The 57,671-nt window shown below is 51.8% G+C and carries 50 protein-coding genes (2 of these 50 only partly in view); 34 read left to right on the top strand and 16 right to left on the bottom strand.

The window, feature by feature from the left end:
- The 5 genes in view from SBL51_RS04195 to SBL51_RS04175 are tightly spaced (at most 15 nt apart) and all read right to left on the bottom strand, a layout consistent with a single transcriptional unit that may run on beyond the window.
- Positions 1 to 1,211, bottom strand: the 5' portion of a protein-coding gene (locus SBL51_RS04195; protein ID WP_317929429.1) for a DUF4350 domain-containing protein. The gene continues 151 nt to the left of window position 1, outside the view; the window shows 1,211 of its 1,362 coding nt (coding positions 1-1,211); the start codon lies at positions 1,209 to 1,211; its stop codon lies beyond the left edge, outside the window.
- Entirely contained in the window at positions 1,201 to 2,796 is a 1,596-nt protein-coding gene (locus tag SBL51_RS04190; RefSeq protein WP_317929428.1) for a hypothetical protein, read from the bottom strand. The genes SBL51_RS04195 and SBL51_RS04190 overlap by 11 nt, the downstream gene beginning before the upstream one ends.
- Complete coding sequence (locus SBL51_RS04185) at positions 2,786 to 3,739, bottom strand: stage II sporulation protein M (RefSeq protein ID WP_317929426.1); 954 nt, start codon at positions 3,737 to 3,739, stop codon at positions 2,786 to 2,788. The genes SBL51_RS04190 and SBL51_RS04185 overlap by 11 nt, the downstream gene beginning before the upstream one ends.
- Positions 3,736 to 4,416, bottom strand: a complete 681-nt coding sequence (locus tag SBL51_RS04180) for an RDD family protein (protein WP_317929425.1) — start codon at positions 4,414 to 4,416, stop codon at positions 3,736 to 3,738. The genes SBL51_RS04185 and SBL51_RS04180 overlap by 4 nt, the downstream gene beginning before the upstream one ends.
- A 15-nt stretch (positions 4,417 to 4,431) precedes the next feature.
- A complete protein-coding gene (locus SBL51_RS04175; RefSeq protein WP_317929424.1) occupies positions 4,432 to 5,271 on the bottom strand; it encodes a hypothetical protein in 840 nt (279 codons plus the stop codon).
- Between the two features lie 290 nt (positions 5,272 to 5,561).
- Here SBL51_RS04175 and SBL51_RS04170 point away from each other — a divergent pair, with 290 nt between their 5' ends.
- Positions 5,562 to 6,305 carry an HAD-IA family hydrolase gene (locus SBL51_RS04170; RefSeq protein WP_317929422.1) on the top strand — a complete coding sequence of 248 codons (744 nt, stop codon included), beginning with the start codon at positions 5,562 to 5,564 and terminating at the stop codon, positions 6,303 to 6,305.
- 285 nt (positions 6,306 to 6,590) lie between these two features.
- Here the strand turns inward: SBL51_RS04170 and SBL51_RS04165 are convergent, their stop codons facing one another.
- The 3 genes from SBL51_RS04165 to SBL51_RS04155 form a co-directional block, all read right to left on the bottom strand.
- Positions 6,591 to 7,832 carry a hypothetical protein gene (locus SBL51_RS04165; protein WP_317929420.1) on the bottom strand — a complete coding sequence of 414 codons (1,242 nt, stop codon included), beginning with the start codon at positions 7,830 to 7,832 and terminating at the stop codon, positions 6,591 to 6,593.
- A 186-nt stretch (positions 7,833 to 8,018) separates the two neighbouring features.
- Positions 8,019 to 8,828: a polymer-forming cytoskeletal protein gene (locus tag SBL51_RS04160; protein ID WP_317929418.1), complete on the bottom strand. Its 810-nt coding sequence runs from the start codon at positions 8,826 to 8,828 to the stop codon at positions 8,019 to 8,021.
- 565 nt (positions 8,829 to 9,393) lie between these two features.
- Complete coding sequence (locus SBL51_RS04155) at positions 9,394 to 10,269, bottom strand: helix-turn-helix transcriptional regulator (RefSeq protein WP_317929416.1); 876 nt, start codon at positions 10,267 to 10,269, stop codon at positions 9,394 to 9,396.
- A gap of 531 nt (positions 10,270 to 10,800) precedes the next feature.
- On the opposite strand from SBL51_RS04155, the gene yfbR reads away from it, so the two are divergent.
- Complete coding sequence (yfbR, locus tag SBL51_RS04150) at positions 10,801 to 11,451, top strand: 5'-deoxynucleotidase (RefSeq protein ID WP_317929415.1); 651 nt, start codon at positions 10,801 to 10,803, stop codon at positions 11,449 to 11,451.
- A 191-nt stretch (positions 11,452 to 11,642) separates the two neighbouring features.
- On the opposite strand, the gene SBL51_RS04145 is transcribed toward yfbR, so the two are convergent.
- A complete protein-coding gene (locus tag SBL51_RS04145; protein WP_317929414.1) occupies positions 11,643 to 14,267 on the bottom strand; it encodes a bifunctional aconitate hydratase 2/2-methylisocitrate dehydratase in 2,625 nt (874 codons plus the stop codon).
- Positions 14,268 to 14,599: 332 nt separating this feature from the next.
- Between SBL51_RS04145 and SBL51_RS04140 the strand changes: the two genes are divergently transcribed.
- The 4 genes from SBL51_RS04140 (at position 14,600) to SBL51_RS04125 (ending at position 18,770) form a co-directional block, all read left to right on the top strand.
- A complete protein-coding gene (locus SBL51_RS04140) occupies positions 14,600 to 15,073 on the top strand; it encodes a DUF1289 domain-containing protein (RefSeq protein ID WP_317929412.1) in 474 nt (157 codons plus the stop codon).
- Between the two features lie 69 nt (positions 15,074 to 15,142).
- Positions 15,143 to 15,967, top strand: a complete 825-nt coding sequence (miaE, locus tag SBL51_RS04135) for a tRNA isopentenyl-2-thiomethyl-A-37 hydroxylase MiaE (RefSeq protein ID WP_317929410.1) — start codon at positions 15,143 to 15,145, stop codon at positions 15,965 to 15,967.
- A 248-nt stretch (positions 15,968 to 16,215) separates the two neighbouring features.
- Entirely contained in the window at positions 16,216 to 18,069 is a 1,854-nt protein-coding gene (locus SBL51_RS04130; protein ID WP_317929408.1) for an ABC transporter ATP-binding protein, read from the top strand.
- A gap of 74 nt (positions 18,070 to 18,143) precedes the next feature.
- Positions 18,144 to 18,770 (top strand): glutathione S-transferase family protein, encoded by a 627-nt coding sequence (locus tag SBL51_RS04125; protein ID WP_317929406.1) that lies wholly within the window; start codon positions 18,144 to 18,146, stop codon positions 18,768 to 18,770.
- A gap of 108 nt (positions 18,771 to 18,878) precedes the next feature.
- Here SBL51_RS04125 and SBL51_RS04120 read toward each other — a convergent pair whose 3' ends face one another.
- The gene (locus tag SBL51_RS04120; protein ID WP_317929405.1) at positions 18,879 to 20,282 is read right to left on the bottom strand and encodes a PhoH family protein; all 1,404 of its coding nucleotides are present in this window, start codon (positions 20,280 to 20,282) and stop codon (positions 18,879 to 18,881) included.
- Positions 20,283 to 21,078: 796 nt separating this feature from the next.
- Between SBL51_RS04120 and SBL51_RS04115 the strand changes: the two genes are divergently transcribed.
- The 4 genes from SBL51_RS04115 to lysS all read left to right on the top strand — a co-directional run bounded on the left by SBL51_RS04115 (position 21,079) and on the right by lysS (position 27,213).
- Positions 21,079 to 21,849: a methyltransferase gene (locus tag SBL51_RS04115; protein ID WP_317929404.1), complete on the top strand. Its 771-nt coding sequence runs from the start codon at positions 21,079 to 21,081 to the stop codon at positions 21,847 to 21,849.
- A 57-nt stretch (positions 21,850 to 21,906) separates the two neighbouring features.
- Positions 21,907 to 24,426 (top strand): ATP-dependent helicase HrpB, encoded by a 2,520-nt coding sequence (gene hrpB, locus SBL51_RS04110; protein ID WP_317929403.1) that lies wholly within the window; start codon positions 21,907 to 21,909, stop codon positions 24,424 to 24,426.
- Positions 24,427 to 24,538: 112 nt separating this feature from the next.
- Positions 24,539 to 25,634, top strand: a protein-coding gene (gene prfB, locus SBL51_RS04105; protein WP_411860451.1) for a peptide chain release factor 2 whose coding sequence is annotated in 2 segments (ribosomal slippage) — positions 24,539 to 24,610 and positions 24,612 to 25,634 — 1,095 coding nt in all. Because the reading frame shifts where the segments join, the coding sequence is not laid out codon by codon here.
- Between the two features lie 55 nt (positions 25,635 to 25,689).
- Positions 25,690 to 27,213: a lysine--tRNA ligase gene (gene lysS, locus SBL51_RS04100; RefSeq protein ID WP_317929401.1), complete on the top strand. Its 1,524-nt coding sequence runs from the start codon at positions 25,690 to 25,692 to the stop codon at positions 27,211 to 27,213.
- Positions 27,214 to 27,473: 260 nt separating this feature from the next.
- Here lysS and SBL51_RS04095 read toward each other — a convergent pair whose 3' ends face one another.
- On the bottom strand, positions 27,474 to 29,699 hold the full coding sequence (locus tag SBL51_RS04095) for a putative bifunctional diguanylate cyclase/phosphodiesterase (RefSeq protein WP_317929399.1): 2,226 nt from the start codon (positions 29,697 to 29,699) through the stop codon (positions 27,474 to 27,476).
- Between the two features lie 277 nt (positions 29,700 to 29,976).
- Between SBL51_RS04095 and SBL51_RS04090 the strand changes: the two genes are divergently transcribed.
- From SBL51_RS04090 to ung, 8 genes are all read left to right on the top strand, one after another.
- Entirely contained in the window at positions 29,977 to 30,552 is a 576-nt protein-coding gene (locus SBL51_RS04090; protein ID WP_411860461.1) for a DUF1287 domain-containing protein, read from the top strand.
- A 159-nt stretch (positions 30,553 to 30,711) separates the two neighbouring features.
- Complete coding sequence (locus SBL51_RS04085; protein ID WP_317929397.1) at positions 30,712 to 31,482, top strand: DUF2889 domain-containing protein; 771 nt, start codon at positions 30,712 to 30,714, stop codon at positions 31,480 to 31,482.
- Between the two features lie 17 nt (positions 31,483 to 31,499).
- Positions 31,500 to 31,895: a GFA family protein gene (locus SBL51_RS04080; RefSeq protein ID WP_317929395.1), complete on the top strand. Its 396-nt coding sequence runs from the start codon at positions 31,500 to 31,502 to the stop codon at positions 31,893 to 31,895.
- Between the two features lie 77 nt (positions 31,896 to 31,972).
- Positions 31,973 to 32,449 carry a nuclear transport factor 2 family protein gene (locus SBL51_RS04075; RefSeq protein ID WP_317929394.1) on the top strand — a complete coding sequence of 159 codons (477 nt, stop codon included), beginning with the start codon at positions 31,973 to 31,975 and terminating at the stop codon, positions 32,447 to 32,449.
- 196 nt (positions 32,450 to 32,645) lie between these two features.
- Positions 32,646 to 32,963: a GNAT family N-acetyltransferase gene (locus SBL51_RS04070; RefSeq protein WP_317929392.1), complete on the top strand. Its 318-nt coding sequence runs from the start codon at positions 32,646 to 32,648 to the stop codon at positions 32,961 to 32,963.
- Between the two features lie 53 nt (positions 32,964 to 33,016).
- Positions 33,017 to 33,781: an esterase/lipase family protein gene (locus SBL51_RS04065; RefSeq protein ID WP_317929390.1), complete on the top strand. Its 765-nt coding sequence runs from the start codon at positions 33,017 to 33,019 to the stop codon at positions 33,779 to 33,781.
- 681 nt (positions 33,782 to 34,462) lie between these two features.
- Positions 34,463 to 34,708: a hypothetical protein gene (locus tag SBL51_RS04060; RefSeq protein WP_317929389.1), complete on the top strand. Its 246-nt coding sequence runs from the start codon at positions 34,463 to 34,465 to the stop codon at positions 34,706 to 34,708.
- A gap of 67 nt (positions 34,709 to 34,775) precedes the next feature.
- Entirely contained in the window at positions 34,776 to 35,468 is a 693-nt protein-coding gene (ung, locus tag SBL51_RS04055) for a uracil-DNA glycosylase (protein WP_317929388.1), read from the top strand.
- 72 nt (positions 35,469 to 35,540) lie between these two features.
- Here the strand turns inward: ung and SBL51_RS04050 are convergent, their stop codons facing one another.
- Together SBL51_RS04050 and SBL51_RS04045 are read right to left on the bottom strand one after the other, a co-directional pair.
- A complete protein-coding gene (locus tag SBL51_RS04050) occupies positions 35,541 to 36,377 on the bottom strand; it encodes an HDOD domain-containing protein (RefSeq protein WP_317929387.1) in 837 nt (278 codons plus the stop codon).
- Between the two features lie 302 nt (positions 36,378 to 36,679).
- Positions 36,680 to 37,516 (bottom strand): hypothetical protein, encoded by an 837-nt coding sequence (locus tag SBL51_RS04045; RefSeq protein ID WP_317929385.1) that lies wholly within the window; start codon positions 37,514 to 37,516, stop codon positions 36,680 to 36,682.
- A 387-nt stretch (positions 37,517 to 37,903) separates the two neighbouring features.
- Here SBL51_RS04045 and SBL51_RS04040 point away from each other — a divergent pair, with 387 nt between their 5' ends.
- Both SBL51_RS04040 and SBL51_RS04035 read left to right on the top strand, forming a co-directional pair.
- Complete coding sequence (locus SBL51_RS04040) at positions 37,904 to 38,155, top strand: succinate dehydrogenase assembly factor 2 (protein ID WP_317929383.1); 252 nt, start codon at positions 37,904 to 37,906, stop codon at positions 38,153 to 38,155.
- Complete coding sequence (locus SBL51_RS04035; protein WP_317929381.1) at positions 38,124 to 38,552, top strand: protein YgfX; 429 nt, start codon at positions 38,124 to 38,126, stop codon at positions 38,550 to 38,552. The genes SBL51_RS04040 and SBL51_RS04035 overlap by 32 nt, the downstream gene beginning before the upstream one ends.
- Before the next feature lie 24 nt (positions 38,553 to 38,576).
- Here the strand turns inward: SBL51_RS04035 and nadB are convergent, their stop codons facing one another.
- Positions 38,577 to 40,205 carry an L-aspartate oxidase gene (gene nadB / locus SBL51_RS04030; RefSeq protein WP_317929380.1) on the bottom strand — a complete coding sequence of 543 codons (1,629 nt, stop codon included), beginning with the start codon at positions 40,203 to 40,205 and terminating at the stop codon, positions 38,577 to 38,579.
- 424 nt (positions 40,206 to 40,629) lie between these two features.
- On the opposite strand from nadB, the gene rpoE reads away from it, so the two are divergent.
- The 11 genes from rpoE to recO all read left to right on the top strand — a co-directional run bounded on the left by rpoE (position 40,630) and on the right by recO (position 51,132).
- Positions 40,630 to 41,214 carry an RNA polymerase sigma factor RpoE gene (gene rpoE / locus SBL51_RS04025; RefSeq protein ID WP_317929378.1) on the top strand — a complete coding sequence of 195 codons (585 nt, stop codon included), beginning with the start codon at positions 40,630 to 40,632 and terminating at the stop codon, positions 41,212 to 41,214.
- Between the two features lie 149 nt (positions 41,215 to 41,363).
- A complete protein-coding gene (locus SBL51_RS04020; RefSeq protein WP_317929376.1) occupies positions 41,364 to 42,068 on the top strand; it encodes a sigma-E factor negative regulatory protein in 705 nt (234 codons plus the stop codon).
- A 226-nt stretch (positions 42,069 to 42,294) separates the two neighbouring features.
- Positions 42,295 to 43,251 (top strand): MucB/RseB C-terminal domain-containing protein, encoded by a 957-nt coding sequence (locus tag SBL51_RS04015; protein ID WP_317929374.1) that lies wholly within the window; start codon positions 42,295 to 42,297, stop codon positions 43,249 to 43,251.
- Positions 43,252 to 43,350: 99 nt separating this feature from the next.
- Entirely contained in the window at positions 43,351 to 43,833 is a 483-nt protein-coding gene (locus SBL51_RS04010; protein WP_317929373.1) for a SoxR reducing system RseC family protein, read from the top strand.
- A 160-nt stretch (positions 43,834 to 43,993) separates the two neighbouring features.
- A complete protein-coding gene (locus tag SBL51_RS04005) occupies positions 43,994 to 45,388 on the top strand; it encodes a DegQ family serine endoprotease (RefSeq protein WP_317929371.1) in 1,395 nt (464 codons plus the stop codon).
- 240 nt (positions 45,389 to 45,628) lie between these two features.
- Complete coding sequence (gene lepA, locus SBL51_RS04000) at positions 45,629 to 47,428, top strand: translation elongation factor 4 (protein WP_317929369.1); 1,800 nt, start codon at positions 45,629 to 45,631, stop codon at positions 47,426 to 47,428.
- Between the two features lie 29 nt (positions 47,429 to 47,457).
- The gene (gene lepB / locus SBL51_RS03995) at positions 47,458 to 48,294 is read left to right on the top strand and encodes a signal peptidase I (RefSeq protein ID WP_317929368.1); all 837 of its coding nucleotides are present in this window, start codon (positions 47,458 to 47,460) and stop codon (positions 48,292 to 48,294) included.
- A gap of 27 nt (positions 48,295 to 48,321) precedes the next feature.
- Positions 48,322 to 48,747 carry a DUF4845 domain-containing protein gene (locus tag SBL51_RS03990; RefSeq protein WP_317929366.1) on the top strand — a complete coding sequence of 142 codons (426 nt, stop codon included), beginning with the start codon at positions 48,322 to 48,324 and terminating at the stop codon, positions 48,745 to 48,747.
- Positions 48,713 to 49,420 (top strand): ribonuclease III, encoded by a 708-nt coding sequence (gene rnc / locus SBL51_RS03985; protein WP_317929365.1) that lies wholly within the window; start codon positions 48,713 to 48,715, stop codon positions 49,418 to 49,420. The genes SBL51_RS03990 and rnc overlap by 35 nt, the downstream gene beginning before the upstream one ends.
- A complete protein-coding gene (gene era, locus SBL51_RS03980; RefSeq protein ID WP_317929364.1) occupies positions 49,417 to 50,313 on the top strand; it encodes a GTPase Era in 897 nt (298 codons plus the stop codon). Before rnc ends, era begins: the two co-directional genes overlap by 4 nt.
- A gap of 54 nt (positions 50,314 to 50,367) precedes the next feature.
- Positions 50,368 to 51,132, top strand: coding sequence for a DNA repair protein RecO (gene recO / locus SBL51_RS03975; protein WP_317929363.1), 765 nt, complete (start codon positions 50,368 to 50,370; stop codon positions 51,130 to 51,132).
- 78 nt (positions 51,133 to 51,210) lie between these two features.
- On the opposite strand, the gene SBL51_RS03970 is transcribed toward recO, so the two are convergent.
- Both SBL51_RS03970 and SBL51_RS03965 read right to left on the bottom strand, forming a co-directional pair.
- The gene (locus tag SBL51_RS03970) at positions 51,211 to 54,051 is read right to left on the bottom strand and encodes a response regulator (RefSeq protein WP_317929361.1); all 2,841 of its coding nucleotides are present in this window, start codon (positions 54,049 to 54,051) and stop codon (positions 51,211 to 51,213) included.
- Between the two features lie 54 nt (positions 54,052 to 54,105).
- Positions 54,106 to 54,327 carry a hypothetical protein gene (locus SBL51_RS03965; protein WP_317929360.1) on the bottom strand — a complete coding sequence of 74 codons (222 nt, stop codon included), beginning with the start codon at positions 54,325 to 54,327 and terminating at the stop codon, positions 54,106 to 54,108.
- 99 nt (positions 54,328 to 54,426) lie between these two features.
- Here SBL51_RS03965 and cysM point away from each other — a divergent pair, with 99 nt between their 5' ends.
- The 3 genes from cysM to relA form a co-directional block, all read left to right on the top strand.
- Positions 54,427 to 55,317, top strand: coding sequence for a cysteine synthase CysM (cysM, locus tag SBL51_RS03960; protein WP_317929358.1), 891 nt, complete (start codon positions 54,427 to 54,429; stop codon positions 55,315 to 55,317).
- A 230-nt stretch (positions 55,318 to 55,547) separates the two neighbouring features.
- Positions 55,548 to 56,891 (top strand): 23S rRNA (uracil(1939)-C(5))-methyltransferase RlmD, encoded by a 1,344-nt coding sequence (gene rlmD, locus SBL51_RS03955; RefSeq protein WP_317929356.1) that lies wholly within the window; start codon positions 55,548 to 55,550, stop codon positions 56,889 to 56,891.
- Between the two features lie 180 nt (positions 56,892 to 57,071).
- A protein-coding gene (gene relA, locus SBL51_RS03950; RefSeq protein WP_317929354.1) for a GTP diphosphokinase crosses the window boundary here: on the top strand, positions 57,072 to 57,671 show its 5' portion. It continues 1,653 nt past the right edge of the window; only the first 600 of its 2,253 coding nucleotides appear in the window; it begins with the start codon at positions 57,072 to 57,074; the stop codon falls past the right edge of the window.

Genomic DNA, 57,671 nt, shown 5'->3' with positions numbered 1-57,671 from the left:
AGTTGATTAAAACCGCCAATATAAAAACCTGCCCTCTGTTCGATCTCTTGCCGAATGGAGGCGAGTAGTGCATTCGATTGTTTCTGTTGCCATAAATAATCACCCACCGCCTGAATATGTTCTGCCAGTGAACGGCGTACGGTGTAGTTGATACCGGTGGCGGGTAGAAAGCGTCTGCTGCGGTAATAGAGCCAGGTTATGAGTAGCAAGCCACAGGCAATTACAAATTCCGGAGCATTCTGCCAAATAAGGGCAGCTAGCGATGGCATGTTACTACCGACAATAAAACGCACGGTTTTTGAGTAGTCGGTTAGTATCGAAAGCAGGTAGGCGTGGTCAAACTCTTCGAGGTAATAGTTTTGCCAGATGGCCGGGTCCGACACCACCGAAACCATTCCCTCGCCAATATAAAACTGCATAAAGTGCGTACCCCACTCGCTACCTTGCCAATAGAAGGGCTGGCTGTCGCTCTCTGTGTCTTCTTCGTCATCCATGTAGGGGTGATAGAGGGCCGTGGCTGGGTTGAAATTAATATGGAGTACACCATCTACCTCATCGAACTCGAGCTCAGTGATCAGGCTCGGGTCGGTGCTCTCCTCTATGGGGGCTTTATCAGTTCTGTTATTGTTATTGTCTGTGGTATCACTGCCACTTATTTCGTCGATGGGGTGGTGGCTATCGTCGCTCTTTTCCGGTGTATCAAGCAGCTCCTTTAAATTGCCATGATCTTTGGATTTAACCGGCTCCTCTGTATCGTCATCGTTTTCCCCTGAGGCTTCGTCATCGAAGAAATAGTTGGTGCGGTCACAGTCACAATCGGTGCTGTAGATCTCTATACCCAGCCGTTCCAGCAAGGCGGAGCTGCCAGCTTCCCAATCGGTTGGTGGGCCAGAGAGAATTAGGTGCCCGCCGTTGCTTATCCACTGCCATAACTCTTCCGTCTGCTGTTTGGTGAGTACATTGCGGGCGTCACTAATAAAAATAGTGTCAATTTCACTGAGCGGATTGGCGTTTATCAGACTGTTACTGGTTGTTGCCTCGATACCGGCCCGGGCCAGATATTTTTCGGCGGCCAGGTATCTGTTTTGGTAGGCCGTTGGACTCCAGCCTAGTTTTTGGGTCTCGTAGTAGGGTTCGAAAAGTAGGAAGAAGGCCGCTGTGGGCAGTGCAATAAATAAAATAAGTATCAGCAGGATGAATTTATTCTTCACGGACAAAAACCTCCTGCCAGCGACCACACAGATGTTCTATGTGGATTTGTGCTGGTACTTGGTGGCCGTAGGCTAGCCGTTGCCAAGAGATGGTTAGCTCTTCTGTATACTGGCTCAAACTGACATTGCCGCCGGCTTTTACGATATTCACACATTCGCCTTCAGTGTGGCTGTCGTAAAATCTAAAGCCGTGGTCGTGCATCAGGTTAGCCAGGCTTGCCCGATAGAGCAGGCTCAGCGCCTGGCGATATTGTTGCTGTTGGCAGAGTTCTGCTACGCGAGTCGGAATGTCGTTGGGCAAGCTCTCTTGGGTGACCTCTAAACCAAATAAAATTTGTGCTTTTTCGCTAGGTTTGCCTTCATTGGGTGCTCCCAGTTTCTGCACCAAATGCCGGATGTTTTGCCGGTATTTGTAGAGCAGCCAGCCTATGAGGAGAGCGGCCATACCCCAGAGCATGATCTCAAAAAAGAGTGCGAAGTCTGGTAGTTCTGATTTGCGCTCTTTGTCGCCTGCTTTGTCGTCATCCTGGGAGAGAAGCCATTCAAAAAAGGCATCCAGCTTTTCTTCCCACCAGCTCTTCTCTTCGGAGTCTGTCTCATCTTGGTTCTCTGAACCCTTGCGGCGCCAGTGTTTAACCTCGGCAGTGCGGTTAAAGGTCTCTTCGGCCATGACCTCTTTAATCAGGTTTTTAGCGGCTTCAGCACTGTTAATTTCGAGAACCGGTGGGGTGCTTTCCTGCTCGGGCGCGGTTTCTGCCAGGCTTTGCGGGCTGGGTAGCCATAGGCAGAATGTTAGTGCGAGTGCTAGTGCCAAGCCGATGATCAGGCCGCGCTTAGGCGGTTCTGCTGGGGTGGTGTTCTCAGCCATCTGTCGAAAGCGAATTTCGACATCCCAGGCTTCCAGTTCAATACGACGGTTTATATATAACGCGAAGCCGGCACCAACATAAAAGGGGGCGATTAAGGACATGGCTATGGTCCATAAGCCATATTCTATCCAGATGCCGGTTGTGGACTCCATAAAGTCGCTGGTAAGCACGCCGTAATCAGTCTGCTCGGGTATTAACAGTTCCACAAAGATTAATGTTCCGTAAACCAGGAATACTTCTAAGCAGATGCAGACGATGGATAGCCAGACAGCGGCGCCGGAATTGCGGCGGTGTAGCACGCGCAGGCGATCTGCTCGTTGCTGACCAGACAACCCTTCAAGTACCGTGATGGGTAAATCGTAAGAGCGGGTAAAACTAAAGCGGCGATAGGAGAGGCTGGCCAACCACTCAAAGCGATAGATAGAACCGAGCTGCTTTAGTACTTCACCAACCCCTAACTTTTCACCGAACAGAGCCCGGCTAATAAAAAAGAGGGGCGCCCGATCGAACAGCGGTTTAAACCACCAGATGATGATTAGGGCGAGCCAATCGTAATTTTGTAACGCGAGAGCGGTGATGCTTGCCAGTACCATCATGGGGATCAGCCAGGTTAACAGCAATGGCCTGTACCACTCTTTGGCCAGCCGGAATCCCAGGTCGATAGCTTCCCAAGCGCTTCGTAACCGCGGCTCAATATTGATGCGGTTAAGATTCATAGCGCCTGCCCGAAAAACAGAAGTAACTCAGTAACATGATCGCCATAGCCGCACCAAAGCTGTATTTGATCACCAGGGGCAGGGAGCGGGTGGAGGACCAGAAGGCTTCTATGAAGGCGGCGATCACCAGCATCAGCGCTGCGCCGTAGACAATCAGAATGGCTTCTCTGCCGGCCAGCCGAACGGCATCCACTCGCTTAAGTGGTCCAGGGTCGAGGAGTTTGAGGCCGAGTTTAAGCCCGGCGGCACCGCAAAAGACGATGGCGGTGAGTTCAAAGGCGCTGTGGCCAACCACAAAGCCATAGAAGGTATCGATGTAACCAATCTGCGTAAGATACCCGCCAACGCCACCTATGGAGATGCCGTTAAAAATAAGAAAAAAGATAGCTCCTACGCCAAATAGCATGCCGCCAGCAAAGGTACGAAACCCGATACCTACATTGTTTTTTATGTAGAAGCCAAACATGGCGAGATCGGTTTCGGAATCCCGCTCCCGGCCGATTGATTCGTTGCCAGGGTCGTACATGGAGTCGAAATTACGGACAGCGTCGGGGTCCATAATGGAGTAGATCATATCTTCATTAACGAAGCAGGCGGTACCCATGGCTATCAGTGGCAGGTAAAAGAGGATGCTGGCCCACAACACGTAGGACTTGTTGCGCCGTATGACGGAAGGAAAACCGTACACCAAAAACCACAACCAGCGGCTTTGCGAAACGGCACTGCGCCGATAGAGGACGTGATGAGCCTCTACTACCAGGCGGTTTAGGCGATCAATAAGGTGGCTGGTATAGCGCCTGGATTTGGCCACGGCCAATTGTTGACACAGGGCGCGATATTGCCGGGGGAAGTCCGCCCCGGGTTTGCCCTTGCTGTCGTTCAGAACGGATTCCACCTCCAACCATAGGGGTTGGTTTAGCTCTTCAAACGCTTGCTGCTTCAATCTTTTTCACCTAAAAGCCAGCGGCCCACACTGTGCAGATAATTGACGGCTGACTGCCCATGCAGGCCATGTACTGGCCGCAGTATGTCTGCCAGCTCCTGCTGGCGACTCTCTGTGAGTTGTTGATGGCGCTCGGTAAAGCCAATAATGGCAATTTGATCTTCCAAGGCCAGAGGAATCGCCGGAGCCTGAGCGATCACGGCGGGCAACACGCTCTTTTTCTGCTGCGGTTCGCGGTGAACGACCAGAGTACCAGCGGCGATATCTCCCAGTCGCTGAAAGTGTTGGGTGAGTATCAGGCTGATCAAACCACCGAGATAGAACATTGGCAGAATATCCACGGTGCGTAGCAGGTTGCGGACGACGGAGGTGTTCCAACCCACCGGGGTGAGATCATCATTGACCACCTGAATTGCGAGAATCTGCTTGCCCGGTGTTTGGCCCTTGTTCAACACCTCAAAGAAGACCGGGTAGAACCACTCAATCAGGAAGAAGATCACCAATAGGATCCCCATCGCCCATCCTAGTACGCCAAACACCATCATGGCCAAAAAAAGGACGCCGGCTCGAATGGCGAGGTCGATACTAAAGGCAAGCATACGCGGCACCGGCCCGGCTAATTGAGCCTGGAGATCGATGCCTTCGGGGGTTTCTACGCGATAGCGGGTGTCAATCATGCAGCTATGGGGTATTTATTGAGCAGAGGCTGGCTCACAGCCAAACATATTACGGTACATCACGCCAATGGTAACCACGGCGAAAGGCAGGAACCAAAGTAGGCCGATAAAACCGGCGAAGAAAGCCAGTGTGATGACGTACCAAGGGGTTGAAGCCACAATGGCGACCATACCAGGCAGAAACAGGGCAAGGTAACAGAGCATTAATAGAATAAAGATGCCAAAGAAAGAGAACCATTTTTTGGTGGTGATTTTTCTTGAGGTCTCCATGGCTTGCCAGACGGGCATATCTTTTTCGGCGGCCACCAGGGTGGCCATAAAATAGGCAATTCCCAAATAGATTGCCGGCAGAATAAAGAGAAGTAACGAGAGCCAAATGAGTAGTGTGCTCAATAGGTAGGTGCCACCAATACGAAGAATTTTTCCGAAATAGTTAACGACGCTGGTGGCGTGGAGTGGGGCGTCCACCGCACGGCGTACCCCCAGCATCAGCAGGCCCACCATTAGCGGTGCAGTAGCAAAGAACATCACTGCGATGGTTAGAAAGCTCAATACAGCCGGGACTACCGCCTGAAGCATTGGGTCGTCAAAGGCGACCGCGCCCAGGCCAATGAACACCGCCATAAACATTTGTGCGCCAAACGAGATGGCGGTATTGATTACCCAGCACAGCAGCAGGCCAAGCCATATCTTGGTTTTAGCCCCTTTGGTGCGGGCCCAGGCTTCAGTAAATATGGCGCCTATGGAGAGTTCGTAATCGCCTCTAAGGCCGGCCTCTATAGAGCCATATTGGGCTGAGTTGGTATCGATATGTTCAAACAGTGACGCCTTGGGCGCCTGGTATATATCAGTCATCGGACCCACCTCCTTGTTGCATTATCCTGTGTGCATTTCCCGTCACTATACTCACAGATGGCCTTAATTTTTGTCGAGAAGCGCAGCAAAGGATCTCTCTCTGAGCTATTTGGCACTGGCTTTTCGCTATATGCTGGCTTTTATTGTAGTTTAGCCCCACCAATTAGCCGTTAATAAAAGGTAAACTGGTGCCCAATTTTGTACAGCTATACGGCGTTGAGCGCAGAATAACCGGCACTGAAGGCCATTAAAAGCTGTGAATGCCACAAATGTGCGCTTGGGAGGTAAATTTGTTAAAAGCGTTATTTTTAGATATGGATGACACCCTGTGTGATACCCAGGGGGCTAATAATAAGGCGATACAGCTGCTTGCCCGCGCTTTCCAAGAGTACCTGGCTACTGCAGAGCCGGAGGCTGGATTAGCGCAAGCTTATGTGGATGGTATTTATCGCCGTTGGACACCGGCACAGGAAGCGCGCTATATGCCGATTGTTCAAGAGGAGTCGGAGGAGAGTTTTCGCATTCAGCTGATTAAAGACCTGGCTTACGATGCCCATGGCAAGGAGCTGTCGGAAGAGGCTGCATTAGCCTTACAGACCAAATTCGATAGCGACCGCCTGGCGGCGTTTACTTTCTACCCTGGAATTGAGCAATTTTTAATCGAGGCTCGTAAATACTTTACCTTAGTGGTGATTACCAATGGCCCAGAGTATTCACAAATTCCCAAAGTTGAAGCTGTGAATCTGAGCCGCTATGTCGACCATATTGTTATCGGCGGTCAGGAGCCAGAGCAGAAGCCCGCAGCCAGTATCTTTTTTAAGGCATTGCGACTGGCCGGATGTGAAGCCCATGAGGTAGTGCATGTTGGTGATAGTCTGGCGGCCGATATCCAGGGAGCTCACAACAGTGGCATCACTTCAATCTGGATTCAGCATCAACAACCGCTGGATGCGGAACTGGGTATTAACCCACATCATACGCTTGTGCACCCCAGTGAAATTCCCGCGTTAATTCGACGGCTGCACCCCTTCTAAACTAATCTCTTTGTGTCTGTCTGTCTGTCTGTCGGGCAGGGCCGTTAGGCTCTCCTGATTGGATTGGGTAACAGCTGTGGAGTGGTGCAGTTGCTGCCACCTCTATTGCACATTTGAACCTCGTCGAGTTTGCCTCAGCTAGCCAGGCTGGGCGTCTGCCTGGGAAATCGCTTCAACGTGTACCTCGGTCGCCAGTGTGGCCAGGGATTTGACCACCATAACCTGGGCAAGTCGGCCGCGCATCGACAGCACGGTTATCCAGGCGTGGCTGTGGCTGGCTTGGGATTAATCCGTAGCCGGGCTGTGGAAGAGATATTCGGTGAGCCCAGAGGCCATGCCCGGTTTCAATAGAAATGTCTGTTTGACCGACAAAGAGGGCGACATGCGGGCGAATTCAATAGCGTTATGTTGATGGAAGGCCATTGGTTTCATCCCCGAGTGGGCGATGGCTACCTGCTGTGGATTAGAAATTTTATAGATGCAAGGGGCAGCGGGTACTTTGGTGGGTAAATAGAGGTAGGCAAAGATCAATGTGTTGGTGTGTAGGTGGGGAAGCAATCTTGAAAATATTGATTCAATTTGTGCTCTATTTAAGAAATTCAGGGTATCCCAAAGCAGCACATAGTCAAAGCGTACCTGGTTGGCAAAATTCAATGCGCTTCTGCCCAGTTGTGCCGGTTCAGTGCCGGTGGAATCGGTGCTGGCCTGTTGTAATGACATGACAATATTTTCGGAATAGACCTCGCGAAAATATTTACTCAACCACCCGGCATTATGGTGATTACTCGGGCCAAGATCCAATAGGGTTGCCCGTTGATCTAACTGTATTGAGGCCATGCTGGGTGACGTGTGCAGGGGTAGACCGCTAACTGCCATGGACTCTAGGAATTCGGTTTTGGCCACTGCACGTTTAAGCAGATGATTTTGATCTGGAGAATATTTTAAAAGATATTCTGCGATCCCCGGTGCCATGCCTTCCTTATTGGCCAAGCCCTCCTGTACGACATAACCCGGTATGTGTTTAAGCAACTGATAGGTGGCCAGCTGAGGCGTTTGACGATCTGCCAAATCACTCTCACCAAGCTCCATAAAATACTGGTCGACGATTTTAAATGCTCGTGGCCTGGCGGGAATCAGCTTTTGGGTGTAGTGAAAAACCTGTAGTAGGCAGTTAGGTGTGCAGTAGGGTTGCATCATTGCCAGTAGGGTTTTGATGGCATCGGGTGTCAAATAGTTGAAAAGATCCCAGGCCAGGATGGCATCGAACTTTTGTTTGCCAACCTGGCTTTGTAGGTACTCTTTTAGGCTCTCAAGCTGTAACTCAGCATGCAGTTGCTGAGCATCGGCAATGAAACTATTGATATCCTCAAAATGAATATTGCATTTCAAGTCACTGAAAAAGTTAAAGGTGCTTGGCCGCATAGGTCCGAGGTCGAGTACCCGTTTAGTGCGTTGATCTGCGGACAGTTCATTGTAAATGGCTGTTAGAGCCGGGGAGCGATGCAGCACCATAGAGGTCAACGCCATAAAGACAGCCAGAGGCATTCGAAGAGTTAAATAATAAATCGGTAGGGTAGCTTGGCAAAGCTGCCTGGGTTCGGGTTTTGATGGTCAAATTTAGCAACCCGTCCCCCAATAGAAAACGGGTTGTTCAACTCATCTGGCTTACCGCACACAAAGTTGAGTGTGCGGCCCTTCAGTCAGAGGGGTGATTTATTCAGTTTCGCTGTCACTAGAGGAGGTAGGGGCAGGGGTGGCTGTTGAGCTGCTCGCTACTGGGCTAATGGCGGCTGGGACAGCTTGGCTTTTAGGCGCGCTGGCTGCAGCGGCGGGCTTTTGGGGTTCACTTTTATGTGTATCCACGTCCATATCAATAGAGCCGCGGAACTTGGCGCCATCTTCCAGTACAACTCTGGCTGCGGTCAAATTGCCCTCCACATTACTGGAGGCGAGGATTGCAATTCGCTCCTGGCCAATGATGTCGCCCTTTACCTGGCCTTCGACGGTGACGGTTTTGGCGATCACATTGGCTTTAACAATACCTTGCTTACCAACCGTCAAATGGTTATCACGCAGATCGATAGTACCGTCTATCTGGCCTTGAACAATTAAGTCCTCTTCGCCGACCAGTTCACCACGCAGCCTGATTTTAGGCCCCAATACCGCAATGGGAGCTTGTGGCTCATTGCTGGAGAACTCATTGGTTGGCAGGGATGTAGTGCTTTCGAACTCGCTTTTGGCGTTTCTCATAACGGATTCTCCATGGGTGCTACTGCTTGCCTCTGCTAGCAAGTCGCTGGTGTCTGATGTTTCGGGGGTGAGGGGGATTTCAAAAGGGGTGTTGTTGCTTGGTACTTCGGCGGTTGGATCGTTTGTTTCCTGTGCTATAACGCTGAGCTCACTGATAGTCTCCTCCAGGTCACTCAGCTCTTCCATAAACACATCGGCTTTGCCCGCCGGATGGATACTTTTTCTGGATTTGCCTGGCCATATTTTGCCAATGCTTAATATGTGTTCGCTCATTAGTGCTTAAACCCGACTCTCTGGAATCTTTGTTCTTACAGCTTTTATTAAGCCTAGCAAAGTTTTGTGAAGTGGTAGTGAGGATTGTATTGCGGTGGCAACTATTTATGAGCAAGTGTGCAGGAGTTAACAATTTTAAAAATTGGTTGCGCCGACTTAATAATTAATAATGACCTGATGAGTGCTTTTTCTCGTGAAAAGTTATTTAGAAAAAATTGATATTCTGGATGGCGTGTAAAGTTGTTTTGTGATTAAGCGTGGTGGGTTTGCCAATATTATCATGTGCGAATTTTAGGTGGGCCAAGTATTACTTTGAGAGTAATGAAACAGAGCCTCTCATATTTATGCGCTATCTGCTTTGGTGGGTAATCGGATGGCCGGGATAAATCTTTGCCAAGCTGCTTTTGCTTTTATGAACGAAAGATTTAGGTCTGAAATAGGCGTGCTCTAACTATTTCGTTTAAGGTAATAACTGTCAATTTTTGGGGCAGGGTTATGAGCATTCTTTAAAAAAATCAGGGTATATATTGGAGTTTCTGGTTGGCGTAACCTATCTGTTTGTTAATTAAAAAAGCCACTTCTCCACTTCGGATAGATTGCCAATCATTAGCTGCTGCGCTTCAGGTTTGGCTTCAATTTTTTTTGGGTCTAAATTGAATTGCTGTAAAACATAATTCACCAAGGCGGCTCTGGTTTCTAAATAGAGTGCATTGCGCTGCATGCCATAATCTGTGGCCACCACCTTTCGTTGGGCTGGGGTTAAGCGGGTGTCTGGAATTATTTTTATCCGCACAAAGTGATGCCAGTAGGCATCCTCGTCGCTGCTGATTAGAGCTTCGTTGATCAGCTCTATTTCCCCTCGGAATCTACTGAGTACAAAATCTCTAAAGTCCCGGTTTTTTTCACAGTATGCTCGCACATGCCAGCGGTTACCGCTGAAAACCAATGTGTGTGGTTCTATAATTCTGCTCTCGGGTTTTGGGTTATTTAATGAGACATAGGTGGTTTCGACTCGATACTTTTTGCGGATGGCTAAAATTAATGTCGACAAAATAGTTGGGTTGATAGTTTTGCTAGGCGTTTGTACCGACTCTATACATACCGGTTGTAAACTATGGTCGAGCAAAGACACATCGAGTAAAGGGTCATCGATTTGATTGGCCGCAGTGAGCAGTTGCAGGTACTCGGTTACATCGCCGCGGGTGAAGACAGGTTTGAATCGAGAGCTGGGTCGATAACCTTTGAGTGTTTTGTCGTAGATAAGATTATAGGGGGCAATGTTGCTCAGATAGTCGTTGATATCCTTGGAGGCCTGTTGTCGACCAATGCCAAATGCTCGGCAGAGGTGGCTGGCATTGAGTTTTCCTTCCCAAAAACTGATAATTTCTATCACTTTATAGCGAAGTTTTAAGTCCATTTTGATCGCTTGTGGCTCACTCATTTCTGACTCAATCCTACAATATCTAGATAGTGAATCGGCTATTTAGTGGTTTTTGTCTAAAAAGATTGTAATGTCGTTCTTAAATAGATAAAACCTACCTGATTAGGCTACACATTTTGCCTTGCTGTAATTTGATATTCTGCCACGAATCACTCACTATTGGTTAGCCGTAGCGTTGAGCGACTAACCAACCCGCCCTCTATTATGAAACTGAACTAGTGGGTCCAACCGGGCTATTGGTATGAGCTCTTCCTGTGATCTCTATAAGTCTCAGTGCTATCGGTTATGGATCGCTCCGGTAAATTGATTGTAGAGCAAATGGCAATGTGGAATGCGGTCGATCTTTTCTCCAGGGTGTGAGGATGATTCATTACCAGCCTAATCCTCACAGACAAGAAGCATTGGCAAGCAGCGCTGATAAGACGCAGTGTGCAGTATCTTAAGGGTAGGGCCTGAGCGCGTTTGTCATTTTTCAATCATCGGTAGCACTGTTTACCTAAACAGAGATAACCATGGTTACGAGAGGTGTTTATGATTAGCGGCTTTTTCTCAGCGGTTAGCAGGCTGCGCTGGATTCAGCGCTGGAGCCTGAAGCGCAACACTTTAACCGAGAACGTGATGGAACACAGTTGGGAGGTGGCGGTTATTGCGCATCTGTTGGGCTGTATCAACAATCAACGTTTCCAGGGCCGGATCAACCCCGACCGGCTGTCAACGCTGGCGCTCTATCACGACAGCGCCGAAGCGATTACCGGCGACCTGCCCACACCCGTGAAATACTACTCGGAAGAGATACAAAAGGCCTATAAGGTCATAGAGCAGGACGCAGAACAGTCGTTAGTCTCGATGTTGCCTGTAGAGTTGCGTAGTGTTTTCAAGCAGGTAATCTGCGGCCAGGGTGTGAGTGAGGAAGAGGCTAAATTCATCAAGGCCGCCGATAACCTATCAGCCTACGTAAAGGCATTGGCCGAACTTGCCAATGGTAATCGCGAGTATGAGGCTACGGTCAGTAATTTGAAGACGCGTTTACACTCGTATGGATTGCCAGAGGTGGACTACTTTCTGTCGGTTTTTGTGGCGGAGGAGGGTGATCATCAGGGCCAGGTTAAAGATGCCGCCTCTGAATTCGAAGGCAGAACCATCTTTTCAGCCGATAGCATCCGCAAGCTGAAACTGGCATGAACCGTAGCTGCCAGCCTGGTGTTGGTTGCTTTCAGGGCACGATTGATCGGTTAGTGATGGTGGAGCTGATTGGCTCAGTTCGGCTCTCAGCGCAGTTGAGGGTGCTCTTAATAAAGTACATTTAATGAGCAAAAACACATTTCATGGAGCAAAAAAAGGTGGCCTAAGCCACCTTTTCTTTTTTGCAGGTATTAAACCTGAACCTCTTCGATCTGTACGGCGGCAATTTTCTTGCCTTCTTCCGCGTTCTGTTGGAACTCGGCAATTTTGTCGAAGTTCATGTAACGGTAGATCTCCGCTGACATGGAGTCCAGATTCTTCGCAAATTCCATGTACTCTGCCGGAGTCGGCAGTTTACCCAGAATTGCGCCGACTGCGGCCAACTCGGCTGAGGTCAGGTAGACGTTGGCACCATCTCCCAAACGGTTGGGGAAGTTACGGGTAGAGGTAGAGAGCACGGTGCTGTTGGGAGCCACACGAGCCTGGTTACCCATACACAGCGAACAGCCGGGCATCTCCATACGGGCGCCGGAGCGGCCGAAGATGTTGTAGTAGCCTTCTTCCATCAGGATGTGTTCATCCATTTTGGTAGGAGGTGACAACCACATGCGGGTGCTCATACCGCCTTTATGTTGGTCAAGCAGTTTACCAGCCGCGCGGAAGTGACCGATATTGGTCATACAGGAGCCGATAAACACTTCGTTAACTTCGTCGCCGGCAACTTCAGAGAGCAGTTTTGCGTCGTCTGGGTCGTTCGGGCAGCAAACGATAGGCTCTTTCACTTCGCTCAGGTCGATTTCGATAACCGCAGCGTATTCGGCATCGGCATCGCCTTTCAGCTGGGCAGGGCTTGCCAGCCACTCTTCCATCTTGCGAGCGCGACGTTCCAGGGTACGGGGATCACCGTAACCGTCGGCAATCATGGCGCGCAACAGAGTGATGTTGGAGGTGAGGTACTCTTTGATTGAACCCTCTTCCAGCTCAATGGTACAGCCGGCGGCAGAACGCTCAGCGGAGGCATCGGAGAGCTCGAACGCCTGCTCAACGGTCAAACCTTTCAGGCCTTCAATCTCCAGAATGCGGCCAGAGAAGATGTTTTTCTTACCTTTCTTCTCAACGGTCAGCAAACCTTGCTTAATGGCGTAGAAGGGGATGGCGTGCACCAGGTCGCGCAGGGTGATACCGGGCTGTCTCTCACCTTTGAAGCGAACCAGGACGGACTCTGGCATATCCAGAGGCATTACACCGGTGGCAGCAGCGAAGGCAACCAGACCGGAGCCGGCTGGGAAAGAGATACCCATTGGGAAACGGGTGTGCGAGTCACCACCGGTACCCACGGTATCTGGCAGCAACATACGGTTCAACCAGCTGTGGATGATGCCGTCGCCAGGACGCAGTGAAACACCGCCACGGTTGCGGATAAAGTCCGGCAGGGTGTGCTGGGTGTCGATATCAACTGGTTTAGGGTAGGCCGCAGTGTGACAGAACGACTGCATTACCAGGTCGGCGGAGAAGCCCAAACAGGCCAGATCTTTCAGCTCGTCACGGGTCATTGGGCCAGTGGTGTCCTGGGAGCCAACGGTGGTCATCTTGGGTTCGCAGTAGGTACCTGGGCGTACACCTTGACCTTCGGGCAGGCCACAGGCCCGGCCGACCATTTTCTGGGCCAGTGAGAAACCTTTGCCACTGTCGACGGGTGCGCTTGGCATGCGGAACAGGGTAGAAGGTGGCAGACCCAAAGATTCACGCGCTTTGGTGGTCAGGCCGCGGCCGATGATCAGGTTGATGCGGCCTCCGGCTTGTACTTCATCCAGAATGACGTCGGATTTGAAGCCAAATTCACTGATGACGTCGCCTTTCTCGTTGAGGATCTTGCCGTCGTAGGGGCGAATCTCAATGACATCGCCCATGTTCATTTCGTCAACCGGGGCTTCGAAAACCAGGGCGCCGGCATCTTCCATAGTGTTGAAGAAGATAGGAGCAACCTTCAGGCCGATACAGACACCGCCACCGCGCTTGTTGGGTACACCGGGAATGTCGTCGCCGAAGTACCAAAGCACGGAGTTGGTGGCAGATTTACGGGAAGAACCGGTACCGACCACGTCGCCAACAAACGCGACGGGCATACCTTTGGCTTTAATCTCTTCAATTTGCTTGAGCGGGCCGGTAACGGCGTGTTCTTCTGGTACCAGGCCATCGCGGGTCATTTTGTACATGGCGCGGGCGTGTACCGGGATATCGGGGCGGCTCCAGGCATCCGGTGCTGGAGACAGGTCATCGGTGTTGGTTTCACCGGTAACCTTGAAAACCACCATCTTCATGCTGTCGGCGACGGCAGGACGGCTGGTGAACCATTCGGCATCGGCCCAGGATTGCATAACGGCTTGGGCGTTGGCATTGCCGGCTTTGGCTTTCTCTTCCACATCGTGGAAGGAGTCAAACATCAGCAGGGTATGTTTCAGCTCTTCAGCGGCCAGGGTGGACAGCTCGGGGTTGTCGAGTGCGGCAACCAGAGTCTCGATGTTGTAACCACCGTGCATGTTGCCCAGCAGTTTGATGGCATCGGCTTTGGAAATCAGGGGACTGGTGGCATCGCCCTTAACAATGGCGGTCAGGAAGCCCGCTTTAACGTAGGCCGCTTCATCCACGCCGGGTGGAACGCGGTTAGAGATCAGATCCAGCAGGGTGGCTTCTTCTCCCGCTGGTGGGCTTTTTAACAACTCCACAAGACCGGCTACCTGTTCGGCATTCAGGGGCTTGGGAGGCACGCCTTCAGCGGCACGCTCTTCTACGTGTTTACGGTAAGCTTCAAGCACGGTGATATCCTCTTCTAAATAGGGTTACTCCTGACCTCAGGATCTCTGCTGCCGGAGGCTATCCATGTCACGCATGGATCGAGCGTTCCAGTTCGACCGGTGGCTCGGGCGGCGTATTCTACAGGATTCGACGAAGACTGTTAAGAATCTAACCGGTGATCGTCCAATGGCTGGTTGCAATTGCGGGTCAAAATCAAGCAAAAAGTGTACTAATTGGTCGTATTCTGACCAGTAGACGATGGTAGGAAATTTTTCACAAGCTTATTTGGCAAAAAGCGGCGACATTCAAGATAATAGCCCGCGTTCAATTTTCTCTCAGGGCTACACTCAGTATGATCTTCAAGCCGGTTAAAACCCCTTGTGTTGGTATCTGTTCTACGGGCATTGGCGATGATGTCTGTCGCGGTTGCAAGCGGTTCAGCCACGAAGTGATTCATTGGAACGGCTATGATAACGATCAAAGGCGGGTCATTGCTAACCGATTGGCCAGTTTTTTGGCCCAGGTAGTGGCTAACCATTTCTTCATAATTGATGCTGAAAAGTTGCAGGCGCAACTGCGTCACCAGCAAATCAGCTATCAATCGGATCAGGATCCAATGTGCTGGGTGTTTGATCTATTAAAAGCGGGCGCTAGCCAGATAACCGATATCAGCGTCTACGGTGTGGCCGTGAAGCGGGAGTTTCAGCATCTGACCCTAGTTGAGCTGAAGCAGTCGGTCGACCAGCACTTCTACCTGTTGTCTAAAGCGCACTACGATCGTTATTTTCGCCCGCCGCAACTGCCAGTTGCACCATCTCAGCTCTAGCCGCAGGTTAACTTCAAAGACTGCACCATTCTGTAAAACTATTTGCTGTAAAACTATTTGAGATTACTTATGGTTGATGCCCCCAAGGCTCAGGATTCAGCGCCGCGCAATTTAGATGCACTATTGACGCCCATCGATGCGTTTCTTCAGTGTCCCACGCCGGAGGCTTGGCTGCAGGAGGCCGTTAAGCCGGAGAACAGGCCAATTTTGCTGATTGACCATTGTAACTGTGAATTGAAAGCGGCACAGACTGGTTTACAACTGATGCGCCGCTACGCTTTGGCTGACGATGATAAAAGTGTTGTCGCTGAGTGGACCAAACCCTACGAGGATTTTGTCTACTTCAAAAAGGGGAATGGCATCTTCCCTGATAAAAAAGCGGTGCTGAGTGTGCCGTTAACGGCTTGTGAGGGGCAACCGCTGGCAGCTGAGATCATCCGTAAAATGGTCGCGCTGATTAAAGAAGAGCTTTTGCATTTCGAACAGGTCTTAGAGATTTTGCAGAAATCCGATATCACCTACGACGCCATCAGCGCCTCCCGCTATGCCAAGGGGCTAATTAAAATGGTGCGCACCTTCGAGCCGGCCACTCTGGTCGATAAGCTGATTATTGGCGCCTACATAGAAGCGAGATCGTGCGAGCGCTTTGCCCGTTTGGCCCCCAGGCTGCCACCGGAACTGGCTGGGTTTTACTACCGGTTACTGAAGTCAGAGGCCCGCCATTTCAGTGACTATTTAACGCTGGCAAACAAGGTCGCCCAAACCGACGATAGAGTCGCTTCAGGTTTTGAGGCTAGAGTACAAGAGATTGGTGCCGAGGAGGCGACCCTGATCTCGTCGCCTGATGACTGCTTCCGTTTTCACAGTGGTGTACCCGAAACGCTTTGTGCTTAAGTCTGGCCTATACCTTAGGCCGCAACACCCCCGTGTTGGAGCTAATGCAACACACTGCAAAACCTAACCACTGTTGAAACGGTAATTGCATTGCTGTGGCTAAATCATTATCAAAGCCATTTGCAGATGTTTGTTTTTTTCTCAATTGTGATAACCACTCAATTTTTTTGTCGCAACAGGCGGCTTTGCGATTTCTAGAGCTTGGTTTATCCAGGCTCGTAGCTGTTATTGGTATTTGAGTAATTTTTATGTTTGGTTTTTTTGAAAGACTGGTGGAGCCTTACCCACCGGAGCACCTGCAGCAACCGCCAAAAACACTGCTTGCGTTTTGTCGCCACTACACCAAGGGCATGGAGAAGATTTTGGTGTTGATGGCATTCATGACCGGCTGTTTGGCGGTTGGTGAAGCTTATCTGTTTGCCATTCTCGGGCAGTTGGTCGATTGGTTATCGGCCAGTGATCGGGAACACTTTCTAAGTCAGCAGTGGCCAAAACTGGCGGCGATGAGCCTTTATGTGCTGTTAATAATGCCGTTGGTGGTGTTTCTGCACTCGGCGGTGGTTCATCAGGCGCTGATGGGTAATTTCCCCATGGCGGTGCGTTGGCGTTCGCACCGTTATTTAATGAATCAGAGCTACGCGTTTTTTCAGGAGGATTTCAGCGGCCGGATCGCGACCAAGGTTATGCAAACTGCTCTGGCGGTACGTGAATCGGTTATGAAGATGCTCGATGTTCTGCTGTTTGCTACTGTTTATATGGTTACGGCGGTGGTGCTGTTGGCTAATGCTGATTTGCGCATCAGTTTGCCATTGGTTGTTTGGTTGGTGGCGTACATTTTTATTCTCCGTATTTTCTTGCCGCGTTTGCGGCAAATTTCATCGGTGCAGGCCGATGCCCGCTCTACCATGACTGGCCGAATCGTGGATAGCTACACCAACATTCTGACCTTGAAATTATTTTCCCACGCCGAGCGTGAGGCCAGTTATGTGCGCAATGGGATGGATCAGTTCCTACATACGGTCTACCCGCAGATGCGCCTGGTTACGCTGCTTAATTTAACCGTCTGGGCGGTAAATATGCTGCTGGTGTTTAGCGTGGGTGTGCTGGGTATCTGGTTGTGGCTGAACGATGCCATCAGTACCGGTGCCATTGCTATCGCCATGAGTCTTTCCATTCGCCTTACAGGTATGTCCCACTGGATTATGTGGGAGGTAAGCGCGTTGTTTGAGAATATTGGTACGGTTGAAGATGGTATGTCCTCGCTGGCTAAGCCGCAGGCTGTGCGGGATATGAATCAGGCCCTGCCACTAACAGTAAGGCAGGGCGAGATCGCCTTTAATAACGTCAGCTTTAATTATCAGGCACTCAATGCTCAAGGAGAGGCTAGTAATCGACCGGTATTTGAGCATTTGAATGTCGTTATTCGCCCGGGGGAAAAAGTGGGTATTGTTGGCCGTTCTGGAGCGGGAAAGTCCACTTTTGTAAATTTGTTGTTACGCTTTTTTGATATACAACAGGGCAGCATCACCATTGATGGCCAAAATATTGCCGAAGTTAGCCAGGAGAGCCTACGTGCCCAGATTGGCATGGTGACTCAGGATACCTCGCTCCTGCATCGCTCGGTACGTGAGAATATTAAATTTGGCCGGCCGGAGGCCAGCGAGGCTGAGATGATCGCCGCCGCCAGAAAAGCGGAAGCCAGTGAGTTTATTCAGGAGTTGATGGATGCCAGTGGCCGAACCGGCTTTGATGCCCATGTGGGCGAGCGTGGCGTTAAGCTCTCTGGTGGGCAACGTCAACGTGTTGCTATAGCTCGGGTAATGCTTAAAGATGCGCCTATTCTGGTGCTCGATGAAGCGACTTCGGCGCTTGATTCCGAGGTGGAGGTCAGTATCCAGGCGAGTCTGGCCCGGCTGATGGAGGGTAAAACCGTAATAGCTATTGCCCATAGGTTGTCGACTATCGCCGCCATGGATCGTTTACTGGTGTTTGATAAAGGGCGGATAGTGGAGGAGGGCAGTCATGAACAACTGGTCTCCAAAAATGGGCTTTACGCGCAATTGTGGCGACATCAATCTGGAGGCTTTCTTACCGATTTTTAGCTATTTCTCAAAATCAGGTGGGCAACAGCTTTATAACGAGTGTTGATCTGTAAATCGCAAGTAAGGGGTGAATTATGATAACTATTTATCACCTGGGGGCTTCCCAATCCGATCGTGTGGTCTGGTTAATGGAAGAGTTGGGCCTGCCTTATCAACTGGAGGTGTTTGAGCGTAACGAACAGGGGTTGACTCCCGAGGCTTACCGCGCGCTCCATCCTGTGGCAACAGCACCGGTTATTCGCGATGGTGATTTGGTGTTGTGTGAATCGGCCGCGATTGTTGAATACATTATTAATCGCCATGGTGGTGGCCGATTGGGTGTGACGGCAGACCAGCACAATTACGCCGACTACCTCTACTGGTCTGCTTTTGCCGCCAGTTATCAGAGTAGCCTGCTAATGCATGTGGCGCTGAATGCGGTTACGGCTAGCAATGAACGGGTGGATCACTTACGGGTTTTTAATGATGACCGTGTCCGCCGATATCAGGAGCATCTCAATGCCCGTCTGGGTGAATACCCTTATTTGGCCGGCGTTGAATTTAGTGGTGCCGATATTTTAAATGTTTTCAATTTGGTCTATTGGCCAAAGTCCGGTGGTGCCAAAGTCGATCACTTCGACAATGTCGCGGCTTACATTAAACGAATAGAAGAGCGGCCGGCGTATCAAAAGGCGATGGCGATAGCATGGCCCGAGAATTAACAGTGGTCTGAGCAATAATTCTGGCAGAGTAATAACAAAACACGCCACCACTCAGCGATGTTCCGCTGAGTGGTGGTTGTTTGGTAAATATTTGATGATTAAATGAGGTTAAAGGTTTGCTTCGGCAAATTCTGCCAGTGCCGAGCGGGGCACACCCTGAAGTTGAATGTTGCCGCCATACTCAAAGTTTTTAAAGCGTTCGGTCAGATAGGTAAGCCCGGAACTGGTGGCATTCAGATAGGGGGTATCGATTTGTGCCAGGTTGCCCAAACAGATCACCTTGGAACCGTTGCCGGCCCGGGTAACAATGGTTTTAATCTGGTGAGGTGTAAGGTTCTGGCTCTCGTCAATAATAATTAAGCTGTGTTGGAAGCTGCGACCGCGAATGTAGTTCAACGATTTAAAGTGCAGAGGCACTTTATTCAGTACATAGTCAACGCTGCCGGAACAATCCTCGTCATCGCAATGTAGTGCTTCCAGGTTGTCGGTAATGGCGCCCAACCAGGGTTCCATTTTTTCCGCTTCGGTTCCGGGCAGGAAGCCGATATCTTCATCCAGCCCCTGTGTACTACGGGTGGCAATAATACGGCGATACATTTTGGTTGCCATGGTCATTTCAATCGCCGCGGCCAGAGCCAAAATGGTTTTACCAGAACCGGCCGAACCCGTGAGATTGACCAGGTGAATATCCGGGTCGAGCAGCAGGTTGAGTGCACAGGCCTGGTAAATATCTTGCGGTTTTAATCCCCAGGCTTCGGTTTCCATCAGGTGATGTTGATCCAGGTGCAGCAGAATTACCTGCTCATCTGAAACAGTAACCACACGGGCAACAAATCCCATCTCATCCAATATAAATTGGTTGCAATAAACATCTTTTAGCGGGCCTGCCTTTGCCAGGTGATGCAGAGTTTGGCCCATATCCTGAACCGAGTCGACATTATCGACCAAGTCCCAAAAGCTGCCGTTAAATTCAATAAAGCCTTTGCTGAGCTGCTCTATATCTTTGACGGATTGATCACTGTGGTAATCCTCGGCTTCAATACCGCAGCCGCGGGCTTTTAAGCGTAAATTAATATCTTTGGTGACCAGGACTACGCGTTGATCCGGGTAGTAGTGGCGTAGGAGATTGATGTCGTTGAGGATTTTGTTGTCGTTGAGGTGGGTGGGTAAAAGGGTGATGTTGTCGAGCTGTTGCGGCATGAGTACCGATAATCGCCCGGGGGGATAGTTGGTGTTGGCTCTGGGGATGGGAACGCCTTGTTCTATCTCTTCGGGCAGGGCGTGGCCCAAAATTTTATCTAACTCGCGTATTGCTTGCCGGCAATCTGCCGCTGTGGTGTTGCGTCCGTTTTTAAGTTTATCCAGCTCTTCAAGTACCGTCATTGGAATAATGACGTTGTGTTCTTCAAATTTGTGTAGGGCGGTGGGGTCGTGGACGAGGACGTTAGTGTCGAGGACGTAGCGGATTGGTGGGTTTGGATTACTGGTTACGGCGAGTTGCGTTTCACCCATAAGCTTCACTTCCTTTCAGCATCGAATTGTAAGGTCAAGCCGGCCCCAACTTTGGCGGCGCGCCATCTCGGCTGAAGGGGGAGGCAGGGACACCCCTTTGATAGCCAGATGTTTGAGTCTTGTGCAGTAGTAAAACCGCTCTGAGTTTGACCCCGCGTCGCAGAAGCGTACGACTGGCTTGCCGATTTTTATAACAGCTCTCTGGCAGCGGTGCCAGTGCTTTTTTGAGAGGGGAGGAGGGGGGATTGGTAAAGAGGGACAAAGACTATGACACCCAATTGGGCGTTTGGCTAGAAATAAATAAGGCTGGTTATTTTGGAGTGGCGGAGGGATGCTAAAAAGTGTCAAAATTTCATTGGTTTACAACACCTTGTTAAGTATCTATTTAGCTGTTGTTCAGCGTTATCAATCGCGGCTTTTACTGGTATTTCCGAGGTGATTTTTTTTCGATGAACGCGGCTAACTATTCCTGCTTTGCCACTGGCTAGCGATCAACCATAACCAACCGCTGAATACTTAGTTCTTGTTGGCGGGCGTTGAGCGCTTGAATGCATTTGTACGGCGTGGATTGGGCGATGAGAGTACGGCTGGAGGCGGGATTCGCTTAACGCTGAGACAATAGGGATAACAGTGCCCCTATGGCTGGTGGGGCATACTTGCCGGCCGCTTCTAGCGGTGCCTAGGCCATGTCTTCCATAATCTCTCTTGCCGCAGATTTCGCATCGAACTTTTTCACCGTCAGGGAACCTTACCCCTCGGGTTATTCGTTGCAAACAGCTATTTATAAGGGGGAAATATGAGATATCACAGAGCAAGTACAGGGCCCATCACCACAGCGGTTTTTCTCCTGTCGCTTTTTTCCGGTGGTTCGGTACTGGCTGAGTCGACCGAGGAGGTAATCCGTACGGCACTTGAGTCTGAAGTTCGTACCGATGATGAAAAGGCGCGGGACAGTGAGCGCAAGCCACTTGAAACCCTCACCTTCTTTGGGCTGGAGCCCGATATGAAGGTCATTGAACTGATGCCCGGGCACGGCTGGTACACCAAAGTTCTCGGTAATGTGTTGAAGGAGAAGGGCCAGTTATATGAGGCGTTGAATACCGGTTGGGTGAGGGACGATATTGGCCAGTGGAATCTCGGCGACGTACAGTTTTTAGCGCTCGATTCCAAGCTTGAGCCCACGGATATCAAAGGCATCTTTCACCTGAAGAGCCTCGACTTTGGTGTCAAGGATGTCGATATGGTGATCACCTTCCGTAATACGCACAATTTTGACGATGCCACTAGGGCACTGGTTAATAAGCAAGTGTTTGAGGCACTTAAACCCGGTGGGATCTACGCGGTGGTGGACCATACCCGTCGCCATAACGAGCCCTACTCCCGCCCAGTATGGCGCCGTCTCGATCCGGTGATGATTATCAAAGAGGCGCTTGATGCTGGTTTTGTGTTTGAGGACTACAGCGATCTGCACTACCAGCCCACTGATAAATTGGTGTTCGATACCACCGACGAGCAGATGGTGGGTCATAGCGACCGCTTCACACTCAAATTCCGCAAACCGGAATAGTCCCGGAGTGCTAAACTAGCGCCCCTTTTGGTTGGCGCTGGTTTTAGCCTCTTCTCTATGCCCGAATTACCCCACTTCCCAATTTCCGATCTCTTGGCCGAAATTCAGGGCCAGTTACAACACTCTGATCAACTCGCTTTGTTGGCGCCCCCAGGCGCCGGTAAAACCACATTGGTACCCTTGGCGCTTTTGGCTGAGACTTGGCTTGGCCAGCAGAAGATAATCCTACTGCAACCCCGCCGTATCGCCGCTCGTGCTGCCGCCGAGCGTATGGCCGAACTGTTGGGCGAGCCGGTAGGGGCCAGGGTTGGCTACCGAGTGCGCCTGGAAACCGTAGTCAGTGACGACACTCGTATTGAGGTGGTAACAGAAGGGGTGTTCCTGCGCCTGTTGCAGGCGGACCCAACTTTGGCCGAAGTTGGCCTGGTGATATTCGATGAGTTTCACGAGCGCAGTTTGAACAGTGACCTGGCCCTGGCGTTGGCGTTGTCCAGCCGGGAGCTCTTTGGCGACCTGCGCGAGCAAGCCCTGAAATTACTGGTGATGTCGGCCACCCTCGATGGCGGTGGAGTTACCGGGCTGCTGAGTGAGGCCTGTGGTGAGCCGGTGCGTTGTCTTGAGAGTGAGGGGCGGGCCTATCCGGTTGAGACCATCTACACCGGCCTCTACGAGCCCGGGCGCGACCAAACACCCGCCATTGTGGCCGCCATTCGCCGGGCATTGGCGGAGGCTGCGGGCAATCTATTGGTGTTTCTGCCCGGGGTGGGGGAGATAGCTCGCACAGAGACGGCGCTGACGGAAGCCGGGCTGGCTGACAATGTGCGGGTGGCCGCTATCCACGGCAGCCTCAATTTGGCAGACCAGCGCCGTGTGCTGCAACCGCCACCGGCCAACAGCCGGCAAATTACTCTGGCCACCAGTATCGCGCAGACCAGTCTGACCATTCCCGGTATCAGCGTGGTGATCGACTCCGGTTTAATTCGCAACCCCAGCTATGATCCACGCACCGGGCTCACCCGGCTGGCGACCCAGCGTATCTCCAAGGCGACCGCGGCCCAGCGGGCTGGGCGGGCAGGCCGGTTGGCGGCTGGTGTCTGTTATCGTTTGTGGTCGGCGAGCCAGCAGCAACAGCTGGCCGAGCAGGATACGCCAGAGATAGTCAATGCCGATTTAACCGAGCTGGTGTTACAGATGCGAGCCTGGGGGGTGACTGCCGCTGAGGAGTTGCACTGGTTAAACCCGCCTAGCGCGAGCCTGTTTGCCAGTGCCGAGGCGTTACTGGAGGAGTTGGGTGCCTTGGCCGGCGAGGGGTTGTCTGCACACGGTCAACAGCTGCTGCAGTTACCGGTGGCGGCGCGCATAGGGCATATGCTGGTGCGGGCCAAGGCTCAGGGCTTACTGAGTGAGGCGACTCTTTTGGCAGCACTGTTGGCGGCCAAGGATCCACTGCAGGGTGCCCACCACAGTGTTGATATTCACGAGCGGATGGACTTTATCCAGCACAGCCAGACGCCGGCGGCTAAACGTTTACGGCAGGAGGCAAATCAGCTGGCGCGCCTCACCGAAGCGCTAACCATCGATACCGACCGTTTGCCGCTGGCAGCGGAGCAGCAGCAGGCTTGGCTTTTGGCCAATGCCTACCCAGACCGCCTGGCCCGGCGTCAGCGAGGTGCCGATTACAAGCTGGCCAATGGTCGCGGGGTGAGCCTCGAAGCCCACGACCCCTTGACCAAGTCAGAATGGCTGGCGGTGGCGAGCCTAGGTGGGCGCGAGGGGACCGCCCGCGATCGGGTCTTTTTGGCGGCGGCGTTTGACCCGTCGCTGCTGGTTGGCCACTTTAAGCATTTAGTGAGCTCGGAAATTATCTGTGACTGGGACGACGCCAATGGTCGTTTTGTGGGTGAGCAGCGCTGGCGGGTGGGGCAGCTGTTGTGGCGTAGCGAGGCAATTGCACAGCTCAACCCGCAACAGAAGCGCGCCGCGGTTAGCCAGCGTCTGCGCAAGCGCGGTTTGGGGCTGCTCAACTGGACGCCAGAGGCAACTCAGCTGCGCGCCCGCCTGCAGTGGCTGGCCACCTTGCAGCCCGAGGAGCCGTGGCCTGCGGTGAGCGACACGGCTCTGTTGCACGACCTGGAGCAGTGGTTTGCCCCGGCCCTGGACACGATCACCAAGGATGAGGATTTTCAGCGGGTGGATGTGGCGAGCCTGCTGCTCAATTTGTTGGATTGGCCGGCGCAACAGCGGCTGAACGAACTGCTGCCAAGCAAAATTGCAGTGCCCTCTGGTTCCAACATCGCCATTGATTACACCCAGGAGCCGCCGGTGTTGGCGGTACGCCTGCAGGAGATGTTTGGTCTGGCCACCACCCCCGCGTTGGCTGAGGGGCGCCTGCCCCTGGTGATTCACCTGTTGTCACCGGCGGGGCGCCCGCTGCAGATCACCCAGGATTTGGGTGGCTTTTGGGCGGGCTCCTACCAGGCGGTGCGCAAAGAGATGAAGGGCCGCTACCCAAAACACCACTGGCCGGAGGATCCCTACTCTGTGCCGGCCACCCGCCGAGCAAAACCCAGGCATTAAGAGGGTTAACTTCGCTGCACCGGCTGGGGTACAATCCGCTCCTTTTCTGAGCGGCCCGCCCGCCTTAACAGATTTTGCGGCCTGCCCGCGTACAAGACGAATTGATCAAATCATGGAAATAGCACCATACCAGAACGCCCTCAAAGACCTGCAAAGCCGTACCGACGTGCTTAGGGGGTATCTTTGACTATGCCGAAAAGAGAGACCGCCTGGCCGAAGTAGAGGCCGAACTTGCCGAACCCAATGTCTGGAATGACCAGGAGCGGGCTCAAGCGTTGGGCCGCGAGCGCTCATCCCTGGAGATCGTGGTTGCCACCATCGACACCCTCGACCAGGGTGTAGCCGACGGCCGTGAGCTGTTGGAGATGGCCGCGGAAGAGAACGACGAAGATCTGTTGGCGGAAGTTCAGTCGGAAATCGATAACCTCGAGCAGCAACTGGCCACCTTGGAGTTTCGCCGCATGTTCTCCGGGGAGATGGACCCAAACAACGCCTACCTCGATATTCAAGCCGGCTCCGGTGGTACCGAAGCCCAGGATTGGGCCGAGATGCTGCTGCGTATGTACCTGCGCTGGGGTGAAGACAAGGGCTTTAAAACCACACTGGAGGAGTGTTCCGCCGGTGAGGTGGCGGGTATTAAGAGTGCCACCATTCGCTTTGAGGGCGAATACGCCTTCGGCTGGTTGCGCACAGAAACCGGTGTTCACCGGTTGGTGCGCAAGAGTCCGTTTGACTCCGGTAATCGCCGTCACACCTCATTCAGTTCGGTGTTTGTCTCGCCAGAGGTGGACGACAATATCGAAATCGAGATCAACAAAGCCGATATCCGAGAAGATACCTACCGCGCCTCTGGTGCCGGTGGCCAGCACATTAACAAAACCGATTCCGCAGTCCGTTTGACCCACTTGCCAACCGGTATTGTTGTCTCCTGCCAAAGTGAGCGCTCCCAGCACCAGAACCGGGATAAAGCCTGGAAGATGCTGCGTGCGAAGATGTATGAGCAGGAGATGCTGAAGCGCAATGCCGATAAGCAGGCGATGGAAGATAGTAAATCCGATATCGGCTGGGGCAGCCAGATCCGCTCCTACGTGTTGGATGACAGCCGCATCAAAGATCTGCGCACCAGCGTGCAGACCAGCAACTGCCAGGCCGTACTTGATGGCGACCTGGATCAGTTTATTGAGGCCAGCTTAAAAGCCGGCGTTTAATCTCAAACGTTAACTTTTTAATTGCAGCAAATTCACAATCAACATTGGACTAAAAATGAGCGACAACGACCAACACTCCGCCCTGCCACAAGACGAAAACAAACTGGTTGCCGAGCGTCGCGCTAAGTTAAAACAGATTCGCGAAACCGCCGAGGTAGCCTTTCCCAACGATTTTCGGCCACAGCACAAGGCTTCGGAACTACTGGTAGCGTTTGGCGAGAAGTCCAAGGAGGAGTTGGAAGAGCTCAACCATCAGGTGGCGGTAGCCGGCCGGGTGATTCGTTCGCGGGGCGCCTTTATGGTGCTACAGGATGTGAGTGCCCAGATTCAGCTGTATGTGACCAAAGAGGCGCGCCAGTTCGCCAAGGGTATCGACCTGGGCGACATTGTTGGTATCAGCGGTGCGCTGCATAAATCCGGCAAGGGCGACCTCTACGTCAATATGGAGAGCTACCAGCTGCTCACCAAATCTCTGCGCCCACTGCCGGATAAATACCACGGTCTGGCCGACCAGGAGATGCGCTATCGTCAGCGTTATGTAGACCTGATCGCCAACCCGGATGTGCGCGACGCCTTTAAAAAGCGTTCCCAGATTATCAACTTTATTCGTGAGTACCTGGCCCGACGTGAATTCCTGGAGGTGGAGACCCCCATGCTGCAGGCGATTCCCGGTGGCGCCGCAGCCCGGCCGTTTATCACTCACCACAATGCGCTGGATATCGAGATGTTCCTGCGCATATCGCCAGAGCTCTATCTCAAGCGCCTGGTGGTGGGTGGCTTTGACCGGGTGTTTGAAATTAACCGAAACTTCCGAAACGAAGGCCTCTCTACCCGGCACAACCCGGAATTCACCATGCTTGAGTTCTACCAGGCCTACGCCGACTATCACGACTTGATGGACTTAACCGAAGATATGTTGCGCCAGCTGGCGGAGACCGTATTGGGTTCTACCACCATCAAGAGCACGGTTAAGAATGGCGATGGTGAGGTGGTTTCTGAAAAGAGCTACGACCTCGACAAGCCCTTCCACCGTATCTCTGTGTTTGACTCCATCCTGCACTTTAATCCGGAGCTGACTGCCGACAATATCAACACGGTCGAGGCGGCCACTGTCGTCTGTAACAGCCTGAAGATTCCAGTAAAAGAGAGCTGGGGCCTCGGCAAGTTACAGATCGAAATTTTCGAGAAGACGGTGGAGCATCGCCTGGATGAGCCAACCTTCGTGACCGAGTACCCGGCTGAAGTGTCACCCCTGGCCCGGCGCAACGATAAGAACCCCTTCGTTACCGACCGCTTTGAGTTCTTCGTGGGTGGCCGCGAAATCGCCAATGGCTTCTCGGAGCTCAACGATGCCGAAGATCAGGCCGAGCGCTTCCGCGCCCAGGTGGCCGAGAAAGATGCCGGTGACCTGGAGGCGATGCACTATGATGGCGACTATGTGCGCGCCTTGGAGTACGGTTTACCGCCCACGGCCGGTGAGGGGATTGGTATTGACCGCCTGGTGATGCTGCTCACCGACTCGCCGTCCATTCGCGACGTACTGTTATTCCCCGCCATGCGTCCGTCGTCTGACAAGTAGTTATAACCAGAGACTGCGGCCCGGAGTCACACACCGGGCCGCTTCCTCTCCTGCCTGCCAAGCCAGCTCTCTTTTATCCCCCTTTACAGCTCCACACGGCCCCCTCAAGCCTAAGTTCCGCCGCAAAATTGTCCGCTCATAGCAAGCCTTACAGTGCCCATCTGCTTACGCAGCGGAGTGTTATAACTGTGGTTATCGTGAATTAGGGAGGGGGTTACCGATGGGTGTTCGGCCAGTGACGTGTTACCGGTTTACCACGGCTAGTGGTTTTGCAGCCATTCGGTAAATTCGGCCGCCGGCATTGGCCGGGCGATGTGAAAGCCTTGGGCTTCATCGCATTTCAGCAGTTGCAGGGCCACCATTGTCGGTTGGGTCTCTACCCCTTCGGCGACCACGGTTAGCGAGAAGTTGTGGGCCAGGGTGATCACCGCTTCCACAATCACCGCGTCGGAGTCGTCGGCCAGCATATCGCTGACAAAACTGCGGTCGATTTTTAAGGTGCTGATGGGTAATTTCTTCAGGTAGCTCAGGGACGAGTAGCCGGTACCGAAATCATCAATGGCCAGTGGTGTGCCCAGTTTTGCCAGGCGGGTGAGGTTGTCGATTGCCCGTTGAGGGTGGTGTATCAGCGCGCTTTCGGTGATCTCTATTTCCAGGAGGTGGGGGAGGATGGTGTACTCTTTTAACAGCGTTGCGATTTGATCGGCCAGGGCGATATCACTGAGGTTGCGGGCAGACAGATTAATAGCCACCGGTAGGTTAAACCCCATCGCTTGCCATGCTTTGATATGTTTTAACGCCTGTTTTACCACCCAGGCGCCCAGTGGGTGGATCAGATCGCTCATTTCGGCCAGGGGTAAAAACTCACCGGGCGGAATCAGGCCCAGGCTCGGATGTTGCCAGCGGACCAGCGCCTCGCAACCGGTAACCTTGCCACTGTTGATATCGATACGCGGCTGGAAATGCAGCAGCAACTGGTCTTCTCGGATGGCGGTGCCCAGTTCGACAATCATGGCCAGGCGACGTTTGCTGTGCAGGTCGTTGCAGAGGTCGTAGAGCGATGAAGCCCCCTCGTTGGCTTTAGCGTGGTACATGGCAACATCGGCGCAGCGCAGCAATTCGTGGCTGTTGTTGCCATGCTCCGGATAGAGAGCCACGCCAATACTGGCACTCATCTCCAGTTTAATCTCATCGATTCTGATCGGTGTTCTAAGGATCTGATTAAGGTGGCCGGGCAAGAGGGCGAAAGGCTCGTGATAGTGGTGATCCGTGACCACGACAACAAATTCGTCCCCGCCTAAGCGGAAAAGCCTGCCGCCAAAGGGTTTTAAGCCCGTTTGCAGCAGCTCGGCAATCTGTTGCAATACCCGATCACCAGTGGCGTGGCCAAGCGTATCGTTTACCTCTTTAAAGCGGTTGAGATCGAACAGAAGCAGCGCGAAATGGAGTGTGGGAGATTGGCTATCGGCAATTTTAATCAGCTTGCCGATGTAGTTATGCAGGTAGTCCCGGTTGGGTAACCCGGTTAGCGAGTCGTGGCCGGCCCGGTACTCCAGCTGCCGCTGAGTGGCCAATAGGTTTTGTTCAGCCTGCTTGCGCTTGGAGATATCCCGCACTATGGCCACCACGGCGATGTTGCCGTCCAGGTGCATCCAATTTAAGTTGACTTCCGCTTCAAACGGAACGCCATCGTAGCGTTGGTGGCGCCACTCAAAGATCTGTGGTTTGCCGGCCAGGCAGGCATTGATCATCCGTTGTGCCTTGGTGCTGGAGCACTCACCATCGGGCTGCAAGGGGGGAGAGAAGGCTTCGGGCGGCTGGCCGATCATCTGCGGGCGGGTGGCGCCAAACATGGTTAAGGCGGCAGGATTACACTCCGAGAAGAGCCCATTTTGCATCACAAAAATGGCATCACTGGCCCCTTCAAACAACGCCTTATATTTGGCCTCGTTGTTTTTCAGCTGGTTGAGAGTGATCTGTTGGGCCAGTAGGTCAGCCACAGCGGTGAGAAAACGGCGTTCGAACTCTGCCCAAACCCTGTTTTCTTCGGCTATTTCCAGGCGCAGAATGCCGCGAAATTCTTGCTTAGTGCCAATTGCGGCGTCAATTAATGAGTGGATGCCGGCTGCACAATCAACGCCTATGGCTGGCGCGTTGGATATTGCTTCGATACCTGCGCCGGCCGTGGTGATAACCCGAAATTTGGCCAGCTCAGACCAGTAGTCGGTTAGTGGTGGCAGGCTGTACTGGGAGGGTTTAGAAGGGAGACTACTGCTGTAGAGTGTATGGCAGAAAAGATCGCCACGATCGTCACACAGCCAAATGCTGGCTCGATATGCATCCAGTGCCCGCGCGCAGATTTCGGTAGTACGATTCAGCGCCGCATGGAGAGTACCTTGGTGGGTTAATCCCATTTGGGCTAGATCGGTATAGACCTCTCCCAATTTCTCTCTGTAGTCGCTGGAGTTGTTAATAAACGATACCATCAAGCCGGGCAGATAATTATAAAAGTGGCCAGTATAGATTAGCCGTGCGAAGAGGGAAATGGGTATAAAAACCACATACAATTTAAGTGCACTCTGGTGTTTAAACGGTGCTGCACAGCTTGGCCAAAAGTGTTGGGTTTACTGCTTGGTCATAGCCCAGTTGCTTCGTCATCACACCGGTGAGGCTAATGACCCAATAAACAGGTTGAACAAAGAGTTCTCTCCAGGTTTTCGGCTGAGGCGAGGCTCAGCGGTTTTCCTGGGTTTTTTCCTATTTATTGCCGCTAATGGATTTGTGCCATCACCAGCGGTTGCCGATTCCGCAGTGGTGCAATTAGTCCAAGCCGCTAAGGCGAGAACCCAGTTGGCAATAACCTACGATGGTTCCTATTTTTCAATTGCTTATCCCAACGGCGATGTGCCGGCAGATGTGGGTGTTTGTACGGATGTCGTTATTCGTTCTTACCGGGCCTTGGGCATCGATTTACAGCAATTGGTGCATGAAGACATGGTCGCCAATTTCGAGCTCTACCCATCGCGCCGGGTTTGGGGCTTGACCCAGCCCGATACTAATATCGACCATCGCCGCGTACTCAATCTGGCGGTTTATTTTAGGCGCCATGGCCAGGAGCTTGCTATTAGTCACAATCCAGGACTCTATTCCGCCGGCGATATTGTCACTTGGCAATTGCCCGGCAATCTACCCCATATTGGCATTGTTAGCGATGTACGTTCCGAGATTAGCGGTAACCCTTTGGTGGTGCACAATATGGGGTTGGGGCCGAAGCTGCAAGATATGTTGTTTGACTACGAAATAACCGGGCATTATCGTTTTTTTCCGGTGGACTATTAGCCTGGTCACCTGCCTTGTGGTTTCATTGGTGATCTAATTGATGGTTTACGAAAGTTTAACAATGTTAGAGCGGGCAGGGTGACTGTATCTCTGTGCTTTATTAAATTCGGCACTAGCGCCGTTTTAGTGATTTGTCGATAACAAGAGTGGTATTAATAGATGGCCAATCCAAGATTTCCGAAAGATTTTCCATTCAACCCCAATTACGGCAAGGGTATTTTTCGCCGCCGAATAAAGTTGCTTGGCTCAGCCGAGCAAGTGGTGGCTGAGCTGGAAGATTGCAATCATGGATTTCGCTCCACAGTCCAACATAATGGCCAACGCGTTACAGGAATTGTTGGTGAATCCATTCGCTTCCCCTTGACCACCTGTGGCGGTGCCACCGATAAGATAGAACAGTTGGTTGGTATTGGTTTGGATGCGGATCTAAAGGCACTGGCCCAAAAGTCTGATCCTAAAATGAATTGTACGCATCTCTATGATTTAACGGTGCTGGCCATACAGCACGCCTTGAGGGGAGAAGATATTCGGCTATGGGATGTGGTGATTCCTGATGAAGTGGATAATTTCACTGAAGCTTCGGTTAGTTTGAATGGCGAACTTATTCTGAAGTGGGGGGTCGGTTCTTGGTCGATTGTAGACGGGGATCTTAAAGGCAAGAGTTTAGGGAGTGGTTTTGGTCAGTGGGCCGCCCGGCACTACCTGGGCCTGGAGCGAGAGGCTGCTTTTATTTTGCAGAAGGGCTATTTTGTCAGCAATGCGCGCCGGGCCGATATGAGCCAGCTGCAAGGCAAGCCGGTAACTGAAACCGAGCAGATGTCGGGTGTTTGTTACTCCTATTCGCCCGAGGTAGTGGTTAACGCTGTACGGACGATGAATGCCACCCGCGATTTTACCGAGACTGAAGCACAGCTACTCAAATTTATTTGATTCCAGGAGAGACAGCCATGCGCGGCAGCTGTTTATGTGGTCGAGTTCAATATCAGGTGGCTGAATTTGAGAGCAATATCGCCAACTGTTTCTGTTCGATGTGTCGTAAACAGAGTGGTTCGGCATTTGCCACTTATGGCTCTGTGAAGGTTGAAAACCTGGAGTGGCTTTCAGGCAAAGAGTTTATCAAGACTTATCGATCCTCGAGCATCGCTGAGCGAGGTTTCTGTAACCATTGTGGTTCAAATCTTTTTTACCACGTAATAGCGGATAATCATGAAGTTGAGATCGCACTGGGCACCTTGAATGATGAGCCTAACGTTAAGCCTAATGCCAATATCTATTGTGCGAGCAGACCAAAATGGTTTGAATCACCGACACAGCTGCCTGAATTTTCCGGGGGTAGAGAGTGATCAATTTTGTCTGTTGCTGCTGACTGAATAGACCAGATTTATGGAATTCCCTGAGTGGAGCAGAGAGCGAGAAATGTATGAACATAGAAGAACTTTTAACACGTGAATCCATTCGGCAAACTATCACCCGCTACACCATGGCTGGAGATCGATTGCGCGTGCAGGAGTTTTTGGAGGTCTTTACGGCGGATGCTATTTTAGAGTCGGAAGAAGTTGGTGCCAGTGATACGTTTCTGTACCAAGGTAAGAAAGAGATTGGCGCGTGGCTACAGCGTTGGCGGGATTTGGCTACCGAACCCAGCGCTCTTGCAACCCAGGCGACCTTCGTACGCCATCACATATCAACCAGTGATATCGTAATTGTTGACGCTGATTCAGCCAAAGCTCGCACTTACTGGACAGCCTATACCGATATCGGCCCAGATCACTGTGGCTATTACGTTGATTCCTTTCAAAAGGTTAAAGATCAATGGTTAATCCAGCATAGGAAGGTTCGTTTGGATTGGCGCTCACCCAATAGTTTGTTCACCATGGCCATCAATAACACCCGTTGATAGGGTTTAGAAGCACTATTACTAATTAAGATGGTGTTTCTTTGAGCCAGAATAGAGAGTTAATTTAGTTGCCAGGGAAAGCTGGATAAAAATGGCTATGCCTATTGAATACAGAGTAAATTCGACAGTTACCACAGCGCAGTTTGTACAGTTGCTGCGAGTCTCGACATTGGCAGAGCGCAGGCCAGTAGACGATATGGCGTGTTTGGCTGGAATGTTGGCCAACAGCAATTTAATTGTTTCTGCTTGGCGGGGAGACGAGCTGGTGGGTATTGCCCGCTCGGTAACGGATTTTCATTACGCCTGTTATTTATCAGACCTGGCGGTTGACCAACGTTTGCAAAAATTGGGCATAGGCCGACAGCTGCAGAAGCTTACTCAGCAGCAGTTGGGGCCAAAATGCAAATTAATATTGATCGCTGCGCCGGCAGCGGATGCCTACTATGGCCATTTGGGCTTTACCCGTAATGAGCGATGTTGGGTATTGAATCCTGGCGATGTTATTCAAGCTTGACCAGGGTTTTTTCCACAGAGGCCTCGTTAGATATATCAAGGATTAATTTCTCCATGAGCCGATTAATAGGCCAATGCTGTTCTCTTCTGCTTGCTGTGCTGGTGATCGGCAGTGGCGGCTGCTACGCCTCTGAGTGTGTGGTTTTACTGCACGGCTTGGCTCGCAGTGATGCGTCAATGGCCAAGCTTGCCAAGCGGTTGCAGTCCGAGGGTTTTACTGTGGTCAATGTTGACTATCCATCTCGCGAACAGACCATCGCAGAGTTATCTGAATTGGCCGTCGCTAAGGGTATTGAGCAATGCCGGCTGCAACAGTCCGAGCCGATTAATTTTGTCACTCATTCGTTGGGTGGAATTTTGGTCCGTTACTATTATTCAAATCATGAACCGGAGCAGCTGCATCGGGTGGTCATGCTGGGACCACCCAACCAGGGCAGTGAAGTGGTTGATCATCTAAAAAATGTACCCGGTTTTGCATTGCTTAATGGACCGGCCGGGCAGGAGCTGGGAACCGATGAGGCCAGTGTTCCGAAAAAGCTTGGACCAGTGTTTTTTGAGTTGGGGGTTATTGCTGGCACAGAATCGATAAACTTATTGCTTTCCAGTTATTTGCCAAACCCTGACGATGGCAAGGTCTCTGTCGCCAGTACTAAGGTGGAGGGGATGTGTGGCTTTGTCTCTCTACCGACTTCTCATCCGATGATGATGAAAAACAAGCAGGTTATCGATGAGGTGGTGAGCTTCTTATCGCACGGCTATTTTCAGAGTGAGCAGGCTGAGCCAATTAACTGTTTGCACCAGAATATTACGAGTGGTTAGGCGCCTTATTGCGATGACTTTCTCTATTAGCTATTACTGGTTTACCGGTTGATGCATGACGGCGATTAAACTAAGCGCCTTGGTTTCAATATTTTGAATTCAATACACAATTTAAAATTACAGCGCATCGTTGGCTTATTGGTGTTGACCAAATAGCCGTTTTTTGCGCGCATGGCGTGTTCGTAATCGCGAATAGATTTGGGGGTAACATCAGGACAAATTCCCCATGTTTAGCTTGCTCGTTACCAAAATAACTAATACTTTGGCCGCTATAACAAAAATTTGACTGTACAAATCAAGCTGTAATTACCCGAAGGCGGCTCATAACCTATTGCAAATCATGGCATTTAAATTCTAAGTAGGTCTCAATTGATCAAGTTTTGCACTTGTGTAATTCGTAATTGATGTTTACATTAAGCCTTCGCTCTTAGGCGAGGAGGTGAACAGGCTGTCGCTTTCTCGGCTATTCGACAACGGTGAATTAGCTAAACCGGATTAGGCAAGTCGATTGGGTAGGTCTCAGCCACCCAGGAGTGGAAAAATAATAATGATAAATTCGAACCCCTGTTTCGTAAATTTTGACGACCGGTTTTAGATTTAGCGCAAACTTCTAAAACATTTTTTCCCAGGTGGTCAACTTTTTTGATAAAAAGCCGGGGTTATCTTTCGGAGCCTGTAGCCATGCTACTTAAACTAAAGTCCACTGGGTCTCTTGTTGAAGCCTGTAGTATTTCAGAGTTAACCGATCCCTGTCGTACCACGGCGCAGGTAAAAAATCTAAAGGGATACCGCGATGCGGAGCCTGTCAGCATCGACAAGGCAGAGTTGAGCTTTGTCTCTGGTGAAGATCTGCCCAACTGCTGGATGCAGGTCAATGTCCACCACCGCCACTGGTACAATAAAGAGGGTTTACGCGGTACCGGCTGAACCCGCCCTCGATTCTTTGAGTCTCAACGTCTAAGATTAGTCGCTTTACCAATAACGGAAAGGTTTAGTGGCTTCTAATAATTCAACTCGTATTCAACTCTCCCCCGGCTGGCTTACCCACCTGAAATCAGAGTTTGATCAGGACTATATGCGCACGCTGAAGGCCTTTCTCAAAGAGGAGAAGACCTCCGGTAAAACCATCTATCCACCCGGCGGAGAGATGTTCAATGCGCTGAATAGTACAAGTTTTGACAAAGTTAAAGTGGTAATCCTCGGGCAGGACCCCTATCACGGGCCGGGGCAGGCCCATGGCCTCTGTTTTTCGGTTCGACCCGAAGTGCCGATACCCCCCTCATTGGTAAATATCTACAAAGAACTGCACCAGGATCTTGGTATATCGATTCCCACACATGGCAATCTTCAAGCGTGGGCAGAGCAGGGCGTATTGCTGCTCAATGCAACGCTCAGCGTTGAAGCGGGTAAGGCTGGATCGCACCAGAACAAAGGGTGGGAGCGCTTTACCGATCGCGTTGTGCACCTGCTGAACGATGAACGCGAACATCTGGTATTTATTCTCTGGGGTAGCTACGCCCAGAAGAAGGGGCAGTTTATCGATCGTAATAAGCACTTGGTGTTGCAGTCGCCGCACCCATCGCCCTTGTCGGCCCACCGCGGATTTTTTGGTTGCCGCCACTTTACCCAGGCGAACGCCTACCTCAGTGAACATGGGTTAACTCCCATCGACTGGCAGATACGTTAGTGAGGGCGGGCTAGTTGTATAGCAGGATTCGCTTGCGAGAGAGGGAGAAAAAACGGGGCAAGCCCCGTTTATTTATTTGAGTAACTCCATGGCCATTGCCATATCTTCGCTCAGATCTTCGCCTTCGGCGAATTGCATGTCGGGATCCAAACCGAGGCGGGCAAAGGCGGTGACCTTGTGAAAATCTATTTTGGCCAGGGGGTGATTCGTGCCGGCATAGCTTTGCAGCACCGCGACTGTCACGACGTCGGCGTAGTCGACCACCGGTTTCTGACAGGTGAAGTCCAGGTGTTCGGAAGGTATACGGCGAATCTCTTCGGGGAAATCCCAGGTTGCCAGAATTCGGTTACCAATAGCTGGCCCCAGCTTCTCAATGACGGTATCGAGGGTGATGGCGTCTTTAAGCAGGGCTGAATGGTTCTCAGCATAAGTAAGAATAGGCAAGGCACCAATCTGATGAACCAGTCCCGCCAGGGTAGCCTGATCGGGTCGTAGATTGGTGTAGTGGCGGCACAGAACATGGGCGATACCGGCAACCTCAGCCGATCGGTTCCAAATCTGGCGTAAACGTTTATCGACCATATCGGAGGTAGCCTGAAACATCTGTTCCATAGCCAAGCCTGTAGCTATGTTACAGGTGTAGTCCATACCCAAGCGCGATAGGGCCATTTGTAAATCTTCGATTTTACGGCTGGCCCGCATAATGGGGCTGTTGGCGACTTTGATGACACGCGCTGACAGTGAGGGATCGTTGCCAATGACTTTGGCCAGCTGATCCATGGTGGCTTCCGGATCCATTGCTACGTCGCGCACTCGCAGGGCGACTTCCGGAAGCGTTGGTAGAACCAGCTCATCGTTCTTGATGGCCAGAAGAATCTCATTTCTAACTTGCTCGAGTATTTGTGCCATTGGTCCTCTCTCTCGCCAGGTACAGAAATCCTGGTACCTGTTAACTATAGCTCTAACTGATGTGGTTGCACGCCACCACTTCACTCTAGTAGACAAGTGACGAGGATCAAGCTCGGGTTATTGGGTTCGTGAAATTAAGCAAGCAAGTTCGAGAAATCGTTATTTTTGTGGGTGCTACCAGCAGCCTGGTGGGGGAAACGGGGGAGTGAATTTCTTTGGTCAGTTGGGCTGGGCGGGCACAACCTACCTCCGATCTGGGTAGGTTGTGCAAATGAGTCATTGGAGCCGACTTTTTAGGCGCTCTATTTGGTGCTCTCGGCTAAATCGTAGGGGAGTTCCAAAAAATGAACGGGCGTTTGGTACTCTGGATCCAGATAGACGGCCCCCTGTGCAAAGGCGGAATCGCTTAAGCACATAAGCAGTTCCAGCTCATCATTGGTACTGGCCGCGGCACAGGCAACTTTTCCTGCCGCCTGCTGACTGCCTTGCACGTAGAGGTTGGCGCCTGGCAAGGGCAGATCAGCCGCTTTGGTAGAGCCTCGGTAGGTGTGGCGCTTTTGTTTGCCGAGGTATTGCATACGGGCGACTACTTCCTGGCCGGTGTAACACCCCTTGGTAAAACTGATGGCGTTTAACTGCCCGTAGTTGAGTGTTTGCGGGATGAACTCCTCAGTCGTGGGGGCAAAGACATTGGCGATACCATCGCGGATATCAGCTAATTGCCACTGGTCAGTGGCTGCAACGGGTGCCAGTTCAGATAGACGCAACCAGGTCTGGCTGGCAGTTTCGGCATTCAGCCAACACTCGAAGCGGGTAGTAGAGAGGCGGATCACTGTGCCAACTTTGCTGGTGCTAATTGCCAGATCTTTACTTGGTGCCTGGCCAAACACGGTGGTTACCAACGACTCTGCCTGCTCGCCCTCAATACCAATGATCGGGCTATAGGCATCAGTGAATTCCGCTTTGGAGAAGACGATATATTTGCCCAGAGATTTTCGGGCTATCTCTACCATCTCGGTGGGGAGACGTAATTGTATGGTTTCGGCCTCGGGAGCGTTTGCCAGGAAATTGAAGATGATGCGCCCCTTCGGATTGCATTGACAGCCATTGAGAGCGGCGTGGCCGTCCAGCTGATTCATATCGCAGGTCACCTGGCCTTGGAGAAACTTCTTTGCATCGGGGCCGGCTATGGTTAGCAATTCGTAATTAGGCAGTGCAAAGAGCTGTGCGGCCAGAGCTGATTGAGGGGTGGTTGGATATGCGATGAGGTGATCATTTTGCAGGTTGGCTCCCTGGGATTGTAGGAATTCCAACCATGCTGCCCGGCTCGACATGACAATATGCTCCTAATGAGTCGAAAAACGAAGGTTTCACAACGGTATAGCAAATAGCGTACACAGCATAGAGTGGATATTTATCTCACTACCCGGCATTTGTGGCTAAGCAAAGATTCTTGGCCCGGCAGGAGGGCTACTGCGTTATAATCGCCGGCCGCTGACGTTAGATTGAATTAGGTACCGTACACAATGGAAAAAAACCGTTTATATTGGGCTTCCCGCCGAGGCATGCTGGAGCTGGATCTGGTATTACAACCTTTTCTGGACAACCATTATGACGACCTGCCGCAATCGGACAAGGAGCTGTTCTGGGCGCTGCTGGAGAGTGAAGATCAGGATATGTTCTCCTGGTTCATCGATAAGGTCGACCCAGCTGACCCCAATATCCTCAAAATTGTAAAGATCATCCGTGCCCACACCGGCCTCCAGCCCGGCGATTAGGCTGGAGTTACAGCCACCAGCGCTGCTGCTCTGGCTTTACGCCAGTTGCACCCTTGTCACACTGCTTTTAATTGGTCTCTCCCGGGTGGCTGCAGGCATCGCTATTGCGGCCAGCGGCCTGGTGCTTTTGGTTGTTTTTTGGTCGTATCGAAGAGCGCGCCGCCGGCACTGTGGTGAACTGCTGTTTGAGAAGGGGCAGTGGAGTTGGTTGTATGCGGGCCAGCGGCAGCTACTGCGGCCGGGAGCTGCTTTCTATTTTGGTGTTCGGACGATTGCGCTGCAATTTGGCAATGTGGGTGGCTGGCCGCGTAGATGGGTGTTCTGGATCAGCCCGGATAATACTCCGCCCGAGCAGGCTCGGGCGTTACGGGTGCTTATCCAAACCGGGTACTTTTAGTGCTCAATCGTCACACTGGCCGGGTTAGGCTTCGCTGCGGCCGACAATTACGTCCTGAGCGGCAAAATTGAGCGGTACCAGGATGGTATCTCTGGCAAAAGGCTTGAGGTTGGGGAAATCCAGGGAGAAATGCAGTCCGCGGGACTCTTTGCGGGCCATTGCCGAGCGGATAATCAACTGCGCCACATCGCATAGGTTGCGCAGTTCGATCAGATCGTTGCTGACTTTAAAGTTGCTGTAGTATTCAGCGATCTCTTTTTGCAGCAGTTTGATGCGATGGTTGGCGCGTTCCAGCCGTTTACCGGTCCGAACGATGCCCACGTAGTCCCACATAAAGCGGCGTAGTTCGTCCCAGTTGTGAGAGATGACAACGTCTTCATCGGAATCGGTTACCCGGCTCTCATCCCATTCTGGTTGGTATTCAGGCGCTTGGATATTGCCAAGCTTGCTGATGACATCCTTCGCTGCGGCGATACCAAACACAATACACTCCAGCAGGGAGTTACTGGCCATTCGGTTGGCGCCATGCAATCCCGTAAATGAGGTTTCACCGATGGCGTATAGGTTGTCGAGGTCGGTTCGGCCATGCTTATCGACCACCACACCACCACAGGTGTAATGGGCAGCGGGTACTACCGGTATGGGTTGCTTGGTGATATCGATACCGTACTTGAGGCACTCGGCGGCAACGGTGGGGAAGTGTGACTGGACAAACTCGGGCGATTTGTGGGAGATATCCAGGAAAACGCAGTCTAGGCCTAAGCGCTTCATCTCGTGGTCGATGGCCCGGGCGACGACATCGCGCGGTGCCAGTTCCGCCATGGGGTGGAACTGTTCCATAAAGCGCTCACCATTACCCAGTACCAGCTTGGCGCCCTCGCCGCGAAGCGCTTCTGTTAAGAGAAAGGTTTTGGCACTGGGGTGGAACAGGCAGGTGGGGTGAAACTGGTTGAACTCCATGTTGGCGACCCGGCAGCCCGCGCGCCACGCCATAGCGATACCATCGCCGCTGCAACCATCAGGGTTACTGGTGTAGAGATACACCTTACTGGCACCGCCTGTAGCCAAAATGACGGCTTTCGCTTGGAAGAGATCCACCTTATCGGTGGCCAGGCTATAGACATAAGCGCCGGTGCAGCGGTATTTGGGCGAGCCGGCATCGGCCTGGGTAACCAGGTCGATGGCCAGGTGACCGGTGAGGATTTCGATATTTTTGCGGGCGTAGACCTGATCAATCAGTGTGCTGTGTACCGCTTTGCCCGTGGCATCGGCAGAGTGGATGATGCGTCGATGGGTGTGGCCGCCCTCCTGTGTCAGGTGGTACTTATCGCTGTTTTCATCCCGGGTGAATTGTACACCCTGCTCGATGAGCCACTGGATTGCCGGCCGGCTGTTTTCAACAGTAAAACGGACTGAATCTTCGTGGCAGAGCCCGGCCCCGGCCGAGAGGGTGTCTTTCACATGCCGTTCCACGGTATCGTCGTCGTCCAGAACAGCGGCAATCCCCCCCTGAGCCCACCAGGTTGACCCATCATTTATCTGGCCCTTGCTGATGATGGCTACGGAGCACTCTTCCGGTAGGTGCAGGGCCGCGGTTAAACCGGCTGCGCCAGAGCCAATAATAAGGACGTCATGATAGAAGGTATTTGTCATTTTCGGGGAGGGCCTACTGTTGGGGTATTACAAGCGTGTGACCGAAGCAGAGTATAGCGACATAATTGTCGATTAAACATAGACTTATTGTGGCTACTGAAAGGGGGTTATGGGAACTTTGCTAAGAATGTGCCTGTCTCACAGCCCGATTATTGGCTTTGGGATTTGCCAAGCTGGCAAATATGGTGACAATTAGCGCCAATCGGGGGTTTAAGTTTTCCCTTTGCTCGACTATCAGGCCCGGAAAGGGGCTTCAAACTTGAGCTAGATCCACCCCGCAGATAAGATGCCGCCAGCACACTATTAAACCCAAGGGCAATCTCACTCCAGGCCGGATAACAGACAGGATGGCACTGAGTCAGAAGCGTACATTGACGCTACCGAGGGGAGTCTATTTGCCAAATTGGCAATTTTGGAGTTTTGAATGACGGGCAATGCCACGCCTAATTCCGACCAACAGCTGGTAGAGAGAGTACAGAAAGGAGACAAGCGGGCGTTTGATCTGTTGGTGTTGAAATACCAACATAAGATCATCGCTATAGTCAGCCGCTACATAAAGGACAATGCTGAAGTTTACGATGTTGTGCAGGAGGCATTTATAAAGGCCTACCGGGCGCTCGGTAACTTTCGCGGAGATAGTGCTTTCTATACGTGGTTGTACAGGATTGCCATTAATACGGCTAAAAACCATCTGGTATCCCGTGGTCGGCGGCCGCCATCTTCGGATGTCGACATTGATGAGGCTGACTATTACGACGGCAGCGAACCGTTGCGTGATATAGAGTCCCCGGAGGGGGCCATGGCCAGGGATCAGCTGCAAGAGGTGGTAAACACGGCGATCGCCAGTTTGCCAGAGGATCTGCGTACCGCACTTACCCTTCGAGAGATGGAAGGGCTAAGCTATGAAGACATTGCCGCTGTGATGGATTGCCCGGTGGGTACTGTGCGGTCACGTATATTCCGTGCACGGGAAGCCGTTGATAAGGCCATTCGTCCACTGCTCGATTAACAATTTATTTTTTGAACTTGGTGTGAACCAATTAAATTCACCTGGGTCCATACAGTCAGATTGTTCAGGTAGGGTTAAGGTTAGAGTTTCGATGAGACTGGAAATCTCCCCTGTAGGTGTTAACCATTGAAGATATGTAGAGTAGTTCTATGGCAGAGCAAGTAGGCATTTCTCCTTTCGATGAGTCACTGCGGCAGTCGTTGTCCGCTATGGTGGATGGTGAAGCAAGTGAGTTGGAACTGCGCCGCATCCTGGCTGAGAGTGAGAACAATAGCGAACTGCGCAAGACCTGGGCACGCTACCAGATAGCGAGCCGCAGTATTCGCAGGGAGGAAGCCGGTTTCTTCCAGGTGGACCTGAGCGCGAGTATCTCGGAATTAATTGCCGAAGAGCCCAACCATAATGGTTTGGCCGTGGATGCCGGTCGACGACGTTTCGGTGGTGTTGCCGGCCACTTGGGGCGTGTCGCTATCGCTGCCTCTGTCGCGGTAGTGGCGGTGTTCGCTGTCAATCAGATATCCCCTGAAAGCGAAGCCCCAGCAGCAACAGTCGCCGCTAATACGGGTGGTGTAGCCGTTGAAGATCAGGTTTTCGCCCCAGCGGCTAATCTGCCGATGGGTTACGGTACGCCAGGGCTGAGTGTCCGCAATGTCAGTACCGATGGCATTGTTCTCGATCAGCGTCGCTCGGCTGTACCAGTGGTGTTTGAGCCACGCTCAGACGTACAGGCTGCCAATCCGGCCGTTGAAGAGTTTCTGCGTCAGTTGATGGCTGAACATGCCAATTCCGGACTCGAGATCGAAGGTGCCATGCCGTTCGAGCGTGTTCCCAGAATCGAACCGGCCCAAGAATAACCCCTATCTTTTTTAGGCTCTCAACCTTAGCGAATAGACGAGTCGTTGGTTAAACAAACAGATGGTTCTAAAAAAAGGCTCTTCGGAGCCTTTTTTGTTTGGGGCGCCATAAAAGGTGTCATAAAAACTGACTAAGTGTTGCCAAACGCTATAAAATCGGCACTCAAGTGGGGTATACAGGTCGAAACTGATTGTAGCTCCAACTATTTCCTAAGCAAGCCTACCTATGTTTAAACCTCTATTGCTAATCGGTAAACGCCTCCGCATTCCTCCTCTCCTGATGATCATGAGTTTCTCGCTGTCCTGCTGGGGAGAGGTAGTCATTTCGGATACAGATCCTGCGATCCAGGCCTTGCTGGCCAGTGTGGAGAAGGCCCTGCAGACCACGAGTTACAGCGGGATATACACCTACGAGCACACAGGAACGATTGAATCTATTCGTGTTAATCATCAAGTCTTTGGTGGTGCGCAAACTAATCGATTGGAGCATCTGAGCGGGCGGGTTGCCAAGGCTATTGTGCATCACTTTGATGAGCACTCCTGTGATCAACCATTGAGCTCGCGACAGAATGCCTTCCAGCAGCGAAATCTGGTGCAATACTATCGTTTTCAAACCATTGGTGATGATCGTATAGCAGGGCGGCCGGTAATTATGTTGGCTGCCGAGCCCAGAGATGAATATCGATTTGGTTATCGATTAGCAGTGGACAGCGAAACTCACCTACCCCTGTTGCTATCGTTGGTTAATGGTCAGCGGATCATTGAGCGATTCCAATTTGTCGAATTTACCCCAATTGAGGATTCTGACTCTGCGATTGTACAAACGGAGCCGGACGATCATTTGGTTAGCGTCAATTGTGCGAAGGTTGAAAACCACTCTGCTTGGAAACTCGGCTGGGTACCGGGAGGGTTCAACCTGGTTGCCGTTAAAACGGATCAGCAGACCGATATGTTCCTCTACAGCGATGGTATCAGTCGATTCAGTGTGTTTGTTAGTCGCTCTGCGGGTGGCCCGACCCTGGAAGGTGAGGCACGGCGTGGCGCAACGGTGGTCTATCTGGATAAAGCGTTAGCGGGTGGAGAGGTTTTTCAGGTGGCGGTGGTAGGTGAAGTGCCCAAAGTAACGGCACAAAAGCTAGCGATGTCTATCGGCCAAGTGGCCGTTACGGCGCCACAGGAGTAGCCCAATTGTGGGGGCAGGCACTGGATTTGCAGAGTGGCCGACAAATGCTCTACCCAGGCGGTAAGTTCGGGTGGAGGCCTAGTGAGAGAGGTGAGTGCAATGATTACCGAAATCGGTCGGGTAGTGGCCATTGAGGACGATGGCCTTTGGGTACAAACGATCCGTAAAAGTGCCTGTGCCTCCTGTTCCGCTCAGAAAGGGTGTGGGCAGGCGGTATTGGCGAAAATGGGTAGAGAGCCCGGTTTTATCCGGGTGAGTTACGAAGGCCACCAGGCCGATGAGTTCCAGTTAGATGACTATGTAGAAATTGGCATCGGTGAAGATGTTTTGATGAAGTCGACTCTGCTCGTCTATCTTGCACCTATGATAATGCTCCTGGTCGGTATTTTAATTACCGGGCAATTGACGACAGGAGAGGGGTGGATGGTGCTCGGCGGTATCATCGGTCTGCTAGCCGGTGGGTATTTATCAAGAACTATTTTAAATCGAAACAATCGAAATGCTCGGTTACAGCCCATATTAATTGGGATGACGGCCAAACCTGCTTTTTGGCCACTCGATAGTGGTGAGAACTCAGATTAAGTAAATTTTGGCAACCGTACACGGTTACTATGCCAAGTCACTCTCTCAGTCGCGAAGCCGTTTAGTGTTTCGTCACTCTGATTGCTGTTATTAATTTCTGTATTTAATTGCAGTTGTCAAAGAGCTGGCAAAAGTAACTATTGGTTGGAGGAAGTAATTGATGTTATGGCGAAAGATAGCAACCGGGCTGTTGCTCATTGTTAGCGTTAATGTGGTTCAAGCCCAGAACCTTCCCAACTTTTCCGATATTGTTGAAGCAAACTCTCCGGCGGTGGTTAAAATAAATACCGTCAGTCATGCACAAGCCAGCCCGCGATCCGCGCTACCGGATTCCCAACAAATTCCCGAGATTTTCCGTCATTTTCTTGATCCACGTAACCAAGCTGAGCGTGAATCCCGCTCTTTGGGATCAGGATTTATACTCTCCTCAGATGGTTATCTCCTGACTAATAATCACGTGGTGGAAGGCGCCGATGAAATTGTAGTCAGGCTGCAAGATCGCAGGGAGTTTGAGGCGGAATTGGTGGGAACCGATAAACGGTCCGATTTGGCGCTGTTAAAAATTGATGCCAAGGGTCTGCCGTTCCTTAAATTTGCCAAACCCGATGACCTCAAAGTAGGTGAATGGGTGTTGGCTATCGGCTCGCCCTTTGGTTTGGATTTCTCTGCCAGTGCCGGCATCGTGAGTGCAATTGGCCGTAGTATTCCCACCGAAGACAACGAAAACTACGTGCCGTTTATTCAGAGTGATGTAGCCATTAATCCGGGTAATTCGGGTGGGCCGTTGTTTAATTTGGACGGTGAAGTTGTTGGCATCAACTCGCAAATCTTTACACGCAGTGGTGGTTCGATCGGTTTGTCATTCGCGATTCCAGCCAGTGTGGCCGTTAATGTCGTGGAACAGCTGAAATCGAAAGGCCGTGTTGACCGCGGTTGGCTTGGCGTGATGATTCAAGAGGTAGATCGTGATCTGGCGGCATCATTTGGTCTACGCAAACCCGAAGGGGCGCTGGTTGCTCGAATCGAGCCTGGCAGCCCGGCCGACGACGCGGGCTTGCAGGTGGGCGATATCATTCTCAAGTTTGCGGGCGAGAAGATCGCTGAGTCCTCAGATCTGCCGCATGTGGTCGGCTCCACTCAACCGGGTGAAAGCGTACCTGTGGAAGTGATTCGTGAAGGTAAAAAGAAATCCCTATCGGTCACGGTTGCGACCTTGGGTAGCCAGGAAGATGATCAGCAAGCCGCAGGCAGCGACAACTCCTCCGATACCGGTAGCAGCCGGCTGGGAATGGTGGTCGAGGCGCTACCGAAAGAGCTGGCCCAGCGCTGGGACGTGAAAGCGGGTGTTCTGGTGACTAACGTTGCCCCGGGTTCAGCAGCTGATGCGGCCGGATTACGCCCAGGTGACGTGGTGACTCAGATCGGCTTTAACGCGATATCTTCGTTGGACGATTACACCATGGTTGAGCAGCAGCTACCTTCAGATAGCCTGTTGCCAATCCGCTTTGTGCGGCAGGGACGGCCGATCTTCCGTACCATCGCCACCCCGAAATAGGGCACTTTTGCCCCTGTGCCGCAGGATAGCGACCCGGGGGCAAATGCTGTAGACTTCGCGCTGATTTTAGACCCCTATGAGCCGGGAAACCTAACTTCAATCGGGACGGGGAGAGTGGTTATCCCTGCGAGTTTGCGAAGCCCCTAGCCACAAGTTGGTAAGAACCACTTGTTGGCCGAAAAGGCTGAGCATAAGCCGCCATCTAGGCGATTCTTTATTCAGCGGTAGTACACAGAAAAAGTGACAGATCTTAGCCATATCCGGAATTTCTCCATCATCGCCCATATCGACCATGGCAAATCAACCATTGCCGACCGCTTTATTCAGACCTGTGGAGGGCTGAGCGAGCGGGAGATGGCCGCTCAGGTACTCGACTCAATGGATATCGAGCGTGAACGCGGTATCACTATCAAGGCGCAGAGCGTAACCCTTAATTATCAAGCGCAAGATGGCCGTGTCTATCAGTTGAACTTTATTGATACCCCAGGGCATGTCGACTTCTCCTACGAAGTGTCACGCTCCCTCGCGGCCTGTGAAGGTGCATTGCTGGTAGTTGACGCAGCCCAAGGGGTTGAGGCCCAATCTGTAGCAAACTGCTACACTGCGGTGGAGCAAGGGTTGGAAGTTATTCCCGTGCTCAATAAGATGGATCTGCCACAGGCGGAACCAGAGCGGGTGGCCGCAGAGATCGAAAATATTATCGGAATCGATGCCTCGGACGCTGTTCATTGCAGTGCCAAATCCGGGCTGGGGATTACCGAGGTTCTTGAACAACTGGTCGCTAAGATTCCACCGCCCGAGGGTGATGTGGATGCACCTCTGCAGGCTTTGATCATCGACTCCTGGTTTGATAACTACCTGGGCGTGGTCTCTTTGGTACGTGTCAAGCAGGGAACCATTACGGTAAAGGATAAGATTATAGCCAAGTCGATTGGCAAGGCTCATGTCGTTGATAGTGTCGGGATCTTTACCCCCAAGCTGGTTGAACAAAAAACCTTAAAAGCAGGTGAGGTTGGATTTGTTGTCGCAGGGATTAAAGATATTCACGGCGCGCCGGTGGGGGATACCCTAACTCACGCCAATACCAGTGATGTGAAAGCGCTGCCCGGGTTTAAGAAGGTCAAGCCCCAGGTTTACGCAGGGATGTTTCCTGTCTCCTCCGATGACTATGAAGGCTTCCGGGATGCGCTCTCCAAGTTGACGTTGAATGACGCTTCGCTCTTCTATGAGCCGGAAAGCTCAGACGCTCTGGGGTTTGGCTTTCGTTGTGGTTTCCTGGGTATGCTCCATATGGAGATCATTCAGGAGCGTTTGGAGCGCGAATACGACCTCGATCTCATCACCACCGCCCCCACTGTTATTTTTGAAGTGGAAAAAAATGATGGCGAGATCATCTATGTTGATAACCCCTCCAAATTACCGGAGCTGGGTACCATCAAAGAGATGCGAGAGCCTATATGCGAGGCTAACATTCTGGTACCGCAGGAGCATCTGGGTAGTGTAATCACACTGTGTGTGGAAAAACGGGGTATGCAAAAGGACCTACAGTATTTGGGTTCCCAGGTGTCAGTCCGTTACGAATTACCGATGAATGAAGTGGTGATGGATTTCTTTGATCGCTTGAAGTCTGTCAGCCGCGGTTTTGCTTCGTTGGATTACAGCTTCTCTCACTTTCAGGCGGCCCGCCTGGTGCGACTGGATATTTTAATCAACGCAGAGAAGGTTGACGCATTAGCCATCATCGTTCACAAGGATAATGCCCAGTATAAAGGCCGGGCGCTGGTTGAGAAGATGAAAGAGCTTATTCCCCGCCAGATGTTCGACGTGGCCATTCAAGCGGCAATCGGTGGCCAAGTTATTGCGCGCTCCACAGTTAAGGCGTTGCGTAAAAACGTTACGGCTAAATGTTATGGTGGCGACGTCACCCGTAAAAAGAAATTATTAGAGAAACAGAAAGCGGGTAAAAAGCGCATGAAACAGGTGGGGCGTGTCGAAATTCCTCAGGAAGCGTTTTTAGCCGTATTGAAGGTTGATTCCTAGTTTACTCAGTATTTACGTGCAGATTTTTTATGGATATTAATTTCCCACTTATATTAGTGATTCTGGTGTTTGTCTCCGGAGTGATTTGGCTGTTCGATATTCTGGTGTTAGCCAAACCCCGCAAATTGGCTATAGCCGGGGTAGAGGAGCAGTTCGCCAGCGAGGACGATAAAAACAGCAGCTCTGCCTACCAGCACGCGATGGCGGCGGCAGCTAGAGAGCCCTCCGCGGTAGAATACGCCAAGTCCTTCTTTCCGGTGCTGTTTGTTGTACTGGTGTTGCGCTCTTTCCTTTACGAACCATTTCAAATTCCCTCGGAATCGATGGTGCCAACTTTGGAAGTGGGTGATTTTATTCTGGTTAATAAATTCACCTATGGTATTCGACTGCCAGTACTCAGAACCAAAGTTATCACTATCAATGAACCGAAGCGGGGCGACGTGATGGTCTTTTTCCCTCCCCATAAGAAGCAGTATTTCATCAAGCGGGTCGTGGGTTTACCGGGCGATACCATTCTGGTCGATAACAATTCGCTCTTTATCAACGGTGAAAAACAGCCGCAACAGTTTGCCGAACAGGTGATCGATGGATTGATGAGCTATGATGTAATGGTTGAAACATTGGGTGGAGTCGAGCATCAGATGCGGAAATTCTCAAGAGTGGCGCGCGACCCAGAGCCGAGAACATTCAATGTTCCAGCGGGACACTATTTCATGATGGGCGACAACCGCGATAACAGCTCAGATAGCCGCGAATGGGGCGTGGTACCAGAGGAGAACATTGTCGGCAAAGCCGTGGCAGTGTGGATGCACTGGGATTCGTTTTTCAGCATTCCGAGCTTTAAAGAGGTTGGGTCTATCCAATAATTTAGCCATTCTAGGAAACGCGAACCCATGAGAGAGTATCAGATAGGAAAAATTTCCAAACAACAGGGTTTGGGTATGGTCGGTTGGTTGGTGATTGTTCTCATCTGTGGCTTGACCTTCTCCCAGGTATTAAAACTTTTTCCGGCCTACCTGGAAAACTGGGGTTTGTCGGGTGAGCTGAAAAAGATGGCGGAGTTGCCCAACGGGGTAGAGTCGCTATCTGTTAGTGAAATTAAAAAGCGGATGCAAAACTACTACCTGGTTAACCGGGTCAGTACTGAAGCTAAGAAGAGTCTGACCATCCGTCGCGACGAAGGCCGTCTAATCGTGGAGATGCCCTACGAAAGACGAGTTCATATGTTCTGGAATATTGACGTCGTACTGGATTTCCACCTTCAATTGGATAGCAAGTTCCCCAATGTCTGCTGTAAAGCAAGAGAGACCGAACATTAATCTGGATAGCTTACAAACGCGGTTGGGTTACCAATTTCAGGATGTTGGCCTTCTCAAACGGGCACTGACCCACCGCAGTTTCAGCGCCGATCATAACGAACGCCTGGAGTTTCTAGGCGACTCCATTCTGGGCGTGGTGGTTGGTTATCACCTGTTCAGTAAATTCCCGGAAGCGAGTGAAGGCCAGTTAACCCGCCTGCGCGCCTCCCTGGTGAAAGGTGAAACCCTGGCTGAATTGGCTAGAGAGCTGGATATCAGCAGCTGTTTGATTTTGGGCGAGGGCGAAGTGCGCTCGGGTGGTAAGGAGCGGGAATCGATTCTCGCGGATGCGCTGGAGTCGGTTATCGGTGCCATCTTTCTGGATGCCGACCTCTCCGCCTGTACCAGTACGGTACTCGGTTGGTTGCAGGCGCGACTAGCCAAGTTAGAACTAACCAAGCCCCTCAAAGATGCTAAAACCCAGCTACAAGAGTATCTTCAATCTCTGGGTAAGCCACTGCCTTCGTACACCATTGAAGAGCTTCAGGGGCAGGCCCACAATCAAGTGATTACCGTCAGTTGCCGGATCAGTGATACAGGCCAGGTTTTTCTGGCGACTGCCCGCAGCCGTAAGCAAGCCGAAAAGATGGCCGCAGCCCAGGCGTTGGAAACCTTAATGGAGTCTGCCCAATGACTTCCCGATGTGGCTATGTAGCGATAGTTGGTCGCCCTAATGTGGGTAAATCAACGCTGCTCAATCACTTGGTTGGTCAAAAGCTCAGTATCACCTCACGCAAACCGCAAACCACCCGTCATAACCTGTTGGGCATTCGCACCGAAAGCGAGTGTCAGGTTATCTTCGTCGATACCCCAGGGCTCCATCTTGGCCAGGACAAGGCTCTCAACCGCTACATGAACAAGTCGGCAGCCAACGCCTTTAAGGATGTCGATTTAATCCTGTTTGTGATCGATCGCACCGCATGGACGGATGAGGACGAATGGGTTGCCCAACAGCTGGCTGCGTCCTCCAGCCCGGTTGTACTGGTCGTTAACAAAATCGACAAGTTGGAAAACAAGCAGGATCTACTGCCGACTCTACAAAAACTGCAGGACCAGGTAGTGTGCGAGGAGTTAATACCTATCTCGGCACTGCGCAACGACAATCTCGATCGCTTGAACGAAATTATTGAAGCACATATGCCCGAAGGTGATTTTTTCTTCCCCGAAGACCAAATTACCGATCGCAGTAGCCGTTTTCTGGCTGCGGAAATCGTTCGGGAGAAAATCACCCGCCAGTTGGGTGATGAATTACCCTATCAGATGACCGTCGAGATTGAAGAGTTTCGCTTCGAGGAGGCGATTTTGCACATCAGTGCATTGATTCTGGTGGAGCGGCAAGGGCAGAAGAAAATTCTGATCGGTAACAAGGGCGAGCGAATCAAAGCGATTGGTCAGCAGGCGCGTGTCGATATGGAAACCTTATTCGATGCCAAGGTGATGTTGAATCTCTGGGTGAAGGTAAAATCCGGCTGGTCTGATGATGAGCGCGCACTGCGCAGCTTGGGCTTTAACGAACTCGACAAATAACCGCTGTAACCGTTTTTTTGATGCCAGGGTGGCGACCTTTATCTGAGTAGGCAAATGGACCCCAGGGTAGATTATCAACCAGCATTTGTTTTGCACTCGCGGCCTTATCGGGAAACCAGCCTACTGGTCACTTTTTTTGTCGCCAATTTTGGCAAGCTCTCCGCCGTCGCTAAAGGGGCGCAGAAATCCAAATCTTCGCGCCGTCTGTTTCAACCCTTTATTCCCGTGCAAATCACCTGGACAGGACAGAGCGAATTAAAGTCTCTGGGTAAGATCGATGAGAGTGCCATGCGCATTGTGCTCAATGGCGCCCGGCTCTATTCCGGTTTATATGTCAATGAACTGTTGACCCGATTGTTGGATTTTGGCGCGCCGCAGCTGTCTCTGTTTGCCGATTACATCAGCTGTTTACAGAGCCTGGCGGCGAATCCGTCAGCGGAGGCGGAAGAGAATGCCCTGCGCCTGTTCGAGTTATCACTGTTAAACTCGCTGGGTTACGGTCTCTCATTTAATGTTGAGGGCGAAAGTGACCAAGCTATTAGCTCGGATCACTATTATCGTTTTTTTCCCCAAACCGGTTTTGTTCGTTGCCTGGACGCCACTCAGCTCCACTCCTCTTCGGGTGAGCTCCTTGTCGGGGCCGAAATACTGGCACTAAATAATTTAGGTTGGCAGGAGCCTCAGCTGCGCCTTCTGAAACGCATCACGCGAGTCAGTATTGATACCCTGCTGGGCGGTAAACCCTTGCACAGCCGGACACTTTACCGGCAGTTCAATGCCACGCTTAAAAGTGGCAGTGATCCTTCTCAGAGTGATTGACTTACCGAAGGATTAACAGACTGTCGGAATACCTTCGTTAGCGGAGCCTGCGGTAATTCTAGCGGCATATTGCTGGCGCTAGGCTTCCACCTCAAACATTGAATCCAGGTCGTACTCCTCATTCCACCTCAATAGGGTTTCTATTGCATCGGTTACCTGGCTGAGTAAGGTGTAGACATTGTCGTACTCTTTGTGGAACAGACTACTATCCAGGCGTGAAGAGACATCTGCAAGATTGGGTGTGCCGGTGCAGCGCGCGCCGCCGCGCAATTTATGGACGACGGACTCCAGTTCATCCATATTTTTATCCTGCACGGCCCGGTCTATATCGTCCAACGTCTCCGGTAAACTCTCGATGAGCATGGCCAGCATGTCACGGGCCAGATCCGGTTTATTTCCTGCCAGGCGCAGGCACTGTTGAATATCGACCGGCTTAGTAACCATTTCACTCGATAACAGTTCGGTAACATCAACCATTGGGGGGGCCAAGGGCTTAATTTCCGGCTTGAATTCAGTCTTTGGTTCTGGCTTTTGAAGAGCGACACCCGTGTGGTTACACCAACGTTGAATCACATGGGCCAACTGCTCTTCGGTGATGGGCTTACTGAGATAATCATCCAGACCAGCTAACAGCAACTCAGATTTACGATCATTAACAGCGTGCGCGGTGAGTGCGACCACTGGTACCCGAACACCTGCCGGTGCGCGTTTGCGGATTTCCCGAGTGGCCTCAATCCCATCCATATCGGGCATTTGGATATCCATAAATATCAGGTCAAATGTCTCTGTTTCGCACTCTTTAATGGCGTCAGCGGCACTGGCTGCGGTGACTGCCTCAGCGCCCAGATTGACCAAAAATTCCCTGACCAGCATTAAATTGGCGGGATTGTCGTCGACGGCCAAAACCTTGGGCTTGTGGCCTGGGTTTTTTAGCAGCTGGGTTTTCGAAGGGCGATAAAGTTGCTTGTAGATATTCAGGTGAGTACAAATGGATTTATAGATCCGGTCACGTACCAGCGGTTTGGAAGAGAAGGCGACCGCTCTGTTAAGCTCAGCTTCGATCAACTCCCGCTGTTTACTGGGTGTGGTCAGCAGCAGGGTTTTGCAGTTGTAGTCGCTGTTCAGCTGATAGGTTAACTGGTCGAGAAAACTGGTGGCGGTGGCTTTACTCTCAATAACGGCGACGTCCATAATCAGCAGCTGCTGAAATTTGCCCATCTGCGATAATTTTTGCATGGAGGGCAAAATCTCCATGGGGTTGGCGAGCTCGACAATATTGAGCTTCCAGTTGGCGGTGAGTTGCCTTAATTGTTCCATGATGGTCTCATTGCCGCAGCAGATAACGACATTCAAACCGGTAAGTGCTTTCTCCACATAGGGTTTACTTTTCTGCCCCTGGTCGAGGGGAATAGCAAACCAGAGCAGCTGGCTATTCTCTTTCGATTCAAAACCCAGAGAGCCGCCCAACGCCTTGACCAATCCTTTCGAGATTGCCAAACCCAGACCATTATCGCCCAGGCTGCGTGTCGCCCCCGATTCCAAATTGGAGAAGTCTTTTAACAGTTGATCGGTATCGATCTGGATATCATTGCCAATACCGGAAATTTCAAACCGATAAATAATCGATTTAGCCGATTTTGGCTGCACAGTACCGGAGTGATCACGGCAAACCCGTAACACTATGTTGGGTTCCGCTGAGAACTTGATGGCGTTATTAATAAGGTTGGTCAAAATCTGTTTGATGCGTAATGGGTCGCTGACCAGCTCCTGTGGCAGGTCCGGTTCCATCATGGCGACCAATTCACACTGACTTTGAAAGGCGGTTGGGGCCAGGATTTGCAGTGTCTCTTCGACAACGGTTTCAAGCCGCATGGGAATGTAATCCAAATTAACCGAACCGGCTTCAATATGGGAGATGTCGAGAATATCGTTAATGATGGTTAGCAAACCCTGGGCGGAGGTCTCAATGGTGCGCAAAAACTCCTGCTGGGTTTCGCTGATATCGGCTTTCAGCAGAAGTTGGGTAAAACCGATAATGCCGTTCAGCGGCGTACGGAACTCGTGACTGGCATTGGCGAGAAACTCGGATTTTACGCGGCTGGCTTCAATAGCGCGCTTGCGAGCCATATCCAGCTCAATATTTTGGATCTCAATCGTCTCCATGGTTTCGCGTAACTCATCGATATTGTGCTCGATGTTCCGCTTCAATTCGGTTTGTGCTTCCTGCACGGAGTAGGCGACCTGATTCAAATCTTTGGCGATAGCGGTTAACGGCTCCAGTGAGGTGACTTGCACCGCATGGTTGTAGTCGCCATTGGCAATGGCTTGAATACCATCTTCAATGGCCTGGATGTCTGGGCGCATCCGGTTCACTCGCTCCAATAGAAAAATGGAGACAATTGCCGGTAACAGCAAGCCAATGATCAGCACTCCCATTAGCATATCCATATGAGAGAACTGCGCTGAGGTGGTATCGAAAGCGATATCCACCCAGCCGATGACTTCACCATTGGCGTTCGAAAAAATTGGATGGGAGAGTCTGAGCAGGCCAGATTGCGGATCTACAGACTTTTTGAGGCTGCCAGAGAGCCAATTACTAGCCAGGGTTTTATCCAGATATCTCATACCCTGGTGGCCGATCACCGTCCGTTTGTTGTCCAGCAGGCGGACGCCCTTGACCTGCTTGTGCTGCATAAGCGCGGTGAGCGTCTCATTGATAGTGTTGATATTACCCTCGACTAGGGCGGGTGCGCTGATTTCGGCGGCGATAGCGGCGATATTGTAGAATTGCTCCTGCGTTTGGGCCTCTGTTTCCCGGTAGTAGAAAATAGATAGCGCCAAGGCTAATACCAGGGAGGTGATGAAGATCGGTATAAGCGTCAATCTGCGCAGTAACTGCTGAACATGTCGAAAGTACATAGAATTTGGTTAGCTTGTTTCTGTTGTCTGTTCAGTTGGGGTGGATGCCACCGCCTATAAACCCACTATTAATAAAAGCTGGAATTTATAAAAGACAGGGTTTGTATAAGCATAGGCTGTTTTACCCGGGGCGATGGCACTTTCCTGCTGCCAGCGGGTAAAATTGCCGCTCACAGTAGCCTGTAAAAGCCGCATGGCCGCTATTATTGCTCTAATAGCTAGCCTGCGCACGCTATTTGCAGAGTGGTGGTTTATTACCGGTTTGCCTATTTGCATACTGCATCTTTCCGGTTGCAACCCAGTGTAAACTAAGGTTTAACGGAGCAGACTCTATTTATTGTTTTGTGGCCATTAATCGGCCAGTGAAGGAAGTTTATGGAATTCCCTACCATTGAAAGTGTTGTTGGTAACACTCCCTTGGTTCGCCTACAGCGCCTCCCAGGCTCAACCAGCAATACCATCCTGGTTAAGCTCGAAGGTAACAACCCGGCTGGTTCGGTTAAGGATCGGCCGGCGCTGTCGATGATAAGCCGGGCTCTGCAGCGTGGCGATATAAAACCCGGTGACACCTTGATTGAAGCGACCAGCGGTAATACCGGCATTGCCTTGGCCATGGCCGCCGCCATCAAAGGTATTCGCATGATCCTGATCATGCCCGACAATGCCACGGCCGAACGCAAAGCCGCCATGACCGCCTACGGCGCGGAATTGATATTGGTTACTAAAGAGCAGGGCATGGAAGGTGCCCGGGATCTGGCTCTTTCAATGCAGGCTGAAGGGCGGGGCAAGGTATTGGATCAGTTTGGCAATCAGGACAATCCATTGGCCCATTTTGAAACCACTGGCCCGGAGATCTGGCAACAGACCCATGGCACCATCACCCACCTGGTCAGCTCCATGGGAACGACGGGTACCATCATGGGCACTTCCGCCTATTTGAAACAGCAAAATCCTGCCATCCAGATTATCGGCCTGCAGCCAGAAGATGGTGCCGCCATTCCCGGAATTCGTCGCTGGCCTCGGGAATACCTGCCGGGAATCTTCGATGAGACCCGAGTTGACCAGATTATCAATATGGGGCAACTGGAAGCCGAACAAACCATGCGCGCATTGGCACGGGAAGAGGGGATCTTTTGCGGGGTCTCCTCAGGCGGCGCTGTGGCGGGTGCACTGCGTCTGTCTCAAACCGTTGAACATGCCGTTATCGTGGCGATTGTCTGCGATCGCGGTGATCGGTACCTCTCTTCTGGCGTATTCAACTCCTAAACCAATGGTCTGCGAGCGCTCAGTCTATTGTCGCTATCTCAGTGCGGTTTGCAGTTAGCTATCTGGATTGGCGCTCGTAACCGCACCATAGGCGGGCTAAAAGCCTGCTGCTCCATCCTTCATTCGATGCGCCATAGCCTATGGTTTGCCATCGGTTGTGGTTTAGCGGTGTGTATCCATTGCCTGGCAGTGTATCATCCGCACTTTTCTGCACGCTGTGGGAGCCATACTTGGCCAAATTTTTCCAACCCAAATCCCGAGCTCTACCCGGGCCACTGGAATTGGATGTGACCGGCTTCAGCTCGGAGGGGCGCGGCATTGCCCACCACCAAGGTAAAGCCGTGTTTATTGAAGGTGCTTTGCCGGGCGAGCGGGTGCTTGCCAAATTTGTATCAGCAGCGAGCGGAGTGCTGCAGGCGGTTGCTGCCAAAGTGCTCCAGGCCGCCCCAGAGCGTTGTCCGCCAGGGTGTGAAATCGCTTCCCAGTGTGGTGGTTGTGACTGGCTACACATCGCCAGTGACCAACAATTGGCGTGGAAACAACAGCTGCTGCTGGAGCAGTTAGCGCGCAAACTTCCGCTGGCAGACGCCGATATTGCCGAGCCGATAAGTTCACCCTCCTGGGGTTACCGTAGCCGTACCCGCTTGGCCTACTGGCGGGATAAGTCCAACCATTGGGCCTTGGGTTTTCGCGCGGCTGGCAGTAAGAGTGTCGTGCCAATTTCCCACTGCCCGGTGTTAACGCCCCCATTAACGTCTATTTTGCCCTGGTTGCAGAAAGCTCTGCGCCAGATTGGTGCAATTGTCGGCTTGGGACATGTCGAGCTAATTGATGCCGAAGGCCGCCAGGCGGTGCTGCTGCGGGCGGTAAAACCACTGTCGGAGTCGGCGCTGACGGCCCTGCTTGGTGCCGCCAATGCGGCGGGCTTTGACCTTTGGCTGCAGTCGGGCGATGACTCACCCCAATGTCTGAATCAGACGGAAAATCCCCTCTATTACTATTCTCTACCGGCGTTTGCGCTGCGCATTGGCTACGCGGTTACCGATTTTTCCCAAGTCAATCAGGCGGTTAATCAGGCTATGATCAGTCAGGCCATCAACTGGATGGCTGGCGCGCTACCAAACCTTGATCAGGCCCAGGTACTGGATCTCTTCTGTGGTGTGGGTAACTTCTCTCTGCCCATTGCCCGGCAAGCCGGGCAGGTGGTGGGTATTGAAGTGAGTGAGACGATGGTCGAGCGGGCGCAGGAGAATGCTGAGCAAAATGGTATAGAAAATGCCTCTTTCGCGGCGGCTGATTTGGCTGGGGACGAGTTCAATGGGCCTTGGTTAAATCAAACCTACGACGCCGTTTTGTTGGATCCACCCAGGGCTGGAGCGAAGGGCGCACTGCCGCTCATCAGGAAACTCCGTATACCGGTGTTGGTCTACGTATCCTGCAATCCAGCCACCTTTGTGCGCGATGCGGAGCAGTTGGTTAGCTATGGTTACCAATTGCAGCGTGTAGGAGTCATGGATATGTTTCCACAAACCAAGCATGTGGAATGTATGGCGCTATTTCGGCGACTAAACTAGACGGTATAGCTTGAGATACCGATAACAATAACAAGATGGTGTAAATGGGTCCCTGTCTAAGCGCTTTTATCCCAATGGGTTAGAGCAATCTGGCCGACAACGAAGCGTAAGGTTGCTCGCCAGGCAGTGGTAGATTACGGCCCAGTTTTAGGGCGCTAACAGCAAGCAAGAGAAGAAATCATGGTTAAGGTTCGGGCCGATTTGCCTGTCAGTCCAACCGGTGAGATAGATATATCCGCCTGGATTGACCACATTGCAGAACTGACCAAAGTCGATTTTCCGGGTCGCAAGCAGCTACGTCTGGCCGTTGAGGCGGTACAGAGAGCCGACCAGGATCCCCCTGTCAATCACCCCTGGGATAATCAGCGTTCCTGTCTTAATGCCGGCTTCGAGATTGTTGAGATCCTGGCGGATTTGAAGCTCGATGTCGATTCCCTGGTTGCCGCCATGCTCTACCGGGCGGTGCGCGAACGCAAACTGCAAATTGATGATCTGGCCGAATCCTTTGGCGAGGTGGTCTGCAAGTTGATTCGTGGGGTGTTGGGCATGGCGGCTATCACCGGCATGCGCAACGATTCTGCCAGCACCGTTTTCGGCCGCGAGTCACAGGAGCAGACCGAAAAAGTTCGCAAGATGCTGGTCGCCATGGTGGATGATGTGCGGGTGGCACTTATCAAGCTCGCCGAACGTACCTACGCCATTCGGGCTCTGAAGAAGGCCTCCGACGAGAAGCGCCGGCGGGTGGCCCGGGAGGTCTCCGAAGTTTACGCGCCGCTGGCC

The sequence above is a fragment of the Halioxenophilus sp. WMMB6 genome (genome assembly GCF_033283405.1).
GTDB lineage: Bacteria > Pseudomonadota > Gammaproteobacteria > Pseudomonadales > Cellvibrionaceae > Halioxenophilus.
This window is presented reverse-complemented; position numbering and strand designations above follow the sequence as displayed.

Bases quoted from the DNA above. Each gene is read 5' to 3' on its own strand.
- SBL51_RS04020 (WP_317929376.1), top strand. From the start codon at position 41,364: ATGGCAGAGCAAGTAGGCATTTCTCCTTTCGATGAGTCACTGCGGCAG.
- lysS (WP_317929401.1), top strand. From the start codon at position 25,690: ATGAGCGACAACGACCAACACTCCGCCCTGCCACAAGACGAAAACAAA.
- SBL51_RS04155 (WP_317929416.1), bottom strand. From the start codon at position 10,269: ATGAGTGAGCCACAAGCGATCAAAATGGACTTAAAACTTCGCTATAAA.
- SBL51_RS04050 (WP_317929387.1), bottom strand. From the start codon at position 36,377: ATGGCACAAATACTCGAGCAAGTTAGAAATGAGATTCTTCTGGCCATC.
- SBL51_RS04085 (WP_317929397.1), top strand. From the start codon at position 30,712: ATGGCCAATCCAAGATTTCCGAAAGATTTTCCATTCAACCCCAATTAC.
- SBL51_RS04180 (WP_317929425.1), bottom strand. From the start codon at position 4,416: ATGATTGACACCCGCTATCGCGTAGAAACCCCCGAAGGCATCGATCTC.
- SBL51_RS04175 (WP_317929424.1), bottom strand. From the start codon at position 5,271: ATGACTGATATATACCAGGCGCCCAAGGCGTCACTGTTTGAACATATC.
- SBL51_RS04075 (WP_317929394.1), top strand. From the start codon at position 31,973: ATGAACATAGAAGAACTTTTAACACGTGAATCCATTCGGCAAACTATC.
- SBL51_RS03970 (WP_317929361.1), bottom strand. From the start codon at position 54,051: ATGTACTTTCGACATGTTCAGCAGTTACTGCGCAGATTGACGCTTATA.
- SBL51_RS04095 (WP_317929399.1), bottom strand. From the start codon at position 29,699: ATGGTATCGTTTATTAACAACTCCAGCGACTACAGAGAGAAATTGGGA.
- yfbR (WP_317929415.1), top strand. From the start codon at position 10,801: ATGATTAGCGGCTTTTTCTCAGCGGTTAGCAGGCTGCGCTGGATTCAG.
- SBL51_RS04070 (WP_317929392.1), top strand. From the start codon at position 32,646: ATGGCGTGTTTGGCTGGAATGTTGGCCAACAGCAATTTAATTGTTTCT.
- era (WP_317929364.1), top strand. From the start codon at position 49,417: ATGACTTCCCGATGTGGCTATGTAGCGATAGTTGGTCGCCCTAATGTG.
- SBL51_RS04130 (WP_317929408.1), top strand. From the start codon at position 16,216: ATGTTTGGTTTTTTTGAAAGACTGGTGGAGCCTTACCCACCGGAGCAC.
- SBL51_RS03990 (WP_317929366.1), top strand. From the start codon at position 48,322: ATGAGAGAGTATCAGATAGGAAAAATTTCCAAACAACAGGGTTTGGGT.
- SBL51_RS04065 (WP_317929390.1), top strand. From the start codon at position 33,017: ATGAGCCGATTAATAGGCCAATGCTGTTCTCTTCTGCTTGCTGTGCTG.
- SBL51_RS04005 (WP_317929371.1), top strand. From the start codon at position 43,994: ATGTTATGGCGAAAGATAGCAACCGGGCTGTTGCTCATTGTTAGCGTT.
- SBL51_RS04160 (WP_317929418.1), bottom strand. From the start codon at position 8,828: ATGAGCGAACACATATTAAGCATTGGCAAAATATGGCCAGGCAAATCC.
- SBL51_RS04060 (WP_317929389.1), top strand. From the start codon at position 34,463: ATGCTACTTAAACTAAAGTCCACTGGGTCTCTTGTTGAAGCCTGTAGT.
- nadB (WP_317929380.1), bottom strand. From the start codon at position 40,205: ATGACAAATACCTTCTATCATGACGTCCTTATTATTGGCTCTGGCGCA.
- rpoE (WP_317929378.1), top strand. From the start codon at position 40,630: ATGACGGGCAATGCCACGCCTAATTCCGACCAACAGCTGGTAGAGAGA.
- SBL51_RS04120 (WP_317929405.1), bottom strand. From the start codon at position 20,282: ATGGGTGAAACGCAACTCGCCGTAACCAGTAATCCAAACCCACCAATC.
- SBL51_RS04010 (WP_317929373.1), top strand. From the start codon at position 43,351: ATGATTACCGAAATCGGTCGGGTAGTGGCCATTGAGGACGATGGCCTT.
- recO (WP_317929363.1), top strand. From the start codon at position 50,368: ATGGACCCCAGGGTAGATTATCAACCAGCATTTGTTTTGCACTCGCGG.
- miaE (WP_317929410.1), top strand. From the start codon at position 15,143: ATGGTTGATGCCCCCAAGGCTCAGGATTCAGCGCCGCGCAATTTAGAT.
- SBL51_RS04190 (WP_317929428.1), bottom strand. From the start codon at position 2,796: ATGAATCTTAACCGCATCAATATTGAGCCGCGGTTACGAAGCGCTTGG.
- cysM (WP_317929358.1), top strand. From the start codon at position 54,427: ATGGAATTCCCTACCATTGAAAGTGTTGTTGGTAACACTCCCTTGGTT.
- rnc (WP_317929365.1), top strand. From the start codon at position 48,713: ATGTCTGCTGTAAAGCAAGAGAGACCGAACATTAATCTGGATAGCTTA.
- SBL51_RS04165 (WP_317929420.1), bottom strand. From the start codon at position 7,832: ATGGCGTTGACCTCTATGGTGCTGCATCGCTCCCCGGCTCTAACAGCC.
- SBL51_RS04040 (WP_317929383.1), top strand. From the start codon at position 37,904: ATGGAAAAAAACCGTTTATATTGGGCTTCCCGCCGAGGCATGCTGGAG.
- lepB (WP_317929368.1), top strand. From the start codon at position 47,458: ATGGATATTAATTTCCCACTTATATTAGTGATTCTGGTGTTTGTCTCC.
- SBL51_RS03965 (WP_317929360.1), bottom strand. From the start codon at position 54,327: ATGCAAATAGGCAAACCGGTAATAAACCACCACTCTGCAAATAGCGTG.
- SBL51_RS04015 (WP_317929374.1), top strand. From the start codon at position 42,295: ATGTTTAAACCTCTATTGCTAATCGGTAAACGCCTCCGCATTCCTCCT.
- SBL51_RS04115 (WP_317929404.1), top strand. From the start codon at position 21,079: ATGAGATATCACAGAGCAAGTACAGGGCCCATCACCACAGCGGTTTTT.
- SBL51_RS04140 (WP_317929412.1), top strand. From the start codon at position 14,600: ATGATCTTCAAGCCGGTTAAAACCCCTTGTGTTGGTATCTGTTCTACG.
- SBL51_RS04080 (WP_317929395.1), top strand. From the start codon at position 31,500: ATGCGCGGCAGCTGTTTATGTGGTCGAGTTCAATATCAGGTGGCTGAA.
- SBL51_RS04125 (WP_317929406.1), top strand. From the start codon at position 18,144: ATGATAACTATTTATCACCTGGGGGCTTCCCAATCCGATCGTGTGGTC.
- SBL51_RS04045 (WP_317929385.1), bottom strand. From the start codon at position 37,516: ATGAATCAGCTGGACGGCCACGCCGCTCTCAATGGCTGTCAATGCAAT.
- hrpB (WP_317929403.1), top strand. From the start codon at position 21,907: ATGCCCGAATTACCCCACTTCCCAATTTCCGATCTCTTGGCCGAAATT.